A 57,671-nucleotide genomic window follows, 5' to 3' on the forward strand; every position below is an offset into this window, starting at 1 on the left:
GTAGGGAGTTGGGGAATAGCGGAGTCAGTTGATCAGGAAGCGACGGCTGCCTTCCTTGGTTTTGGTGTAGCGAACTTGTAGGTAGGGTTTCTCTTGCAATAGGCGTTGGACATCGAGTACCGCACTGTCCTTTGATTTCTTCCAACTGATGTAACCGCTGGAAAACTCCGCTCGGGTGGCCTCGCCCATGGCCTGCAGCAGTATCTGCTTGAGCTGGGCCTCGCGCGTTTCCTTCTCGCCGATGGACTGGCGAACGGCCTTGAGTTCCAGGTAGGCCGCTGCTAAACCGGCGCGACTGCTGAAGTCGACGGTCTGGCCGTTGTCTTCTGGGTACAAGCAGCGCAAAGCTGCTTCAGCCGATGCGCTACCGTCGGCCGGTGGCGGGGTATCGGTTTCCACGTAGGTCCAGAACTTGCGCTCCAGTTCGATCAGGCGAGCGATCATTTGCTCGTCACGCTCGATGCGATGGATCTCCAGGTGCTGACCGCCCAGCAGTACCGCCACATCCGCGGCCTGCTTGCCAGTGACGGCGAGCTGGTGCATCACTTGAAGCTGGACATACTCGGGGACGCCGTCCTTCCAAAGGCGTGCCCCATTTATGCCGGCGGTTTTGCATTCGAGGATCTGCACGTCATCTGCGCCAATTACCTCGCGGTCGATGTTGGCGAGCATCCAGGGCAAATCGGGACTCGGATGCTGCAGCACGGCGTTGATCCGTCGCACCTTGTTCTTTGTGCGCTTGCTGTAGTGCCAAGCGACGATGGGTTCCAGCACATTGCCCCAATAGGCTGGGCTTTCTTCATCATGAGGATCTATCTTCGGTAACGTGGCATCGCGACCGGTCTTTTCAAGCCATAGTTCCAACTGCGACTTGTACGGGTTGAGCCCAACCGCAGCGCTTGCATCGGAGCTACCGATTCCTTGTTTACGCACTGCGAGCCAGTCCTCACGCGGCAGCTCTTTAGTGCTCACCAGGCGAAGGGCAGGGCGGGGCTTAGAGGTACTACTATTCAATGAGGTTGCTTTCATCGTGTTCACCTTTCAGGCATAAATACGCCCGACCAGTACAAGGCTGATCGGGCGTGGCGATTGACGAGAAGGGTTAAGCTGCGAGACGCAGGGCTGCATCCAGGGCGCGTTGCTTGATCTGCGCTCCCTGACCAAACCACGCCGAGTCCATGCGGTACTCATTGCTACGTGCGCGGCGCTCATGATCGACGTACTCCGTCACCGCATTGAGCAAGCCCCAGGCGGTGCCGCGTGCCGATTCGAGCTGGCTGCCCCGACCACGGCCTTCATACAGCTCTTGTACCTTGCGCAGGGCGCGTTCGTTGGGTAGTTGCTCCGGTAGTTGATTGCTCGGATTGACCTCACACAACACCGACATGAAATATCCAAGAGCCTCATGCCACTGAACCTTGCGTTCAGCGAGATGACGCATGCGATACATGAACTCGTCCCAACCGGAGACGGCTATGCCGAGTTGCTTCTTCACTGCCTTCGGATCGAAGCGGGTATTGTGCGGCACCTTGATTGCACGAGATGAGCCGTCTAGGGCTATCGTCAGGGTGTTGTTGCATACCACACGCACGGTGGTGGGTGTTGCCGTGGTGGCCAGGGTGCCGTCGCAGGATGTGGCCAGCAGAAGGTAGCCGTTGACCTGATCGTTTCCTTTCAGGGCAGCGCCTTGTCCGGTGCGCGCCAATGCCCAGAACTTGCGCCCGCCTTTGAGTACCCCCGCAGTCTCCAGCTCGTAACCGGAGACCTCGGTAAGGTCACGATAAAACTCCAACACTTCCCGAGGCTGCACGGTGTGGTAGCGCTGGGAAACCACTGACAGCGGTGCTTTGGTGTCCGAACGATAGAGCACTTTCTGCTCGGGGAAAGAGTGGATGCTGCCGAGATGACCGACAGTTTCGGCTTTGAAATGAACGGGGCTTTCTTGGATCGCCCATTCCATTCCGGCCTCGCGTTGCCAGATTTCGATGGGTTGTTTCTGAGTGAGCTGATTACCTAGGCCATGCCAGGGAGTTGCGCCTGCGTAAGCCATAGTTTCGATGAGATGAGCCATGATTGTGATTCCTTTGGGCATAAGCCGGCATGCAGCGCCACGCAGAGCGCAGCACCGTCCGGACGTAATAAATAGAGGGGAAGTTGACTTGGTTATGTCGGGAGGTTGAATCGATGGCCGCATAGCAAGCAGAGGTTATGGGCCAGGACGTGGCGATCGAGCGACTCACCCAACTGGGCGCCGAGGGCACAGCCACCGACACCGCCGGCCAGCCCACCGAGGATGGCACCCGATACCGAACCGAGTGTGATACCGACAGGGCCGGCGATAGCGCCAATAAGCGCGCCCGCTTGGCCTCCAGCCAAAGCAGTACTGACGCCGCGCGCGGCACCACCCAAGGTGCCGATGGCCGCGCCGACTTTCATGGCGTGATGGAATGAAGCGACTTTAGGGGAGTTACAACGAGGACACTGCAATGACATGGGATGAACCTTCCTGATAATGGTGTCATTGCTGTTATGTAGAGTTGAGATTTTTTTGAATCGAATTAGTACGCCTATGGGCACGTGATTTGGTCGCTAGGGCAGCGAACACACTCATCCGCTTGTATTCGACCGCAATTATGATGAGTTTTGTCTGTTAAACGAGGCGACACACATTGTCGTACCTGTACCCCAAGCTAGCGCCATCCGACAGCTTAGGACACCGCTATGGCAATCTCCCCGCGTCCGTTCACCTTTGTGTGCGCTTACTGTTCTTGGAAAGAAACAGTTCTACCTCACAACGATTTGGCATCGCTCGGCCAAGCAGCGTTCATCCTTTGTCCTGAATGTCATACCCCTTCGCTGGAGGGGCGAGAAGCCAATCGTCATGAAATCCTCAGAACTCGCTTGGATCAATTTCTTAGCCTCAACGATTGACGCTTCAAAGTCGCGACACACCTTGTCGCTCTACCTTGGAAAATGACCAAAAAACCTAGGAGATTACGATCATGAAAAATCTGTTTGCCGTCATCGGTTTTTGTGTGGTGCTGAAGAAAAGCTATGAACTGTATTGCGAGTACAGCGAACTGAAGCGTGACAAGGCAGGGCGCCAGTCTTCTCCCGGCTGAGAGGAAAGCAGAATCTCAGGTTTGGCGCGCCCCTGTCGAAAGACTAAAGTCTCATGTTGACCACAATAGATGGCAATAAGCCATTTTAGTCAGTAGCATCAATGCCAAATTGGCATCAGCCTGCGGGCTATCAGTTGAACTGCAAACAAGGTAGTCACCATGTCTCAAGCGAAGGATACGCTGCTCAGGCTATTCGCATTACTGCGCCTGATTCCCACCGAGCCGCAGCGTATTGCAACCCCGACCCTGCTCGAAAAGCTTCGCGATAGAGGTTTTTCCGTGACACTTCGCTCGGTTCAGCGTGATTTGAATCGGTTATCGATACCTTTTTCGTTGCAATGCGATGATAGCGAGACCCCTTTCCGCTGGAGTTTCACTCGGGATGCTCCATTGAAGCTGGAAGATATGGATGCTTCCACAGCACTGGCTTTGTATCTGTCGGAAAGCCATCTGGTTACCTTGCTGCCGCAGACGGTTCTGGATCAGCTCGGTCCACAATTTCGACGCGCACGTAACTTCCTGGGTGATCTGGGCCACAACGGATTGGCCGATTGGGCGCGACGAGTTCGGGCGATTCCCAATGGGAAAACCTTGCTGCCTGCTGCGATCGATCCCGACGTCTGGGGGCAAGTGTCTACCGTTTTGCTGGAGCGCCGGCAACTGCAAGTGACTTATCAGAGTCGGAGCAAGGGCGAACTCAAACAGTTTCGCCTTCATCCGGCAGGCCTGGTATCGCGGCATGCCATCAGCTACTTGCTGGCTTCCGTAGATGGCTACGGCGACTTGCGCCAGTTTGCCCTGCACCGTATTCAGCATGTTCGTGTACTCGATGAGCCGTCCGTTTTGCATGCGGCCTTTGATGTGGACGATTACATCGCGACCGGCATATTCAGCCATCGTCAAACCGGCATAGAGGTAGAGCTGATCGCGGATGTTCATCCGCAGATTGCTTTCCTGCTTGGAGAGACTCCGCTGAGTCATGAGCAGACCTTGAGCGATATCCCCTCGCATACCTGGAAGCGTTTACGCGCCCAGGTGCCGCTGGATCGTGAAACGCTGTGGTGGATCTTTGGCCTGAACGACAACATCCGCGTGCATGGGCCACAGGTGTGGGTCGATGAGATAGGGGCCAGGTTGCACGGTATGCAAAACCTCTACACATCAGTTGACCACGCGACATGAACTGTCGCATGGCCATGGAAGACTGCGGCCGTTTGATTGCCAATGGATTAACGCTTGTCAGGTGCTCAAGGCGCCGGGCGATAGGGACAGAAACTGATGACGCGCTCCACCGTTACGCCCCTCAAATCCCGAAAAGTCGGAAGCTCGGTGTCTGCTGGCAACGCCACCTTCGATGTATTGGTGTTGGCCACAATGAGCGCAGGCAAAACGTCGTTTATCAACGCATTGATTGGCCAGGAACTGCTGCATACCGCCAATGAGGCCACCACTGCCTGTGTGACCCGTATAGAGCATCGTCAGGGCGCGCGGCGATTCAGTGGTGCCTGCTATTGCTACAACGACACCGAATTGGCCTCCCAGCCTTCGCCGTCAGTAGCGCTGCTGCAGGACTGGAACGCCAATGTCGAGGTCAAGCGCATCAGCCTGGCGGGAACCTTCAACGTGGTGCCGCGCCCGGCACCCGGTTTGGTGCTTCACGACACGCCAGGGCCAAATAACAGCCAGGATGAAAACCATGCCCGGTTGACGCTGGAGGCAATCCGCAACGTGTCGTTTAAGGCGCTTTGCTACGTGCTCAACGCTAGTCAACTGGGGACTCGTGACGATCGGTTGCTACTCGAACAGTTGCGCGAAGAACTCGCCGCCAAGCCTGCCCAGCCTATCTATTTCATCCTCAACAAAGTGGATTTGCTCGATCCGGAGAAGGGCGAAAGCATTGAGGGCTATGTGCACAACGCTCAGCGTTATTTGCGCGATATCGGTTTTGAACAGCCGATCATCATTCCGACAATGGCCAGTGCAGCGCTGTACGCGCGCAAGGCCCTGAGTGCCGAAACACTCACGCGCGCGCAGCGCTCTAAGTTGCGCCAAGTGCTCGATGACCTGGATGTCAACAAGTGCGCATTGCTCAATGCCACAGTCGCACCAGACCTGATCAAGCGTCGCGTCGGCAAGGCGCTCTATAACCTCGAACGCAAACTGCAGGCCAAGGAATCCGATACCCGAGCCTACGATAAAAACCGATTGCAGCAACTGGTCACCATCAGTGGGCTTAAAACCGTTGAAGCCCTTATCCATCATCAGCGCCGATTAGATGAGCAACCATGAATACTATTGAAATTATCCATAACCCTTTCATCGTCGAGACTCAGTTCCTGATCAGTGGCCAACCGCCGGCCGAAGGCTGCAAGCTGTCGAGCTATAAAGAATCGCGGCTGCAAGTGTGGATTGAGAAGCTGTTTGATGAGTTGAGCCAGTTGTTCAATGGTGACAATAACTTTGAGGTCACTTTCAGAGGCGTCGAGTCGGATTATCTGGACGTGGTTGACGCCGCAAAAGTGGCGATGGGCAAAGGCATGCAGGTCACCCTGCAGTTTATCGAAGCGGACCCGGCCGAAGAGCGCCTGACCCGTATTCGTGAGCTGATGGAGGAGGCCAAGCTCCATCCTGAATTTGAGCATTTCATTCGCGAGAATGCCGATGTCAGCCAGTCCTTTGAAGAAGCGTTCAATAAGGATTTTGACGTGTATGTGGTGGCGACTATGTCCTCGGGCAAGTCGACGCTGATCAACGCCATGCTTGGCCAGGACCTGTTACCGGCGGCCAACGAAGCCACTACCGCAACCATTGCGCGGATCACCGACAACGCATTAATGGGTCAACGCTTCGCAGCCCAGCGCGTGACGAATGATCACCGCGTTGCGGAAAACAGCGACAACGTAAGCCTGGAAGTGCTCCAGGCATGGAACAACCTGCCCGATACGATGCGCATCGATATCGAAGGCAAAATTCACGCGATTCAAGACCGTGACAGCGTACGCCTGGTATTGACCGACACGCCGGGCCCGAACAACAGCCAGGATGCAAAGCATCAGCTCAAAACGATGAGTTTCATTCAGGACTCTCAGCGCAACCCGCTGATTCTGTATGTGCTCAATGCCAGCCAATTGGGCACCAACGACGACAAAAACCTATTGGGGCTGGTCGCCGAAACCATGCGCAAGGGCGGAAAGCAGAGCAAGGATCGGTTCATTTTTGTCATCAACAAGATGGATGTGTTCGACCCTGAGAAAGGCGAGGACCTGCCATCCGTGCTGGCCCGCGTCAAAAACTACCTGGTTGAAAACGGTATTTTCAATCCGCTGATCTACCCGGTATCGGCCAACCTGACGCGGCTGCTGCGCAAGCCTCAGCACTTGCACTCACGCAAGGAACGCGGTGAGTTGAACTCCATGATGGACATGTTTGGCGAAGAGCCGAGCATGAACCTGCTGCAATACATGCCGATTACCGAGCGGGTCAAACGTAGCCTGCAAGAAAAGAAACTTCCCGAGATCGTGCTGAGCAGCGGATTGCCGGCGGTGGAGGCGATGATTGACGAGTACATCGACAAGTACAATTTTCCACATCGGGTCAAGCGCGCCTATGACGCGATGATCAAGGCCATTGCAGTCGGACTTAACGAAACCCAACTGATCGAGCAACTGGATCAGGACGAAAAGACGCTGGCGCATATCAATGAAGAGATCCTGGCGCTGGAGCTTCGGCAGGAGCAGGGGTTCGATACGCAGGCCTACAAGGACAAAATAGCGCGTGAAGGCAAGGTGTTGCCACGGGCCACCGAAGATGAACTCGCGACCTTGGAAAATGCTTCGGGTAAGTATCTCCGGTCGGTCAGTGAGCGGTTTATCGGGGAGGTTGAGCCGCGGATCGCTGAAATGCGGGTCAAGGAGGTTGAAGAGGAACTCCAGTTCCAGTACCGGAAACTCATCAATGCCTACGAGGCCGTATTTATCACGAGCCAACAAGTCATCCGTGATGATCTCCAGGCGGAGTATCAGCGTTATATCGTGGATCTGTTCAAGGACTGCCAGCATTTGAAGTTGCCGATTTTGGACAGCCTTCAAAAAGCCGCGGGTGATATCTCCTTCAATCTCACCATCAAGAGTGATGAGGTGCAAACCAAGCGGGTTGTGATTGACCGTTACGAAGTCAGCGACAGCAGTTGGTACAACCCTTTTTCATGGGGCTCTACCCGTACGGTTTACAAATATGGCGAAGAGAAGTCGGTTGACCTGGCCAAGCTCTGGAATCCCCGCAGCACCCGTATAAATACTGAGTTTGCTCGACTGGTCGTGGCCGCTCGCACAGAAATCGACAATGGCAAGACCGTCCTGATTGATCAGTTCATGGCCTTCATGGGGCGTGAGTTCGAAACCAAGTTCAATGAATTGATCGACTCGCTCAAAGAAAAAATGACCGATCGCGACGTTCGTAAACAAGCCCTTGAAGAGGCTCGTGAGTTGCAAGCGTGGATCAACCAATTCAAAGAAAAACTCGACGAAACCCTAGCGGTTTGACCTCGGAGCTTCTATGACGACTAACACCGCAATGATTGGAAAAGTCCGTGAGCAGTTCTTGGCGGCGCTCGATGACACACAGGTCGGCACTGAACTGTTGCAACAGATGGTGGATGCAGCGCGACAGCGCCCGGGAGTGATGGACGCTCACGAGGTGGATCGCATCACTCGCGCTATCGATGTGGATCCGGTGAGTTGGAACCCGGACTATTTCAGCCGGCAAAAGTTTTTCGCCGCCCGCAATTTCTCCGCGGAGCGGCTGGAACATTTAATCCAGGTTCGCGATGTGTTTCGTCAAAGAAACGAAAAGGGGTTCACACCCATAGATTCCGTTTCACCAGCGAGAAAAACACCGATGAACAATGCCTCCCTTGACTACCAGCCTTCCAGCAACCTCAAGCAGTTTGTCGACGAAGGCGACTTGCTGACGATCCGAACGGCGTTGCATCTGGAACTCAATGATCGTCGTCTGGATGGCGCCGATTTGCATGCTGCACTTGTGTGGATCAAAGGCAAAGTCCCCGGAATTTTCGAGACCTACGCAGAGGGGGCTTTTGCGCGGGAACCTGTTGCAGATCAGAAACAATGGACCGAGGATTACTACGACCTCCAGGTTACATACCTGAAAACTAACTTTTCAGAACAGCGCTTTGTGCATTTGATCGAAGTTCGCGATCTGTTGCGCAATAGTGCTGTCGAGGGCTTTGCTTCGACTAAGGCGGCAGCGCCAAAACAAACTACCGGTGCATATTCCGCTCCTGCGGTGGCTCAAGCATCACCTCGCAGCTCCCGCCAGGCTATTCCCGACACCGCACCGGATCGCAACCCCGCCTTCAGGACCGCACTGCTAATTGGCGGTGCGATTGCCGCGGTGGTCGTGTTCCTTGTGGCATTGGTTCGGTGAGCGTATGACAACTTCTATACTGACCCGAACCGCACTGCAGGACATACGTGAAAACGCTGGCCTGACCCTTGAGGCAGGGCGCGCACTGATCAATCGCAGTTACCTGTCGGAACTGGAACGTTATCCGGTCCATGCCTTCGCGGAGAAGGGGCTGCGGTTCAATGCGGCCAGTGATGCGCGGATTTTCCGCGTCGAGCGCATCGTCCAAGACAACAAACAATCCGTGCTTGAAAGCACGACGGCCGCTTACACCGCACTGGGTGCTGCGGGTTACTCGGTTTTCTTGATATTGCGTTCTAACGGTATTGAAACCGACCTATATATCGGTACCCGGGGGGAGCCCGGCAAAACTCTCGGGCACAGTTCCGGCGAGTTGCTGCGGGAGACTTTCAAGGGACACTTCTCGGGCAGCTCATTAGTGCCGCTGCAGCAACAAGAGGCTGACGTCTTGCTTGGGGCGGTCCAGGCCGAAAAGGCTAACCCTTCGGCGAGTATCACGGCGGTCACAGGTGTTCCTGCGTTGTCGACGGAGAACCGCGAGCACTTCATGCAAGGGCTCGAGCGCTTTATCGATGCGGCTGAGCGCCGTGTGTATCATGCGATAATCCTTGCTGAGCCGGTTTCGTCACAAAACCTTGACCTAATTCGTGCCGGTTATGAGCAAGTGGCCACACACCTTTCGCCCTTGCTCAAGCAACAATTATCGTTCGGCGAGCAGGACAGCGATTCCGTTGGGCTGAGCATCAGCCAGGGCTTAAGTGACTCCCTTGGGCACAGCCTTGGGCTGACCGAGACCAAGGGTACTTCGACAACGCTGGGTACATCTACCACTGACACCACCGGTACCAGCGAATCGTTTAGTGCGCAGACCCTGACCTCGAAAACGGTCGCTATCGGTGCCAATGTGCTCGGTATGGTGGGTGGTGCGACATTGGGGCCATTCGGCGCGATGCTCGGTAGTCAGATCGGCTCGGCCGCTGCAGCGCTGCTCAACGAACAACGCACCACCGGCACCAGTCAGTCGACGTCCACAGGTCGCAATGAAAGCCACGGCACGTCCTTCAGTGAGGCCGCGTCGAAGACCACCTCGACCACACACACCACCAGCACCACCGACACTCATTCGTTGAACAAAACCCTGGGCTCTAATCGGCAGATTTCGATTGAGACCGTGGACAAGACCATCGAGCAGTTGCTCAGCAAAATCGATCACCACCTCGAGCGTATCGACGAAGCCAAGACATACGGCGGCTGGAACTCGGCGGCGTATTTCATCGGTGACAGCACTGCGTCGTCCGAATCGTTGGCGAGTATCTTTCTTGGGCTGGTACGCGGCAGCAAGTCCAGCCATGAAGACTTCGCCCTGACCACCTGGAAATCTGCCAACAAGTCCGCTGTGCTGGACTGGCTCAGCGCGTTCAGCCATCCGCAATTGAAGCCGGGGTTTTCGAAAAAGATCCCGATCAGTTACCTCACGCCCGCCACGCTGGTGTCTGGTAAGGAGATGGCGATCCAATTGAGCCTGCCCCGACGCTCCACCTCCACGGTGGCCGTGCTGGAAACCCAGGCGTTCGGCCGCAAGGTGCAGCGCCTGGATGGTCACAGCAGTGAGCCAGGCAAGGGCAAGACACTGACCTTGGGCAACATCCGCCACTTGTGGGAAAACCTGCCGCAAAAGATCGAGTTGAGCCTCGATCAATTGGCCAGCCATGTGTTTGTCAGTGGTTCGACCGGTGCCGGTAAAAGCAACACGCTGTATGAAATGCTCAGCCAAATTAGCGCCGCCGGCGTGCCATTCCTGGTGATTGAGCCGGCCAAGGGCGAGTACAAACACGTCTTTGGTCATCGCGATGACGTCAATGTATTCGGCACGCATCCGGCCCACTTTGAATTGTTGCGCATCAACCCGTTCCGCTTCCCGTTGGCCATTCATGTGCTGGAGCACGTTGATCGGCTCGTGGAAATCTTCAACGTCTGCTGGCCGATGTATGCCGCAATGCCTGCCGTACTCAAAGAGGCAATCCTGCAGGCGTATCAGCAATGTGGTTGGGACTTGGACGCGTCGACCAACCGTTACAGCGATGCATTGTTTCCGACGTTCAGTGACCTGCTCAGTACCCTGCAAAGCGTGATCGAGGCCTCCGCGTACTCCCAGGAGCTCAAAGGTAACTACATCGGTTCGCTGTCCACGCGGATCAAATCCCTGACCAATGGCTTGAATGGGCAGATTTTTACCGCTAACGAAATCGACAGCGCAGTGCTGTTTGATCAGAGCGCAATCGTGGACCTGAGCCGCGTCGGCTCGTCCGAGACCAAGGCCCTGATCATGGGGATCCTGGTGATGCGCCTGAGTGAGCACCGAATGGCCTGTGGTGGCATGAACCAGCCGCTGCGCCACGTCACAGTCCTTGAGGAAGCGCACAACATCCTCAAGCGCAGCCCGTCCGAAGGCGGTGCTGAAGGGGCAAATGTGGTCGGCAAGTCAGTGGAGATGCTGACCAATGCCATCGCCGAAATGCGCACCTATGGTGAAGGTTTCATCATTGCCGACCAGTCGCCCCATGCGGTGGATATCGCCGCGATTCGCAACACCAACACCAAAATAATCATGCGCCTGCCGGATGAAATGGACCGTCGTTTAATCGGCAAGTCGGTGGCGTTGCGTGATGACCAGCTTGAAGAAATCGCCAAGTTACCCAAAGGCGTCGCCATCGTTTATCAAAATGACTGGCTGGAGCCGGTGCTGTGTCAGGTGAAGAAATTCGCCGGGTATGAAACCCCTTATGTGTATACCGCCAATGACAAGCGCGCCGTGCGTAGCCAGGATTTCAACCTGCAGGTACTCAACCTGCTGCTGAGCAACCGTATCCGCACGCCAGTCGCCTTGGATTTAGCGTTGCTGGAAAATGGCTTGTGTGAATTGCCGTTGCTGGCTCGCAGCAAAATTGCGCTGTTCGAGGCGCTCAATGCCCACAAAGAAGAGAAGCCGTCAGCGCTGTGCAAGCCCGAGGCATTTGCCTACGCCGCACAATTGGTGGTCGATGTGCTCGGTTGCCGGCAGCAGGTTCAGCAGATCATTCAAACGGCGACCGATTACGGGCAACTCAGCAATCAACTGGACCAGCTGCTCCACGAGCGAGCGACAGCCTTGAGCACTGAGCTGGCCCTGGCGACCCAGCAATGCTTGATGAAGGATTACAGCCTCCAGCACGAGAGCCATATCGATATTTATTCTGCATGGCGTGCGCGCCTCGAAACAGGGAGCGTTCTGTGAACTTTGAAAATTTCTTTGCTGGAAAAACCGAGGTTCCGTCCAACCTGGCGTTACTGGCGCGCGAAATGCCAGACCGCTGCCTGATCGTTGTCGAGCTTGATCGACCTATCGTGCTCACCCAGGAAACCCGCCTGGAGCTACCGCAAATGTCGCCGGAAACCCGTGAGCGGCTTGAACTGCTGGGCGTTCCAAAAGAGGTTCTGGATGCTATCGGTAGTGAAGCCGAAGCGAAAATCTATGAAGGCGCGAATCTTGAACCGGCCGAGGTCAATGGCAAGGATGCACTGATTCGTACCGACATCGATTACGATCAAAAAGATTATATGGGTACCACCAACCTGGACCGGATGAAGTCGGGAAGGGCTCCGCTGGATGCCAACGGAAAGCCGATCGAGTTACATCACATCGGCCAGAAACAGGACTCGCCATTGGCAGAATTGACCAGCGCTGAGCACCGTGGCAACGGAAACGATAACGTGCTGCACAACAAACAGAAGGAGTCCGAGATCAATCGCGAGGACTTCGATAAAGAGCGAAAAGACTACTGGAAGGCGCGAGCCGAACAGATTGAGAATCAGCGCTGAGGGCGAATCTTATGAAAAAACTTGAACAACTCGTTGATCTCCATCAGGCCAACACCCGGCCAGTAGATACCGCCAGCATCCAGAATCTTGAGGAGAAACTGGGATTCGCACTGTCTGACGAATACAAGCGCTACCTGTCGGCTTTTGGAGTCATTGTCTTTGACGCCTACGAAACGTATGGCCTAGGCGTGCCTGACGACTATTACCTGAATGTCTTTGCCGCATTCTCGGACCTGGGCCGTGACCAGAACTACCCGAAAAATACTGTACCGCTGCTGGAGATTGGTGATGGTCAGTACTATCTATACGACAACCAGGCACGGAAAGTTCTGGTTTGGGCCACACCGAATGGCGGCATTGTGCGTGTCTTGGAAGACGGGCTGGAGGCTTTTTTGATCCAGCACGTCTTCGCAGGCTAGTTGAGCGCAGTTCGGAGAAATAGACTTTACTCTTTCTCGTCCGGCCAGGTGCGGCAAGTTCCATTCGGTGAACTGGTACTGGACTCGGCATAGCAGCGAAGAAGATGGAGGTCAGAAATGTTGCATTACTGGAATGCAAAGAGCTGACGGGGGTTAACCGAAGCTGATGCGGGTAGCTTTCAGGAAGGATATCTAGCGGTTGGTTCCAGTCAGTCGTAACTGTTCAGACAGTTTCCTCAGAATCAAGGATTATGGTATTCGTGCCCAGCGGATAACGGATCACCTTGTAGCTGGACTAACGTGTTTACTGTGCCGGCATTAGCGCCGTGATGGTGCTAGTGTTGCTTTTACTACATAAAGAGCCCACGGAATCATGGCCGAGACGATAAACATCGCAAAGATGGCAGAGAAGCTGTCGAAAGGCATTTTCAACGAGTTTCTCTGGGGGCGTATGGAGCACACCAATATCAATTGGCCGTGCGAGAACCAGGACGTACATGAGGTCAAGACCCATCCCTCAGATGTCGTTTTTTGGTACAACGAGCCCTATTCTCAGTCCCGCACATATGTGAACTGCGATCTCAAGAGCTACGCGAAGGGCACCATTAAAACGAAGGCTATCCGGGAGGCAATCGAGAGTCTTGCCAAGAGTCTGCGATGCGCCGAGATCAGCCGAGAGTTTAGCGAAACCTACATCCATCCGGATGTATCGGCAAATATCCAGGGACTCCTTTTCGTCTACAACCACGATAGTGAGTATGACAAAGACTTCGCCAAAATCCTAGAAAAGGTAAAGTGCGATGAATTGGACATACCCAAAGGTTCTAAAATCGTTGTGATGGGGCCTGACGATATCTACTGGCTGAACAACGTTCACCACGAAATTATCCACCTTCGCGGAGGTGCAGGTCTCCTACCGGAACGGGATTACTGCAAGTTTTACTACCCCCATCTGGTTCGCAGAAAGAATGTCCAATTGGAGCACGCTAAGGCAGCCACGCTGGACATGCTGACCGCACCTTGGATCATCCTGTCCTATGTAAACCCCAAGAATGGAAGTAAGCAGGGTTTCGTGATCTTCATGCGTAAGCGGGGATTCACAACAGATGAGTTTCTGTATCTCATCGAGTATCTGATGCACTACCAGGTAATTAAGGCCGAAACGGAGGTCACTATCCGCATGGTCGACCCGCATCAGAATGCTTCAGCTAATTTTTCCAAAGCAAAAGACCAGTACGTCGCTGACTATCAAGGCGGTGGAGACCTTAGGCAGATCCTAGACTCCATTGACTTCGGCAAACTTGAGCACGTCCGTACCACTTTCTGTGAACTGGAGTTGTCTCGGCAATGAGCAAAAACGCGCTTCAGTATTGTGCTACGGATAAGGAAATTTACGACGCCTTGATGTCTGCTAAGCAGAAAATCAACGAAAAGATTCTGCTAGAGCTTGCGAAGGACAGGGGGATTTTCTTTTCTGCCAAGGACAGCCGGGATGATTTGGTCAGCGCCATTTCGCTCCTTCCACATGACTATCACGATCTTAATACCCTGCTGGAACAGCGTGAGCATTCTGGCCGGCAGGAAAAGCTCACGTCGGTAACGCTACCAACCGCGCTGACCGTGGAAGGAATCCGGGAGATTATTAGAGAGTACATTGAGGAGTCCCCGGAGGACGAGAAGGTCACTCAGCAGATTAAGGGCGGCAACCAAGTGGTCGCCAACATTAAGTACTCCGACGTTGACTATGGCAAAACGCGGCTCGTTCAGCGCACACCCAAAGAAGCCTTGATCGAGTTCCACGTATCGGCGGACAAGACGGTCATTCGGATGCCTGCCAATGATCGTGTCAAGGCTATCTACTCGAAGCTCAAGGGCAAGCTGGATACCAAGGCCAAGGCTGAAATCCCCGCTATCCGCATCGAACTCGGCGAGTTTCAATCATCAGCATTGCGCACAGAGTTCTTTACTTCTCTGATCAGAGATCTAACGGGGTTCTCGCTGAAGAACGTCACTAGTGTGAAAGTCGAGCGCTTGCCCCAGGAACCTGAGGAAGACGAGCTCGATCTGGACGATGACCAGGAAGCTGAGGTGGCCAAAGAGGAGGCCTTGGCTCTGGTCAAGAATGTCGCACTGAAAGGTGAGACACTTCTGGCGTCTGAGGAGTACCAGAGTTTGACCCGGAAAGGCTTTTTCATCACGTCGATCATATGGCGCTCGGTGCTGAATAAAGCACCACAACCTATGGTGGAGTTTGAGGCTGCTTTTGAGGATCCGATGCAAGGAAAGGGGTTCAAGTACTTTGTCCGAGGCGCCTATCGTATCGTTGAGCTTGAGTACACCAAGACGATTCGGCCGGTCAGTGTCGAAGACAAAGAAACCTATCTGGGTGTTATTGAAGAAACCGCGGCGAAAGTTATCAGGGAACTGAGAGCGAAAGCTCAAGCGAGCGCTGAGCCGCAAGGAGAACCAACATGAACAGGGTTAGATGGCTTCATGCCCAATGGCCCTTACCAATTCGAGCAGTTGGGAAGAAGCTCGTTGAGACGCCATTTACGGATGAGAGAATGGATGGCTTCGCTATAGAACGAATTCGAGACGACTTCGTCGAGGGGCGTTACATCGAAAAGTACAATTACCAAGAAGTGATCTCAACTCCTTTTGGTACTGAAGAGGTGTTTGATCGGGTTGGGTACCGCACAACAGAGTTCACTCTCTTTGATTCGTCGCCCCACATTGAGCTAAGAAATTATCAGCGCAGTATCAAAGAATTTATCAGTCGGCTGCTCGAAGCTTGCAGTTTCAACCTAGTAGTTACGCCTATTACGGTTAACCTGATTGAGTGGGTCTCGGCGCTGCAGCTTGCCGTGGATCAGGAAATCACTGTCGATTCGCTTCAGGTCTCGGGCGTCGAAATAGACCAAGGTGTGACGGGGAAAATATTGCTCAAAGGGCTAAGAGATGTGCGTGAAGCCACTGATGTTCTACTAGCCGGGCGCAAACATGTGTTGGAAAAAGTCCAAGTGAAATTCGCTGGTCTTCACAAGACAGTGGTCATCCAATTGTCCAATAACGGCACTGCGAAGCTCCCCGCAGTGCTACCGAAAGACCTCCTTCATCATTTACGTGTGTCCTATCCTACCGGCGTCAGATGAAAGAGTATCTGTAGATGTCTGTATCGCGTGAGTCGGCTGCATGAGGTGCACGCTGAGAGATGGAGGCAAGACTGATGTACAGCCCAGACAGCCGACGGTCATGGTTTAGAGATTACTTATCACCTGTTGAAGCTACTTCGTTAGCGTATTGAGACGACCTTCGTGTCTCGGGTGTTCTGGATTGCCGAGATCGAAAGATTGCCGGTAGCTGCTTCTTGGATGTGCTCGCTCCACCACTTCATCATTGGACGCCTGCGCTCGATGTAGTCCGCTCGGTTATAGGCGCTGCGGACCTCGTCTTTATCGACGTGTGCAAGCGCTACCTCAATCAACTCAGGATCCCAACCGTGTTCGTTGAGAGTAGTGCTGGCCATTGATCGCATGCCATGGCTCACCAACCGACCTTCGAAGCCCATGCGCTTTAGCGCCATGTTGGCGGTCTGGCTGTTGCAATGGGTCCGAGGGTCCCGGTCTGCAGGAAATACATACTCTCGGTGTCCGCTGTAGGGTTTGATTGCCTCCAGCAGTGCCAATGCTTGATCTGTGAGCGGCACGATATGTACGCGGCGTTTCTTCATGCGCTCAGCAGGAATCGTCCAGATCTTCTTCTCGAAGTCGATGTCGACCCAGCGCGTGGTTGCAGCCTCCGCTGGGCGAGTCATGGTATTGAGCTGCCATTCAATCAGACAGCGCGTAGTTCTTTTTATGCTGGCATTGGCAATTGCCATCATGAGCTCTTTCAGCTCATCTGGAGCAAGTGCCGCCATGTTTTTCTTTTTCGGCTTCTTGAAGACGGAGCGAATCCCGCTGAGTGGGTTTGCGTGTATCAGTCCTGAGTTGACCCCGTAAGTCATGATCTCGTTGAGTCGCTGTGACAGCCGTTTAACGGTTTCAAGGCTACCTTTGGTTTCGAGTGGTCGAAGAAGGTTGATGACTTGTGGTGCGCTGATTGCTGAAATCTGTGTGGTGGCCAAGTCTGGAAAAACGTGCAGCGTCAACGAACGCCAGATGTCCTCGGCATAAGCTGGTGTCACCGCATCCTTCTTCAGTTCATACCAGGACGTCGCGACATTCTGGAATGTGTGCTCGGTTTCAGCTTGCTTTGCTTGCAGCACTGCGTCCCGTTGTTCTTTGGGATCGAGGCCTTGGGCAAGTATTTCCCGAGCTGCAATAGAGCCTTTTCGTGCCAGCGCTAGCGAGACTTCAGGGAAGGTACCGAGGCCCATGTTGATCCGCTTCTTCGTCACGGGGTGTCGATAGTTGAAGTTCCATAGCTTTGAGCCATTACTTCTCACTCGCATTTGAAGTCCGCCGCCATCGAACAGTACGTAGTCCTTTTCAGCAGGCTTGGCAGATTTGATTTTGAGTTCAGAAAGGCGAATCGCTTGTGCGCACATTGGCATTCCAGGATGGAGTTGGCATTCCAAAAATTAGCACTATTGGGCTTGGAATGCCATTTGGAATGCCATAAAGCGTGGCTGTTCCTGGACGTCCGTGGACGCTGGTGGTGCTGAAGGCCCCGTATTTGCTGGATTTCAGGCACAAAAAAAGACGTTCGTGGACGTCTTTAGATGTTGAAGTGGTGGAGCCGGGGGGATTTGAACCCCCGTCCGCCAGTACTCCGCTGTCGGTACTACATGCTTAGCCGTTTCTATTAAGTTAACCCTCAGCGACCCGAAGGGCAGGGTGCTTTGGGCGAGTTGTGTAAGTTTTAGCCGCTTCGTCCACAACGTACTGCACGGCGATTCTGTTCTATATGACAATCACTTTGGGTTTACAGACATCCCCTGGTGATTGCTGGACCCGAAGGTACCAGAAGCTCAGGGCTAAGGCTGCTTACGCAGCGAGAGCGAATTCCTGGCCGTAGTTTTCGTCATTGGCAACTATAAGAAGTTGCAACAGTGGATTTACGAGTTCTGTTACCAACTCGGCATGCACCTAAAGTTTCGCGACCGGCGTCGAATCCTAAACGGCCCCGTGCTTGTAACTCGTTGTTTCATAGTGAGTGACAAGCCTGTGCAGTGTACGCCAAACCGTCACGGAAGGCCAACCCGAAGGTTGGCCTTGAGCGCACGGAGGCGGTTATTGACCGCCTTTCTCACTGTTTTGCAGGTCTTGCAGGGCCTTGGAGGTGATCTCGATGCACTTCTTGTCATCACCTGCCGCATGGGCTGCCTTGGCCTGCGACACGGCGGTGTCTATCTCGCCACTTTTGCCACTGGTGTCGGTGGCGAGCAGGGCTTTGCCGTTGTTGATTTTATCCAGGTTGATTTTGCACAAATCAGGCTCGCCCGCCGCGAAAACAGGGGAGGCCAGCATCGCAGCAGTAATGAACAAGCCAGCAAGAGCGGAACGCTTCATAGGGTATCTCCTTGCGAAAAAGGGCTGGCGTTCAAGGGCTGCCAGCGACATCACTGTTGAGCCTCGTTCGTCGAGGCCTATGCAGATGACTACGCCGGCGCGCAGGGGTTCTGTTTTATTTGCAGGATTGATGCGCGCGGGCCTGGGTCACTCGGTCTACCAGGTACACCAACCCGTGATAATCAATGCCGCCGTGCTGGCTCAGGCCGATCTCGCAGGTGCGGCTGGTGGAGATGCCCTCGCTGCAATGTTGCACCGCGTCCTTGAGGGTGCGCAGTGAGTGGGCGTTGAGCTCCGGGGTGGTGAAGCCTTTGTCGCCGGCAAAGCCGCAGCAATGGATGCCTTCTGGGATTACTACGTTTTTCGAGCAGCGTCGGGCCAGGTCGATCAAAGCCTGGCTTTCTCCCAGGTGCTGGGTGCTGCAGGTGACGTGTACGGCGATCGGCGCGTCCTGGGGGGTGAAATCGAGGCGGTCCATCAAGTGTGTGCGGATGAAGCGTACGGGGTCGTAAAGATCCAGGCGCGTTTCGCCCAGGTCCTGGACCAGACGCAGGGTGCAGGGGCTGGTGTCGCAATAGATGGGGTCGAGCCCGCCACGGCTGGCGTGGAGCAGGGCGCCGATCAGTTCCTGGCGCTTGTGTTCGGCTTGTTCGCTGTAGCCTTTGGAGGCGAATGGTTGGCCGCAGCACAGGCTGTCCTGGTTGTCGGGCGCGACCACTTGGTATCCGGCCTTTTCCAGCAGGCTATGGGTTTTGTCGTACAGAGACATTTGCTCGGTATCACCGGCCGCCGGGCCCATGGCGCGGGAGACGCAGGCGGCCAGGTAGACCACCCGTGGGCGCTGGTCGGCCACCGTTGGGCTGAAGCGAATGGCTTTTTCCGGCTGGGGCATGGCGTTGGTCCACTGCGGGATTTGGCCTTTGGACAGCCTGGTGACGGCGGCTGAAAGCTTGGCCAGGCGCGGCGCGCCGAGCAGCATGCGTGCGCCGTTGGCCACATGCAGGGTAAAGCGCGCGCCTTGCAGTGCCGTGGAGAAATGGGTGGCGAGCCATTCGGCGGTTTTCGTACGGTCGGCTTCGCGGCTGCGTAGTTTTTTCACCAGGTCGCCGGTATTGATTCCCACAGGGCAGCGCTGTGCACACAGGCCCGTGGCGGCACAGGTGTCGATGCCTTGGTACTGGTAGGCGGCTTCCAGTTCGGTGGTGTCGATGCCTTCGCGTTTCTTCGCCTGGATGTCGCGCCAGATCACAATGCGTTGGCGCGGGCTCAGGGTCAGGCCTTTTGACGGACACACCGGCTCACAGAAACCACATTCGATGCACTTATCCACAAGCTCGTCAGCGGCGGGCAGTGGCTTGAGGTGCTTGAGGTGAATCTGCGGGTCTTCGCTGAGCACCACATCCGGGTTGAGGATGCCGTTGGGGTCGAGCAGGCGCTTGAGTTGCCACATGAGTTGGTAGGCGTCGCTGCCCCATTCCCGCTCGACGAAGGGCGCCATATTGCGGCCAGTGCCGTGTTCGGCTTTCAGTGAGCCACCAAATTCCACGGCCACCAGTTGCGCCACGTCGTCCATGAACGCCTGGTAGCGTGCGACTTCTTCCGCGCTGTTGAAGCCTTGGGTGAATACGAAGTGCAGATTGCCTTCCAGGGCGTGTCCGAAAAGGATGGCTTCGTCGTAGTGATGTTTGTCGAACAGCTCGATCAGACGGTTGACGCCGATGGCCAATTGTTCGACCGGGAAGGTGACGTCTTCGATGATCACCGTGGTACCGGTTTTACGTACGGCGCCGACCGCGGGGAAGGTGTCTTTGCGGATGGCCCACAGGCGGGCGTTTTCCGTTGGGTCTTCGGTGAAGGCGACCTGTTGCTCCACGGGAAAGTGGGCCAGGGACGCCATGATCAGCGCCAGCTGTTCGTGCAGCAGTGATGGTGATGCTGCGCGGGATTCGATGAGCAGCGCGCAGGCATTTTCCGATAGATGCTGTACGAACGCCGGCATGCCCGGTTTGTTTTGCACCGAGCGCATACTGCGTCGGTCCAGCAATTCAACGGCGGAGACGGGCTGGGTTTTCAGCACGGTGACCGCATTGCAGCAGGTCTCCACATCCGGAAATACGATCAGCGCCGACGCCTTGTTTGGGTGATCGACCACGGTGTCGTAAGTCACCGCGCTGATGAACCCCAATGTGCCTTCGGAGCCCACCAGCAGATGGCTGAGGATATCCAGGGGGTCATCGAAATCCACCAAGGCGTTGAGTGACAGGCCAGTGGTATTTTTCAGACGGTATTTGTGGCGGATCTTCGCAGCCAATTCAGCATTGGCTCGCGTCTCGCGGCCCAAGGTTGCCAGACGGTCAAGGAGCGCGCCGTGTTGTTCACGAAACGCCGCTACGCTGGCCGTGTCTTCGGTGTCCAGGCGACTGCCGTCGGCCAGAACCAGGCGGATGCCCGCCAGGGTGTGATAGGTGTTTTGCGCCGTGCCGCAGCACATGCCGCTGGCGTTGTTGGCGACGATGCCTCCGATTTTGCAGGCGTTGATAGACGCCGGATCCGGCCCAATCTTGCGCCCGAACGGCGCCAGCCAAGCGTTGGCCTGGGCGCCGATCACGCCGGGTTGCAGGCGGATTTGCGTGCCTTGCCCGCGGATTTCGCGGCCGTTCCAATTGTCGCCGAGCACGATCAATACCGAGTCGCTGATCGCCTGCCCGGAGAGGCTGGTGCCAGCGGCGCGGAAGGTCACCGGCACGCGGTCGCGCTGGGCCATTTGCAGCAAGGCAACGACTTCGTCTTCTGACTCCACGCGGATCACCAGCTGTGGGATCAGTCGGTAAAAGCTGGCGTCGGTGCCGAAAGCGAGGGTGGAAAGAGGGTCGTCAAAACGGCGATCTTTTGGGATCAGTTGTGCGACGTCGCTCAGGAAAGCAGCAGGCAGGCTCATCGGTCCTCCAGAAATAGCTGACGCCGGCGTGGGTGCCCGGCGTCGATTTTTACCCTATTACGTGCAGGTCTCAGTGAACCAGCATACCCGTGAACCAGTAGGCCTGGGCCAAGGTGATCAGCCCGACGATGGTGGCGAAGAACAAACTGTGCTTGAGGGTGAAGCGGAACAGGTCGGATTCCTTGCCCACCAGGCCGGTGGCGGCGCAGGCCACGGCGATCGACTGTGGCGAGATCATCTTGCCGGTTACGCCGCCGCTGGTGTTGGCTGCGACCAGCAGGGTGTCATTCACCCCGATCTGGTGTGCGGTGGTGGCTTGCAGCGAGCTGAACAGGGCGTTGGACGAGGTGTCGGAGCCTGTCAGGAAAACCCCCAGCCAACCCAGGAACGGCGAGAAGAACGGGAACGCTGCGCCGGTGCCGGCCAAAACCAGGGCCATGGTCGAAGACATACCGGAGTAGTTGGTGACAAACGCGAATGCCAGCACCATGCCGATGGACAGGATCGGCCAGCGCAACTCGTAGAAGGTCTCTTTCAAAGTGGTCAGACCAGTTTTTATGTCGATCTTGAGTACCAGCATGGAGATCAGCGCGGAGAAGAAAATCGCGGTGCCGGTTGCCGAGATCGGGTCCAGCTTGAACACGGCCGGAATCGCGGTGGGGTTGGTCACGATTGGCGCAACTTTGATCACCAATTGATCCAGGTGCGGGATCGCGAAGTTGAACACCCAGCTGTACATCGAGCCACCGGCGGCGAACATCGCTTTGAACGGCTTGAGGGTCCAGATAGTGACCAGCACCGTGAGGATCAGGAACGGCGACCAGGCCTTGAAAATCTGCCCCAGGCTGTAGGGCGAGGCGACGGTGTTGCGGGGCTGGCCGAACCCGCCGGCACTGGCGGTGATCGTGGCGCTGGAGGTCGCGCCGGCAATCTGCGCGCCTGCGGTGCGCTTGGGTTGCCAGACTTTCAGGAACAGCGTCAGGGCAATCAGGCTGGCCAGGGCCGAGGTGATGTCCGGTAGTTCCGGGCCAATGAAGTTGGACGTGAAGTACTGGGTCACGGCAAAGCTCAAGCCCGCGACCAGGGCGGCTGGCCAGGTTTCGCGCACGCCGCGCAGGCCATCCATCATGAACACCAGCCAGAACGGTACGAACAGCGAAAGCAGCGGCAGTTGGCGGCCGGTCATGGCGCCGATCTTGAATGCGTCGATGCCGGTGACTTGCCCGGCAACGATGATCGGGATGCCCAGGGCACCGAAGGCGACTGGCGCGGTATTGGCGATCAGGCACAGACCGGCGGCATAGAGCGGGTTGAAACCCAGGCCTACCAGCAGCGCGGCGGTAATTGCCACAGGTGCGCCGAAACCGGCCGCACCTTCGAGGAAGGCGCCAAAACAGAAGCCGATCAGCAGCACCTGCAGGCGCTGGTCGTCGGTGATCGACAGGACCGAGCTGCGGATGACTTCGAACTGGCCACTCTTGACGGTCAGTTTGTAGAGGAACACTGCCGCAACGATGATCCACGCGATAGGCCACAAGCCATAGGCAAAGCCGTAACCGGCGGCGGCCAGTGCCATGTCCACCGGCATCTGGAAGGCGAAGATCGCCACCAGGATCGACAGTGCCAAGGTGATACTGCCGGCCACGTGGCCTTTGAGGCGGAACACGGCCAGGGCCAGGAAGAAGAATACGATCGGGATAACGGCGGCCAATGCGGACAGGCCGAGGCTGCCGAGCGGGCTGTAGAGCTGTTGCCAGGTTTGCATATGGGGTGGCCCCTAATTGTTGTTGGTCAGGCACTGCTAAGTCGATTTGGGTAATTGGTAATACCAATTTACAATCGCTGATGGCTAGGTTAAAAGCCTTCATGGGGATGTGTCAATTTGCCGCCCGCGAAACTTTGGTCGTAGGCCGGTGGCTGGGCAGTGCTGATCGGGCGAAACGAGTGCGTTCTGATAGGTGTCGCGAGTGTTGCGATAGGCGAGAATAGAGGGCCCGGCGAGTGGTCGGGATGGTGGAGAGTGAGTTATGGGGTTTGATCAGGTGCGCCAGCGCCGTTTGTCTGACGATATTGTCGAGCAGCTTGAGGGCATGATCCTTGAGGGCACGCTCAAGTCAGGCGAGCGGTTGCCGGCCGAACGTGCGCTGGCCGAGCAGTTTGGTGTGTCGCGCCCGTCGTTGCGCGAAGCGATCCAGAAGCTGGCGGCCAAGGGGCTGCTGGTCAGTCGCCAGGGTGGTGGCAACTATGTTGCCGAATCCCTGGGGTCGACGTTCAGTGATCCGTTGCTGCACCTGCTGGAAAACAATCCTGAGGCTCAGCGTGATCTGTTGGAGTTTCGCCAGACCCTCGAAGCGTCGTGTGCCTACTACGCCGCGTTGCGCGCCACTGAAGTCGATCGCGAGCGTTTGAAGGCCGCGTTCGAGGCGCTGCAGGATTGTTATACCCGCTCTGATGAAGTGAGTCGGGCAGAAGAGGGGGCGGCGGATGCGAGATTTCACCTGGCCATTGCAGAGGCCAGTCATAACGCCGTGTTGCTGCACACCATTCGGGGCTTGTTCGATTTACTCAAGCGTAACGTGGTGACCAACATTGGCGGCATGTATCAGCAGCGTACGGAAACCCGCGACATGCTGATCAGTCAGCACCGGGATCTGTACCTGGCAATTATCGAAGGGCGGGCGGAGCAGGCGCGTGAAGTGTCTACGCGTCATCTGTTGTATGTGCAGGAAGTGTTGGAGGAGGTGCGTCAGGAGGTTCAGCGTGTAGCGCGAGCAGAGCGGCGTAAGGGGATGTAGCCAGGGGGCAACCCAAGGCTACATCGCTGCAAGGGTTAGTCTTCCTTGCCCTTGTTGCGCACGGCGCGGTGCAGTTCGCGATTGGAGTCGCGTTCGCGCTCGGTATCACGCTTGTCGTATTCCTTTTTGCCCTTGCCCAGGGCGATCTCGCACTTGACCAGGTGCTTGCTCCAGTACCAGGACAGGCAGACGCAGGCATAGCCCTTCTGCTGTACGGCGGCGGCGAGCTTGTCGATTTCGCGGGCGTTGAGCAACAGCTTGCGCGTACGCACCGGGTCGGCAATGACGTGGGTGCTCGCGGTAGTCAGCGGGGTAATGTGACTGCCAAGCAGCCACGCCTCGCCATCCTTGAGCAGCACATAGCTGTCGACCAGCTGAAGCTTGCTGGCACGCAGACTCTTTACTTCCCAGCCGGCCAGGACCAGACCAGCCTCGAAACGGTGTTCGATGAAGTAATCGTGTCGCGCCTTTTTATTTTGCGCGATGGTCCCTGTGGGGTGTTTCTTTTGTTTAGCCATAGGGGCGGCATTATAGGGAGTTGCGAGCGTGTCGGCTACGGTCAACCTGCGTGCTTGAGCGTGTTGGACGAATCCCGGACAATGCGGGCAGTTCTTTGGTTTTTTTCTTTCGCGGATTGAGCTGTTTTTTCGCGATGTTTGCCTCAGCAGTGGAAATGACGCTCACATGACAACGCATATTCAACGTTCGGCGTTGCTGCCCTATCCGGCACAGGCGCTTTATGACCTGGTCAACGACGTGGCGCGTTACCCGGAGTTTCTGCCTTGGTGTTCAACCGCCGAGGTATTGGAAAGCAGTGATGAGCATATGGTCGCCAGTGTTGGCGTGGCGAAGGGTGGCCTAAGCCAGCACTTTGTAACGCGCAATGTGTTGGTGCCGGGTAAATCCATCGAGATGAACCTGCAGGAGGGGCCATTCACGCAGTTGCATGGCGTGTGGGTCTTCAAGGCGCTGACCGATAAGGCCTGCAAGATCAGTCTGGACCTGTCCTTCGATTACGCCGGGCCGATTGTGCGCGCGACATTGGGGCCGTTGTTCAATCAGGCGGCCAATACCCTGGTGGATGCATTCTGTCAGCGAGCCAAGCAACTGCATGGTTGAGATCGAGGTGGTGTATGCCGCGGTCGACCGCCAGGCTTTATTGGCGGTTGCGGTGCCAGAGGGCACTAGCTTGCGGGCGGCGGTCCAGGCGTCGGGAATAGCGGCGACGTTTCCTGAGCTGGATCTGGCGAGTTGTCCCCTGGGGATATTCGGCAGGGTGGTCGCGCAGGCTGATGTGCGTGCTGTGCAGGCGGGGGATCGTATCGAGATTTATCGGGCTTTGCTGGCAGATCCTAAAGAAGCGCGCAGGCTGCGCGCCGCGAAAGCGGCCCTTGCCAGGCGCCAAGGTTCATAAGCTCGTCAATCAGCAGATAGCAAAAAGCCCGGCATGCCGGGCTTTTTGTTGGGCGCCGCATAGTTACTGCGGGCTGGTGTCCAGAGGCTGTGGCGTCGGGACGGGTACAGTTTCCACGCCGTCGACGTCTTTCTGGATCTTGTCGAGCAGAGAGCCAGGCTTGGCGGGGACTTCAGACTTGGGCTTCTCGGCATCCTGCGCTGGCGCAGTCACGTTGGTGCCGTTGTCTTTGCCAAGCAAGGCTTCATCACGGCTCACGCCGGGCATGAAGTCGCCGGACAGGCTCACGAGCTGGTCATTGCCATTGAAAATGACGCTGACGCGCTCCTGTTGGCGTTCACCGCCACCAGGCTGGAGGCTATAGAGATAATCCCAGCGATCGGCATGGAAAGTGTCGGTCAGCAGGGGATTGCCCATGATAAACCGTACTTGCCGTCGGGTCATTCCCGGGCGTAACTGGTCTATCATGTCCTGCGTGACGACATTGCCCTGCTGGATGTCGATTTTGTAAACCCCGGGGAATGAACAACCGGCGAGTGCGAGCAGTCCCACAAAGGTGAAACTGGTTAGCAAGAGCTTGGTGTTTTGCATCGGTGGGCGACTTCCACTATCTTGGCTGGGACAACGTAAACGCCGATCATACCCGTATTAAGAGAAGCTGCGAAGCAGCATCCGCGAGAAAGCTAACCATGGTTGAAAATAGCGAACTACGCAAAGCCGGTCTTAAAGTGACTCTGCCACGAGTCAAGATTCTACAAATGCTCGATTCTGCTGAGCAGCGCCACATGAGTGCCGAGGATGTTTACAAGGCGTTGATGGAGTCTAACGAGGACGTTGGCCTGGCCACGGTTTACCGTGTGCTGACCCAGTTTGAAGCCGCAGGGCTGGTGGTTCGTCATAATTTCGACGGCGGTCATGCAGTGTTCGAACTGGCTGACGGTGGTCATCACGACCACATGGTTGACCTGGATACCAACGAGGTTATCGAGTTCACCAGCCCTGAGATCGAAGCGCTGCAGCATAAGATTGCTGAGGAGCATGGATTCGATCTGGTGGACCACAATCTCGTGTTGTACATCCGTAAGAAAAAGTAAAAAGCGACGCAGATTTGCTCTGCAGAACGATCGAAGGCGACCTCAGGGTCGCCTTCGTGCTTTCTATAAGAAGAGAAAACGGCCGGTTCAGGCTTTCGTCGCCACAACCATCTTCTTTGCGTGGGCCAAGGACTCTTTGGTCAGATCTATTCCCCCGAGCATCCGTGCTACTTCCTCCACGCGTTCCGACTTGTTCAGCTTTGACACGGCCGTGTGCGTCGCATCGCTACCTCGCACCTTATGTACAAACAGGTGCTGATGCCCCTGAGCGGCCACTTGCGGCAGGTGAGTCACGGTAAGTACCTGGCCTCGGTCGCCCAGTCGGCGCAACAGTTGGCCAACAATTTCTGCGGTAGGCCCGCCAATTCCCACGTCCACTTCATCGAACACCAGTGTCGGTACCCGTGAGGTTTGCGCGGTAATCACCTGGATCGCCAGGCTGATCCGCGAAAGTTCGCCCCCTGACGCCACTTTTGCCAGCGCCTTGAGCGGTTGCCCAGGGTTGGCGCTGACCAGAAGCTCGACTTGTTCAAGGCCGTGTGGCTGCAGTTCATTGTTGGCGTTGGCCCGAAGTTCAATGGTGAAGCGCCCGCCGGGCATGCCCAGGCGTTGAATCTCTTGCTCCACGGCGCTTGCCAGGCTGGTAGCGGCTTGCTGGCGTAGGTCGCTCAGTTCGCGGGCCTTTTCCTGGTAGTGGCGCGCGTAGGAGGCGAGCTCGTCGCCCAACCGCTCGATGGATTCGTCGTTCGCATTCAGGGTTTCGATTTCATCCAGCAGTTTCTGCTGCAGCGTTGCTACTTCGGTTGGCTGGATGCGGTGTTTGCGCGCAAGCGTATAGATAGTGTCCAGGCGCTCTTCTATTTCCTGCAGGCGGGCTGGGTCGGCGTCGAAGTGATCGAGGAAGCGATTCAGCTCGCCGACGGCTTCTTCTACTTGAATCTGTGCGCTGGTCAGCAGAGTGGTGGCTTCGTTCAATGAGCCCGAAGCGCTATTCACGCTGGACAGGCGATTGAGGCTGGCGGTCAGAGCATTGAGCACGTTGCCGGAGTCGCTTTCGCTGCATTGCTCCACCACTTGGCGGCAGATGCCCAGCAGCGTTTCGGCGTTTGTCAGGTTCTTGTGTTCCTGTTCGAGCTGTTCCAGCTCGGTCTCACCCAGGCCCAGGCTTTCCAGTTCTTCAAGCTGATAGCTGAGCAATTGATGGCGGGCACGCTGCTCGTCGCCGGAGTTGGAAAGGCGCTCCAGTTCCTGGCGGGTTTGGCGCCAGCGCTGGGCGGCGAGCTGTACTTGCCTGGCAAGGTCGGTGGCGCCGGCATACTCGTCCAGCAGACGGCGGTGCGTGTCGGTTTTCAACAGGGATTGGTGTTCGTGCTGGCTGTGGATGTCGATCAGCAGCTCGCCCAGTGCTTTCAAGTCACCCAGAGGGCAGGGCGTTCCGTTGATATAGCCGCGCGAACGTCCCTCTGCGGTGATCACTCGGCGCAGGATGCATGGGCCTTCATTATTAAGGTCGCGCTCGGCCAGCCACGCTTCGGCTTCAGGAATGTCTGCCAGATCGAAGGTGGCCAGGATGTCGGCTTTGTCCGCGCCAGGGCGCACCACGCCGCTGTCCGCGCGATCACCCAGGGTCAGGCCCAGGGCGTCGAGCATGATCGACTTGCCGGCGCCGGTTTCGCCTGTGATTACGCTCATTCCGCGATCCAGTTCCAGATCCAGATGTTCAACGATGGCGTAGTTATGTACGGACAGGTGCACGAGCATGGCGGCCGCTCCAAGGCGTTAGGTCTGGTTATTTATACAGTGTTTTGTTCAGGGCTGACAATCCTGGCTCTTAGCTCGATTTGCTTGATTGGCAGCTTTTTTTAGCGCATTGGGGAATGGTCGCGCAGGAATTGATCCCGCTCCCAGGAAGACTTTTGGTAACGCCTGCGCCCTTGAACCTGGAAATTGTGGCCCCATATACCGGAACAGAAGCGCGAGTTAGGTTCGCGCATGATTTTGAAAGGAGAAAACTATGGCTGACGAACAGACGCAGGATACGCAAACTCCAGACGCCAATTCGGCTGCCGGTGATGAGCTGGCGACTCGTGTGCAAGTGCTCGAAGAGCAATTGGCTGCTGCGCAGGATCAGTCTTTGCGTGTTGCCGCCGATCTGCAGAACGTCCGCCGTCGTGCCGAGCAGGATGTAGAGAAGGCGCACAAATTTGCGCTGGAAAAATTCGCCAACGACTTGCTGCCGATCATCGACAGCCTGGAGCGTGGCCTTGAATTGTCCAACCCGGACGACGAAAACATCCGCCCAATGCGCGAAGGGATCGAACTGACCCTGAAAATGTTCCAGGACACCCTGAAGCGTTATCAGTTGGAAGCCATCGACCCACAAGGCGGCGAGCCGTTCAACGCTGAGCATCACCAAGCCATGGCCATGCAGGAAAGTCATGACCTGGAGCCGAACAGCGTGCTGAAAACGTTTCAGAAGGGTTACCTGCTGAACGGTCGCTTGCTGCGCCCGGCAATGGTTGTGGTGAGCAAGGCTCCTGCACCGGTTGCACCTTCTATTGACGAGCAGGCTTGAAATCCGCCGCAAGGCCCCCATTTATAAGTCAAGCGTTTAAGTGCTACCGCAGTTAGCCACAACTGCTGCGGCAACCAAATTCAAGTTTCGGGAGAGTAAATCATGGGCAAAATTATCGGTATCGACCTGGGGACCACCAACTCGTGTGTCTCCGTTCTGGAAAACGGTAAAGCTAAAGTTATCGAAAACGCCGAAGGCGCGCGTACCACGCCGTCGATCATTGCTTACGCCAATGACGGTGAAATCCTCGTAGGTCAGTCGGCCAAGCGCCAGGCTGTGACCAACCCGCACAACACCCTGTACGCGGTAAAGCGTCTGATCGGTCGTAAGTTCGACGAAGAAGTCGTACAAAAAGACATCAAGATGGTGCCGTACAAAATCGCCAAGGCTGACAACGGTGACGCCTGGGTTGAAGTGAACGGCCAGAAAATGTCCGCTCCACAGATCTCGGCTGAAGTCTTGAAAAAGATGAAGAAAACCGCCGAAGACTACCTGGGCGAGACAGTGACTGAAGCGGTCATCACCGTTCCGGCCTACTTCAACGACAGCCAGCGTCAGGCGACCAAAGACGCCGGCCGCATCGCGGGCCTGGACGTAAAACGTATCATCAACGAGCCAACCGCAGCGGCTCTGGCTTACGGTATGGACAAGGCCAAAGGCGACCACACTGTGATCGTTTATGACCTGGGTGGCGGTACTTTCGACGTCTCCGTGATCGAGATCGCTGAAGTTGACGGCGAGCACCAGTTCGAAGTGTTGGCCACCAACGGCGACACCTTCCTGGGTGGTGAAGACTTTGACATTCGTCTGATCGACTACCTCGTTGACGAATTCAAGAAAGAAAGCGGCATGAACCTCAAGGGTGACCCGCTGGCAATGCAGCGCCTGAAAGAAGCCGCTGAAAAAGCCAAGATCGAACTGTCGTCCAGCAACGCGACCGACGTGAACCTGCCGTACATCACTGCAGACGCCACCGGTCCTAAGCACTTGAACGTGAAGATTTCTCGCGCCAAGTTGGAATCGCTGGTTGAAGACCTGGTTCAGCGCACCATCGAGCCTTGCCGTATCGCTCTGAAAGACGCAGGCATCGACGTTGGTTCCATCAACGACGTGATCCTGGTGGGCGGTCAGACCCGTATGCCACTGGTACAGCAAAAAGTTACCGAGTTCTTCGGCAAGGAAGCACGTAAAGACGTGAACCCGGACGAAGCGGTTGCCATGGGTGCTGCCATCCAGGGCGCGGTATTGGCCGGCGACGTGAAAGACGTGTTGCTGCTGGACGTGAGCCCGCTGACCCTGGGTATCGAAACCATGGGCGGCGTGATGACTGCGCTGATCGAGAAAAACACCACGATTCCTACCAAGAAATCGCAAGTGTTCTCGACTGCCGATGACAATCAGGGCGCGGTGACCATTCACGTCCTGCAGGGTGAGCGCAAACAGGCTGCTCAGAACAAGTCTTTGGGCAAGTTCGACCTGGCTGAGATTCCACCAGCACCGCGCGGCGTGCCGCAAATCGAAGTGACCTTCGACATCGACGCCAACGGCATCCTGCACGTCGGCGCGAAAGACAAGGCCACTGGTAAAGAGCAGAAGATCACGATCAAGGCCAACTCCGGTCTGTCTGATGAAGAAATTCAACAGATGATTCGTGATGCTGAAGCCAACGCTGACGCAGACGCCAAGTTTGCAGAGCTGGCTGGCGCTCGTAACCAAGGCGATGCGCTGGTTCACTCGACGCGCAAAATGGTTGCTGATGCTGGCGACAAAGTAACTGCCGAAGAGAAGACCGCGATCGAGGCTGCTGTGGTTGCCCTGGAAGCCGCCATCAAAGGCGACGACAAGGCTGCCATCGAAGCCAAGGTTGAGGAGCTGTCGAAAGTCTCCGCGCCGGTTGCTCAAAAAATGTACGCCGAACAACAGGCTCAGCCTGAGGGCGGCGCGCAACAGGCAGAGCCTGAAGCCAAGCATGACGATGTTGTCGATGCTGAGTTTGAAGAAGTCAAAGACCAGAAGTAAGTTGGTCGCCCGGTTGACCGCTATCAAGCGGTGACTGGTAGGATGTCGCCGCGCGGGAGCTTGCTCCCGCGTTGGCGTGTCTGGGGTATGCGAATTTTTACAGCATGCGACAACGCTCGGATGCTGGCGGTGTGATCGGGAATGCTCCTGCTTTCCGAGCAGTAAATACCGCATTTTGGCCGGGTCCCTGGCTAAAAGTAGTAATGACCAGGATCGTTGAATTGACGTGAGTTGGGTCCGGGCCTGTATTGGGGCTCAACGAGTTCGGCAAGGCTCAGGAGGGCCGGGCGGAACGTCCTTAAGAGTGCAAAGACTTATGGCAAAGCGTGACTATTACGAAGTGTTGGGTGTGGAGCGCGGCTCCAGCGAGGCGGACCTGAAAAAGGCTTACCGTCGCCTGGCGATGAAGCACCACCCGGACCGTAATCCGGACAGTAAAGAGTCCGAGGAAATGTTCAAAGAGGCCAACGAGGCCTACGAATGCCTGTCTGATCCCAACAAGCGTGCGGCCTACGACCAGTACGGCCACGCCGGTGTCGACCCAAGCATGGGGGGTGGTGGCGCCGGTTTTGGTGGTCAGAACTTCTCCGATATTTTCGGCGATGTGTTCAGCGACTTCTTCGGCGGTGGCCGTGGTGGCCAGCGTGGCGGCGCCCAGCGTGGCAGTGACTTGCGCTACACCCTGGAGCTGAACCTGGAAGAAGCCGTGCGCGGCACCAGCGTCAACATCCGTGTGCCGACACTGGTCAACTGCAAGCCATGCGATGGTTCGGGTGCCAAGAAAGGCTCCTCACCGATTACCTGCCCGACCTGCGGCGGTATTGGTCAGGTGCGCATGCAGCAGGGCTTCTTCTCGGTGCAGCAGACCTGCCCGCGTTGCCATGGCCAGGGCAAGATCATTTCCGATCCGTGCGACTCCTGCCACGGCGAAGGTCGTGTCGAAGAGTACAAGACCCTTGCCGTGAAAGTGCCGGCAGGCGTGGATACCGGTGACCGCATTCGCCTGTCTGGCGAAGGCGAGGCCGGTACACAGGGCGGGCCTACGGGCGATCTGTACGTGGTGATCAACGTGCGTGAGCACTCGATCTTCCAGCGTGACGGCAAGCACCTGTTCTGCGAAGTGCCGATCAGTTTTGTCGATGCGGCCCTGGGTGGCGAGTTGGAGATTCCGACGCTGGATGGTCGGGTCAAGCTCAAGATCCCTGAGGGGACGCAGACCGGCAAGCAGTTCCGCATCCGTGGCAAAGGTGTTGCGCCGGTGCGTGGTGGTGGGGCTGGCGACCTGATGTGCCGTGTGGCGGTCGAGACCCCGGTCAATCTGAATCGTCGCCAACGAGAGTTGCTTGAGGAGTTCCGCAGCTCGTTGGAAGGTGATGACTCTCACTCGCCGAAAACCACGGGCTTCTTCGATGGCGTGAAGCGCTTCTTCGGCGACCTGTAAGGAAATGAGTATGCGACGTATAGCCGTAATGGGTGCTGCCGGGCGCATGGGCAAAAATCTGATCGAAGCCGTGCAGCAGCGCTCGCCGGCCTCTGGGCTGACGGCCGCGATTGTGCGCCCGGGCAGCACGTTGATCGGTGCGGATGCGGGTGAGCTGGCTTCGTTGGGGCGTATTGGCGTTTCGTTGTCGGGCAACCTGGAGCAGGTTGCAGACGAGTTCGACGTGCTGATCGACTTCACCCTGCCGGATGTGATGCTCAAAAACCTGGCGTTCTGCCGCAAGGCGGGCAAGGCCATGGTCATTGGTACCACGGGTTTGACGGCTGAGCAGAAGCAATTGCTGGTGGAGGCGGGCAAGGATATTCCGGTCGTCTTCGCCGCCAATTTCAGTGTGGGCGTGAACCTGTCGCTCAAGCTGCTGGACCTGGCAGCGCGCGTGTTGGGGGATGAGGCCGATATCGAAATCATCGAGACCCATCACCGTCACAAGATCGATGCGCCGTCGGGTACTGCGCTGCGTATGGGTGAGGCTATTGCCGATGCGTTGGGTCGTGATCTGTCAAAGGTGGCCGTGTATGGCCGCGAAGGTCACACGGGTGAGCGTGCGCGCGACACCATTGGTTTTGCGACCGTGCGTGGTGGTGATGTTGTGGGTGATCACACGGTGCTGTTCGCCACCGAAGGCGAGCGCCTGGAGATTACGCACAAGGCGTCCAGTCGCATGACCTTTGCCAAGGGCGCGGTACGTGCTGCGCTCTGGCTGGAAGGTCGCGAGCCGGGTCTGTATGACATGCGTGATGTGCTTGATCTGCACTAATCAGTAGCTAAAACAGGGCCTCAAGCTTATGCTTAGGCCCCGTTTTTACCCGCTAAGCGACGTCCTGTCGCATTCCCCTGCCTTTAAGGCTCATTAGCGGTGGACCAAAAAAGCCTTTTTCTGTAAGCTACAGCTTTAGTGTGTCCACTAAAAGCGCGCAGAATAATTCAGTGAACAAGCGGGGTGACGTGTCCATACGTCACTCCGCTTTTTTACAACCTGCGATCGCCCTTTCAGGCTTTATTTACGGGAGGTCTTCTTGACTAAGCCAGCCATACTCGCCCTTGCTGATGGCAGCATTTTTCGCGGCGAAGCCATTGGAGCCGACGGTCAAACCGTTGGAGAGGTAGTGTTTAACACTGCCATGACCGGCTATCAGGAAATCCTTACCGATCCTTCCTACGCCCAACAGATCGTTACCCTGACCTATCCGCACATCGGCAACACCGGTACTACACCGGAAGACGTCGAGTCTGATCGTGTCTGGTCGGCCGGCCTGGTTATTCGTGACCTGCCCCTGGTTGCGAGCAACTGGCGTAACACGATGTCGCTGTCCGATTACCTGAAAGCCAACAGCGTTGTGGCGATCGCCGGTATCGATACGCGCCGCCTCACGCGCATCCTGCGTGAAAAAGGCTCGCAGAACGGCTGCATCATGGTCGGTGACAATATCTCCGAAGAAGCGGCGATTGCCGCAGCGCAAGGCTTCCCTGGCCTGAAAGGCATGGACCTGGCCAAAGTGGTCAGCGCCAAAGAGAAGTACGAGTGGCGCTCCACTGTCTGGGACTTGAAGACCGACAGCCACGCGACCATCGAAGCCGCTGACTTGCCTTACCACGTTGTGGCCTACGACTACGGCGTGAAGTACAACATCCTGCGCATGCTGGTAGAGCGCGGTTGCCGCGTCACCGTAGTGCCAGCGCAAACCCCTGCCAGCGATGTGCTTGCCCTGCAACCGGACGGCGTGTTCCTGTCCAACGGTCCAGGCGATCCTGAGCCGTGCGACTACGCCATCCAGGCGATCAAGGAAGTGCTGGAAACCGAGATTCCGGTATTCGGTATCTGCCTCGGTCACCAGCTGCTGGCCCTGGCCTCTGGCGCCAAGACCCTGAAAATGGGCCACGGCCACCACGGTGCCAACCACCCCGTGCAAGACCTGGACACCGGCGTCGTCATGATCACCAGCCAGAACCACGGTTTTGCGGTGGATGAGGCGACTTTGCCGAGCAACGTGCGCGCCATTCACAAGTCGCTGTTCGACGGTTCCCTGCAAGGTATCGAGCGCACCGACAAGAGCGCGTTCAGCTTCCAGGGCCACCCTGAAGCGAGCCCGGGCCCGAACGACGTAGCGCCGCTGTTCGACCGTTTCATCAATGAGATGGCCAAGCGACGCTGACTGAGCGGCCTTCGGGCGGCCCCGAACCTCGGTGGCCCCCGCAGGCTCTTCAAAGATTGTTCAAGACGGCTTGCCGACTGACCTGCGGATTTGAGTGACAAACCCATGCCAAAACGTACAGACATAAAAAGCATCCTGATTCTCGGCGCTGGCCCGATCGTGATCGGCCAGGCCTGCGAATTCGACTACTCCGGCGCCCAGGCTTGTAAAGCCCTGCGCGAAGAGGGTTACCGCGTCATCCTGGTGAACTCCAACCCGGCCACCATCATGACCGACCCGGCCATGGCCGACGCTACCTACATCGAGCCGATCAAGTGGCAGACTGTTGCCAAGATCATCGAGAAAGAGCGTCCGGACGCACTGCTGCCAACCATGGGTGGCCAAACTGCCCTGAACTGCGCCCTGGACCTGGAGCGCGAAGGCGTCCTGGAAAAGTTCGGCGTAGAGATGATCGGTGCCAACGCCGACACCATCGACAAGGCTGAAGACCGTTCGCGTTTCGACAAGGCCATGAAGTCCATCGGCCTGGCGTGCCCGCGTTCGGGTATCGCCCACAGCATGGAAGAAGCCAACGCGGTCCTCGAGACCCTGGGCTTCCCATGCATCATCCGTCCGTCCTTCACCATGGGCGGCACCGGTGGCGGTATCGCTTACAACCGTGAAGAGTTCGAAGAAATCTGCGCCCGTGGTCTGGACCTGTCGCCAACCAAAGAGCTGCTGATCGACGAATCCCTGATCGGCTGGAAAGAATATGAGATGGAGGTTGTCCGCGATAAAAAGGACAACTGCATCATCGTCTGCTCTATCGAAAACTTCGACCCGATGGGCGTGCACACCGGTGACTCGATCACCGTGGCTCCAGCACAAACCCTGACCGACAAGGAATACCAGATCCTGCGTAACGCCTCCCTGGCGGTGCTGCGCGAGATCGGCGTGGAAACCGGCGGCTCCAACGTTCAGTTCGGCATCTGCCCGGACACCGGCCGCATGGTCGTAATCGAGATGAACCCGCGTGTTTCCCGTTCGTCGGCCCTGGCTTCCAAGGCTACCGGCTTCCCGATCGCCAAGGTCGCGGCCAAGCTGGCTGTGGGTTACACCCTGGACGAACTGTCGAACGACATCACTGGCGGCAAAACCCCAGCGTCCTTCGAACCGTCCATCGACTACGTCGTCACCAAGCTGCCGCGTTTTGCCTTCGAGAAGTTCGCCAAGGCTGACGCGCGCCTGACCACCCAGATGAAATCCGTGGGTGAAGTAATGGCCATCGGCCGTACCTTCCAGGAATCCCTGCAGAAAGCCCTGCGCGGGTTGGAAGTGGGCGTTTGCGGTCTGGACGAGAAACTCGACCTGAGCAACCCCGAAAGCATGAGCGTGCTCAAGCGCGAACTGACCGTGCCGGGCGCCGAGCGTATCTGGTACGTGGCCGATGCCTTCCGTGCCGGCCTGAGCGTCGAAGATATCTTCGGCATGAACATGATCGACCCGTGGTTCCTGGTGCAGATCGAAGATCTGATCAAGGAAGAAGAGAAGGTCAAGACCCTGGGTCTGGCCAGCATCGACCGCGACATGATGTTCCGCCTCAAGCGCAAAGGCTTCTCCGACCAGCGTCTGGCCAAGCTGCTGGGCGTCACCGAGAAGAACCTGCGCACTCATCGCCACAAGCTGGAGATCTTCCCGGTCTACAAGCGCGTTGACACTTGCGCCGCCGAGTTCTCCACCGACACTGCGTACCTGTACTCCACCTACGAGGAAGAGTGCGAAGCTGCGCCGTCGGGTCGCGACAAGATCATGATCCTGGGCGGCGGTCCTAACCGTATCGGCCAAGGCATCGAGTTCGACTACTGCTGCGTACACGCCGCCCTCGCCCTGCGCGAAGACGGGTACGAGACCATCATGGTCAACTGCAACCCGGAAACTGTTTCCACCGACTACGACACCTCCGATCGCCTGTACTTCGAACCAGTGACCCTGGAAGACGTGCTGGAAATCGTGCGCGTCGAGAAGCCTAAAGGCGTGATCGTCCAATACGGCGGCCAAACCCCGCTGAAACTGGCTCGCGCTCTGGAAGCTGCAGGCGTGCCGATTATCGGTACCAGCCCTGACGCCATCGACCGTGCCGAAGATCGTGAGCGCTTCCAGCAAATGGTTGAGCGCCTGAACCTGCGCCAGCCGCCAAACGCTACCGTGCGCAGCGAAGACGAAGCCATCCGTGCAGCCAGCAAGATCGGCTACCCGCTGGTGGTGCGTCCGTCCTACGTATTGGGCGGTCGTGCGATGGAAATCGTCTACGAAGAAGAAGAACTCAAGCGCTACCTGCGTGACGCGGTGAAAGTGTCCAACGACAGCCCGGTGCTGCTGGACCACTTCCTCAACTGCGCCATCGAGATGGACGTGGACGCTGTGTGCGACGGCACCGACGTGGTGATCGGCGCGATCATGCAGCACATCGAACAGGCGGGTGTTCACTCCGGTGACTCCGCGTGCTCGCTGCCGCCGTACTCGCTGCCGGCACACGTACAGGACGAGATGCGTGAGCAGGTCAAGAAAATGGCCCTGGAGCTGGGCGTGGTTGGCCTGATGAACGTGCAGTTGGCGTTGCAAGGCGAAGACATCTACGTTATCGAAGTCAACCCGCGTGCTTCCCGTACCGTGCCGTTCGTGTCCAAGTGCATCGGTGTCTCCCTGGCCATGATCGCTGCCCGCGTGATGGCTGGTAAGACCTTGAAGGAAATCGGCTTCACCAAGGAAATCATTCCTAACTTCTACAGCGTGAAAGAGGCGGTATTCCCATTCGCCAAATTCCCTGGTGTGGACCCGATCCTGGGCCCAGAGATGAAGTCCACTGGTGAAGTGATGGGCGTGGGCGACACCTTCGGTGAAGCATTCGCCAAAGCCCAGATGGGGGCCAGCGAAGTGCTGCCGACCGGCGGTACTGCGTTCATCAGCGTGCGTGATGATGACAAGCCACTGGTTGCAGGCGTAGCCCGTGATCTGATCAACTTGGGCTTCGAAGTCGTGGCCACAGCCGGGACCGCCAAGCTGATCGAAGCTGCCGGCCTGAAAGTGCGTCGCGTGAACAAGGTGACGGAAGGCCGTCCGCATGTGGTCGACATGATCAAGAATGACGAAGTCACCCTGATCATCAACACCACCGAAGGTCGCCAGTCGATCGCGGATTCCTACTCCATTCGTCGTAACGCCTTGCAGCACAAGATCTACTGCACCACCACCATTGCTGCTGGCGAAGCTATCTGCGAAGCGCTCAAGTTCGGTCCTGAAAAGACCGTGCGTCGCTTGCAGGATCTACACGCAGGATTGAAGGCATGACCAAATACCCAATGACCGTCCAGGGCTTCAAGGCCCTGGAAGAGGAGCACGCCCATCTGACCAAGGTCGTCCGTCCGAAGCTGAGCCAGGACATCGGTACGGCCCGCGAGTTGGGTGACCTGAAGGAGAACGCCGAATACCACGCTGCTCGTGAGCAGCAGGGTATGGTTGAGGCGCGGATCCGTGACATCGAAGGCCGTCTGCAGAACTCGGTGGTTATCGACGTGACGACCATTCCGAAGACCGGCAAGGTGATTTTCGGTACGACCGTGGAAATCGCCAACGTCGAGACTGACGAAAGCGTGGTCTACCACATCGTGGGTGAAGACGAAGCTGACTTCAAACTCGGCAAGATCTCCGTCGGTTCCCCGCTGGCCCGTGCCTTGATTGCCAAGGAAGAGGGTGATGTGGTGGCCGTGAAGACGCCTGGCGGCGTTATCGAGTACGAGATTGTCGAAGTTCGCCACGTCTGAAAGGCGGCGCCCGCTGCGTGCGGGCGCCATGCTTTGGCAACTCTCCCAGATGCTTTGGGTGGGTGGCCTGTGGTTGCTGCATATTGGTGTTTTGCCGGCGCTGGGCCTGATAGGCCTGGCACCGTTGTTGATCGATGAGATCGACGGATTACTGAGTGCGTTGCTGGTGGGTTTTGCAGCAGCGTGCGTGACGCTTCAGGCGTTGGTGCTGGTCAAGGCCGAAGGCTTGGAGAGTTTATGGCGGGATATTCGCGGGCAACTGCTGTTGATGGCGCTGTATGCGTGTGCAATGTTTTGCATTGTGCATGTCTGGCTGCCGGAAGCGTTGCGCTGGCAGCTATTCAGCTATCTTGTGCTAGGGTTCTCCGGCCTGGTGTTGGTTATGCAGCCGGCACCGGGGTGGAGTGGCAGGGCGCGCGAAGCACGCCCGTGACCCTTTGAATCATTTGAAGCGATGAACGTTCGACAGTTGCTTGTTGACGCTGAAGTTCTTGCGATACAGCAGCGCCATCTTGCCGATGACCTGGACCAGGTCCGCTTTGCCAACCTTGCACAGTTCTGCAATGGCAGCCAGGCGTGCTTCGCGATCAAGGATATTGACCTTGATCTTGATCAGTTCGTGATCGTTCAATGCGCGTTCAAATTCGGCTAACACACCTTCAGTCAAACCGTTGTCTGCCACAATCAGAACTGGTTTCAGATGGTGGCCAATGGATTTGTACTGTTTCTTCTGCTCTTGAGTGAGCGGCATAATCTGACCCCTGCGTCTGATCTTGTAAAAAGCGGCGGCCAGTTTACCCGAGCGAGTCCGGGACCGCCCAGTTAATCACGACCCGTTTTATTTTTCGAGGTGGCCCGTGGCCCGTTCCAAAACTAGCCTTAAGTGGCTGCAAGAGCATTTCAACGACCCTTACGTCAAAAAGGCGCAGAAGGACGGCTACCGTTCTCGGGCCAGCTACAAGCTGTTGGAGATCCAGGACAAGGATAAGTTGATTCGTCCAGGCATGAGCGTTATCGATCTTGGCGCAGCCCCCGGTGGCTGGTCCCAAGTGACCAGTCGTCTGATTGGTGGGCAAGGTCGTCTGATTGCTTCCGACATCCTTGAGATGGACAGCATTCCGGATGTGACCTTTGTGCACGGCGACTTTACTCAGGACACCGTGCTGGCCGAGATCCTGGAAGCTGTGGGAAATTCACAGGTAGACCTTGTGATTTCCGACATGGCCCCCAATATGAGTGGATTACCGGCTGTTGATATGCCGCGAGCCATGTTCCTGTGTGAGTTGGCGCTGGATTTGGCCGGGCGGGTGTTGCGTCCCGGTGGTGATTTCCTGGTGAAAGTGTTCCAGGGCGAGGGTTTCGACGAGTACCACAAGAACATCCGCAAGTTGTTCGACAAGGTGCAGACCCGTAAACCAGACTCTTCCCGGGACCGATCCAGAGAGCAATACCTGTTGTGCCGCGGCTTCCGTGGTGTCGAAGGCGCGGAAAGCGAAGAGCGTTTTTGAGAAATTCGAGGAGGGCGATAGGTTTTTTTATGTCGCTTTCGTCACGAAGCTTTACGAATATTGTGTAGTCAAAGTTTCACAAAGGGTTACAGACGGCGCCTGCCAGAGTTGTAGGTAATGTAGTAAGTTAGGCCGGTGAATATCATGCGAAGCGCGCGCCAGTAGCGGAGCTTGCTTCAGAGGGTAGTTAATTGAACGATATGGCAAAGAATCTGATCCTGTGGTTGATCATCGCGGCTGTCCTGGTGACGGTGATGAACAACTTCTCCAGCCCTAACGAGCCGCAGACCCTCAACTATTCCGACTTCATCCAGCAAGTTAAGGATGGCAAGGTCGAGCGCGTAGCGGTTGATGGCTACGTGATTACCGGCAAGCGCAACGATGGCGACAGCTTCAAGACCATCCGTCCGGCAATCCAGGACAACGGTCTGATCGGCGACCTGGTGGATAACCATGTGGTTGTCGAGGGCAAGCAGCCTGAACAGCAAAGCATCTGGACCCAGCTCCTGGTGGCCAGCTTCCCGATCCTGGTGATTATCGCCGTGTTCATGTTCTTCATGCGCCAGATGCAAGGTGGTGCAGGAGGCAAGGGCGGGCCGATGAGTTTCGGCAAGAGCAAGGCGCGTCTGCTTTCCGAAGACCAGGTGAAGACTACGTTGGCTGACGTCGCAGGCTGCGATGAAGCCAAGGAAGAAGTCGGCGAGCTGGTCGAATTCCTGCGCGATCCAGGCAAGTTCCAGCGCCTGGGCGGCCGCATTCCCCGCGGTGTGCTGATGGTTGGCCCTCCGGGTACCGGTAAAACCTTGCTGGCCAAGGCGATTGCCGGCGAAGCCAAGGTGCCTTTCTTCACCATTTCCGGTTCTGACTTCGTCGAGATGTTCGTCGGCGTCGGCGCCAGCCGAGTTCGAGATATGTTCGAACAGGCCAAGAAACATGCGCCATGCATCATCTTCATCGACGAAATCGACGCCGTTGGTCGCCATCGGGGCGCTGGCATGGGTGGTGGTCACGATGAACGTGAGCAGACTCTTAACCAATTGCTGGTTGAGATGGACGGCTTTGAAATGAATGACGGCATCATCGTCATCGCCGCAACCAACCGTCCGGACGTATTGGACCCTGCGTTGCTGCGTCCGGGCCGTTTCGACCGCCAGGTTGTTGTTGGCCTGCCGGATATTCGTGGCCGTGAACAGATCCTCAAAGTACACATGCGCAAAGTGCCGATGGGCGACGACGTTGCTCCGGCAGTGATTGCCCGTGGCACGCCAGGCTTCTCCGGTGCCGACCTTGCCAACCTGGTCAACGAGGCTTCGCTGTTTGCTGCCCGTACCGGTAAGCGCATCGTTGAAATGAAAGAGTTCGAACTGGCCAAAGACAAGATCATGATGGGCGCCGAGCGCAAGTCCATGGTCATGTCCGAGAAAGAAAAGCAGAACACCGCTTATCACGAAGCCGGTCACGCCATTGTCGGTCGTGTCGTGCCTGAGCATGACCCGGTCTACAAGGTGTCGATCATTCCCCGTGGTCGTGCGCTGGGGGTCACCATGTTCCTGCCGGAAGAGGATCGCTACAGCCTCTCCAAGCGTGCGCTGATCAGTCAGATCTGCTCGCTGTACGGTGGCCGGATTGCTGAAGAAATGACCCTGGGCTTTGACGGTGTCACCACTGGCGCTTCCAACGACATCATGCGTGCCAGCCAGATTGCGCGGAACATGGTGACCAAATGGGGCTTGTCCGAAAAACTCGGTCCGTTGATGTACGCCGAGGAAGAGGGCGAAGTATTCCTGGGTCGTGGCGGTGGTGGTCAAAGCGCGAGCTTCTCCGGTGAGACAGCCAAGCTGATCGACTCTGAAGTGCGCAGCATCATTGACCAGTGCTACGGCACGGCCAAACAGATCCTTACCGATAACCGCGACAAGCTGGATGCGATGGCTGACGCGCTGATGAAGTACGAGACCATTGATGCCGATCAGATTGACGACATCATGGCCGGTCGCGCACCTCGTGAGCCGCGCGATTGGGAAGGCGGTTCGGGCACTTCTGGCACCCCGCCAGTGGTTCAGAACGAACGCCCTGAAACCCCGATCGGTGGCCCGGCAGCCGACCACTAAGGTTTGAAATGACTTCTGTGTTGTCCTCCACCCGGTTGCCTTGCGGCAATCGGGTTCTTGATTTGGCCCATGCACATGTCATGGGCATTCTTAATGTAACCCCTGACTCCTTTTCCGACGGTGGCCGCTTCAGCCAGCTTGACGCGGCATTGCGTCATGCCGAGGCAATGGTGGTCGCTGGTGCTACCTTGATTGATGTCGGTGGCGAGTCGACGCGACCGGGTGCCCGCATTGTTTCTCCGGTGGAGGAGTTGGAGCGAGTCGCGCCGATCGTCGAGCGCATTGCTCGTGAGCTGGATGTGATCATTTCGGTTGATACATCAACGCCGGCGGTGATGCGTGAAACTGCGCGCCTCGGTGCTGGGTTGATCAACGATGTGCGCTCGCTTCAGCGCGATGGCGCTCTGGATGCCGCGGCAGCCACAGGTTTGCCGGTGTGCCTGATGCATATGCTGGGTGAGCCGGGCAATATGCAAGACAGCCCGCACTATGATGATCTTGTTGGTGAAGTAAGTGGTTTCCTTGCTGAGCGTGTTGCTCGATGCGCGTCGGCGGGGATTCCCGCAGAAAAGATCATTCTTGATCCTGGATTTGGCTTCGCCAAGACGTTGCAGCACAATCTGAGCCTGTTTAAACACATGGAATCCCTGCATGCCCTTGGTCGGCCTCTACTGGTCGGTGTATCGCGCAAGAGCATGATAGGGCTGGCCTTGAATCGTCCGGTGGGAGAGCGGTTGTATGGCGGCCTTGCGCTCGCGGCGCTTGCCGTGACCAAGGGTGCACGCATCTTGCGTGTGCATGATGTCGCCGAAACCGTGGATGTGGTGCGCATGATTGCCGCCGTAGAATCAGCCGAATAAGAATGATGGAGCACTTATGACTAAAAAATACTTTGGTACCGATGGTATCCGTGGTCGTGTCGGCGAATATCCGATTACTCCTGATTTCATGCTCAAGCTGGGTTGGGCGGCAGGTATGGCGTTCCGTAGTATGGGCGCGTGCCGCATCCTGGTAGGCAAGGACACCCGTATTTCCGGGTACATGTTTGAATCCGCACTGGAGGCTGGCTTGTCTGCCGCAGGTGCGGATGTGATGTTGCTGGGCCCAATGCCGACACCGGCGATCGCTTACCTGACGCGTACCTTTCACGCTCAGGCAGGTATTGTGATCAGCGCCTCGCACAACCCTCATGATGACAATGGCATCAAGTTCTTCTCGGGTCAGGGCACCAAGCTGCCGGACGAGATCGAGTTGATGATCGAAGAGCTGCTCGACGCACCGATGACGGTGGTCGAATCAAGCAAGCTGGGCAAGGTGTCGCGAATCAACGACGCATCTGGCCGTTATATCGAATTCTGCAAGAGCAGCGTACCGAGCAGTACTAATTTCGCCGGTCTTAAAATCGTCGTCGACTGCGCTCACGGTGCAACCTACAAGGTTGCGCCAAGCGTGTTCCAGGAGTTGGGCGCTCAAGTGACGGTGCTTTCGGCTCAGCCCAATGGGTTGAACATCAATGACAACTGTGGCTCCACCCATATGGGGCAGTTGCAGGCAGCGGTTCTCGCCGGGCATGCCGATTTGGGCATTGCCTTTGATGGGGATGGCGATCGTGTGCTGATGGTGGATCACACGGGGGCGATCGTGGATGGTGATGAGCTTCTGTTCATCCTTGCTCGCGATATGCATGAGCGTAACAAGCTGCAAGGTGGTGTTGTCGGTACGCTCATGAGCAATCTTGGGCTTGAGTTGGCACTGGCCGATCTTGGGATCCCATTTGTCCGTGCCAATGTCGGTGACCGTTATGTAATTGCTGAACTGCTTGAGCGCAACTGGTTGGTAGGGGGCGAGAACTCCGGTCACGTCGTCTGCTTCCAGCACACCACCACGGGCGATGCGATTATTGCTGCGCTCCAGGTATTGATGGCATTGCGTCGTCGTGAGGAGAGTCTTGCCCAGGCGCGCCAGGCCTTGCGCAAGTGTCCGCAGGTGTTGCTGAATGTGCGGTTTGCCGGTGGCGAAAATCCGATCGAGCACCCGGCTGTCAAAGAGGCGTGCGAGCGCGTCACCCTGGCTATGGCGGGCCGTGGGCGAGTGCTGTTGCGCAAGTCCGGTACAGAGCCTCTGGTGCGCGTTATGGTCGAAGGTGATGACGAAATACAGGTTCGCGGCCACGCCGAAGACCTGGCAAAACTGGTAACTGAAGTTTGCGCCTGAATTCGGCTTGCCAGTAATGAGATGGTTGGGTAACATCTGCGCCCACTTTGACCGACGAGGTACAGCATGCGTCGCACTATGGTAGCTGGTAACTGGAAGATGCACGGTACCCGCGCCAGTGTCGCTGAGCTGATCAATGGCCTTCGTCACTTGGCCTTGCCGAGCGGTGTTGATGTTGCGGTTTTCCCGCCTTGCTTGCATATCAACCAAGTGGTTGATGGCTTGAAGGGCAAGTCGATTCAGGTCGGCGCGCAGAACTCTGCGGTGGAGCCAATGCAAGGTGCATTGACCGGTGAGATTTCGCCGAGTCAGTTGGTCGATGCGGGTTGTTCCTATGTGCTTGTCGGGCACTCCGAGCGCCGTCAGATGATGGGCGAGCGTGATGGGACACTCAATCGCAAGTTCGCAGCGGCACAGGCTTGTGGCTTGATTCCGGTGTTGTGCATAGGGGAGACCCTTGAGCAGCGTGAATCTGGCAAGACTCTAGAAGTTGTCTCGCGTCAGCTGGGCAGCATCATCGAGGAGCTGGGTGTTGGTGCGTTTGCAAAGGCGGTCATTGCTTACGAGCCGGTCTGGGCCATTGGTACCGGGCTGACTGCTACACCGCAACAGGCGCAGGATGTGCACGCAGCCATCCGCGCGCAGTTGGCGGCAGAGAATTCTGAAGTCGCACAAGGTGTGCGTCTTCTATACGGCGGCAGCGTGAAGGCGGCCAATGCGGTCGAACTGTTCGGCATGCCGGATATCGATGGGGGGCTCATTGGTGGAGCTTCCCTGAATGCAGATGAGTTCGGTGCGATCTGTCGCGCCGCGGGAAACTGAAAAAATGCTGGAAACAGTCGTAGTCGTTTTTCATCTGTTGGCTGCCCTGGGCGTAGTTGCCCTGGTTTTGTTGCAACAGGGTAAAGGTGCGGATGCTGGTGCGTCTTTCGGTGCAGGTGCTTCAAATACTGTGTTCGGAAGCCAAGGTTCCTCTACCTTTCTTAGTAAGTTTACTGCTATACTTGCCGCCGGTTTCTTCATAACCAGCTTAGGGTTAGGTTACTTTGCTAAAGAGAAAGCTCATGTGCTGACTCAAGTAGGTCTCCCAAATCCAGCAGTGTTGGAAGTGCCAAAAGCAAAACCGGCTTCTGATGATGTCCCGGTGCTTCAAGAGCAAAAGTCGGCTACTCCAGCGACTGACGTACCTCCAGCTCAAGAGCAGAAGTAAGAAGGGTTGTAAACGCTGTATTGCCGAGGTGGTGGAATTGGTAGACACGCAACCTTGAGGTGGTTGTGCCCATAGGGTGTAGGGGTTCGAGTCCCCTTCTCGGTACCAATTATCAGGAGAGCCCGCTGTTGCGGGCTTTCTTGTAGGTGGAAGGTTACATTGACCCTGTAAGGGATCGGTCGTATACTTCCGCCCCAGCTTTGTCGCGGGGTGGAGCAGTCTGGTAGCTCGTCGGGCTCATAACCCGAAGGTCGTCGGTTCAAATCCGGCCCCCGCAACCAGTTTTAGCGGAGCCCCTTTTAAGGGGCTTTTTGTTAGCTGGACACTTTCAACGCCGCTGTTCGACGGCGTTTCAAGGATGGGCGTTTCGCCCATTTTTTTATTTTGCACAGCATGCACATACATGCACGAGGGGGTTCAGGTGTCGAGCAAGCTAGAAGAGTTGCAGGCCTTGCTGGCCCCGGTGGTCGTGGCCCTAGGCTATGAATGCTGGGGTATTGAGTTTTCGGCTCAAGGTCGCCACTCAATGTTGCGCGTTTATATCGATAAAGAGGGCGGCGTGCTGGTGGACGATTGTGCCATTGTCAGCCGTCAGATCAGCGGTGTCCTGGATGTTGAAGATCCGATTTCCGTTGAATACACCCTCGAAGTTTCCTCGCCAGGCATGGAACGCCCACTGTTCACTATTGATCAGTTTGCAAAATTTGCCGGTGAACAAGTGAAGATCAAGCTGCGATCTCCCTTTGAAGGGCGACGCAACTTTCAGGGCCTTCTGCGCGGTGTAGAAGAACAGGATGTCGTGGTGCAGGTAGAAGACCATGAATTCCTGTTGCCGATCGATATGATCGACAAGGCCAACATTATTCCCAGTTTTGACTGAGACGCGGATCCCGCGGATCCAATGGCTTGCGAAAGGCGAGGCGTACGATGAGCAAAGAAGTACTGCTGGTTGTTGAGTCGGTATCCAATGAAAAGGGCGTACCGGCAAACGTGATTTTTGAAGCGCTGGAGCTGGCCCTGGCCACTGCTACCAAAAAGCGTTTTGAAGACGAAGTTGATCTGCGTGTGGAAATCAACCGCCACACCGGTGCCTATGAGACTTTCCGTCGCTGGACGGTCGTTGAAGAAGCCGATCTTGATGATCCGGCCATCGAAACCTGGCCTAGCAAGGTTGCCGAAACGCACCCTGGCGCCAAGGTCGGTGATGTCGTTGAAGAAAAGATCGAGTCGATCGAGTTCGGCCGTATTGCTGCACAGACCGCCAAGCAGGTCATCGTGCAGAAGGTTCGCGAAGCCGAGCGCGCTCAGGTCGTTGACGCTTATCGCGAGCGCCTGGGTGAAATCATCTCCGGCACCGTGAAAAAAGTCACCCGCGACAACGTGATCGTCGACCTGGGCAACAACGCCGAAGCGTTGCTGGCCCGCGAAGACATCATCTCTCGCGAAACCTTCCGTGTTGGCGTGCGTCTGCGTGCGCTGCTCAAGGAAATCCGCACCGAGAACCGCGGCCCTCAGTTGATCCTGTCGCGTACCGCGCCGGAAATGCTGATCGAGCTGTTCCGTATCGAAGTGCCGGAAATCGCCGAAGGCCTGATCGAAGTCATGGCTGCGTCCCGCGACCCGGGTTCGCGCGCCAAGATCGCGGTCCGCTCCAAGGACAAACGCATCGACCCGCAAGGCGCTTGCATCGGTATGCGCGGTTCGCGCGTCCAGGCAGTGTCGGGCGAATTGGGCGGTGAGCGTGTGGACATCGTCCTGTGGGACGATAACCCGGCGCAGTTCGTGATCAACGCCATGTCGCCGGCTGAAGTGGCGGCAATTATCGTTGACGAAGATGCCCATGCAATGGACATCGCCGTTGGCGCAGACAATCTGGCTCAGGCCATTGGTCGAGGTGGTCAGAACGTGCGTCTGGCCAGCCAACTGACCGGTTGGACCCTGAACGTGATGACCGAATCGGACATCCAGGCTAAGCAGCAAGCTGAAACCGGTGACATCCTGCGCAACTTCATCGACGAGTTGGAAGTCGACGAAGACCTGGCACAGGTGCTGGTAGATGAAGGCTTCACCAGTCTGGAAGAGATTGCCTACGTACCGTTGGAAGAAATGCTCAACATCGACGGCTTTGACGAAGACACCGTCAACGAGCTTCGCGCTCGGGCCAAGGATCGTTTGTTGACTAAAGCCATCGCTACTGAGGAAAAGCTGGCAGACGCCCATCCGGCCGAAGACCTGCTCTCGCTTGAGGGTATGGACAAGGATTTGGCGATGGAACTGGCGGTGCGCGGCGTAATTACCCGCGAAGACCTGGCCGAGCAGTCTATTGACGATCTGCTCGACATCGACGGCATTGACGATGATCGTGCCGGCAAGTTGATCATGGCCGCCCGAGCCCATTGGTTCGAGTAACTAGGCGCGGCCTGAGGAGAGAAGTGCATGACGCAAGTCACGGTGAAACAACTGGCCGATGAGGTCAAAACACCGGTAGAGCGCCTGTTGCAGCAGATGCGTGAGGCAGGTCTGCCGCACACCGCCGCCGATGAAGGTGTGAGCGATAGTGAGAAGCAGTCTTTGCTGACTCACTTGAAGAGCAGCCACAAGGCGAAAGTGGAAGAACCGCGCAAGATTACATTGCAGCGCAAAACCACCAGCACCCTGCGTGTTGCTGGTAGCAAGAGCATCAGCGTTGAAGTACGCAAGAAGAAAGTCTTCGTACAGCGCAGCCCGGAAGAAATCGAAGCCGAGCGCAAACGCGAGCTGGACGAACGTCGCGCAGTAGAAAATGCTGCTCGTCAGAAGGCTGAAGAAGAAGCCAAGCGTCGCGCCGAAGAAGAAGCGCGTCGCCAGCCTGCTGCTGCGCAACCTGCTGCCACTGAAGCGGCTGTCGCGCCTAGCGCGCCGGTTGAAGCTGTGCGTGAGGCCGCTCCGGTTGCCGCTGCACCAGCGCCTGCTGCTGACGCTCGCAAACGCGACGAACCTCGTCGCCCAGACAAGCCGCGTGCTGACGATAACAATCGTCGCGGCGGTGGTGGCGACGGCGAGCGTAAAAACGCTCCGCATCGTGCCTCGGTCAAAGAGAAAGCGCCTGCTCCACGCGTTGCCCCACGTACTACCGACGAAGAAAGCGATGGCTTCCGTCGTGGTGGTCGCGGCAAGGCCAAGCTGAAAAAACGCAACGCCCACGGTTTCCAGAGCCCAACCGGCCCTGTCGTGCGTGAAGTGAAGATCGGCGAGACCATCACTGTTGGCGATCTCGCCCAGCAGATGTCGGTCAAGGCTGCTGAAATCATCAAGTTCATGTTCAAGCTGGGCACCCCGGCCACCATCAACCAGGTACTGGATCAGGAAACTGCCCAACTGGTTGCTGAGGAATTGGGCCATAAAGTGACCCTGGTCAGCGACACCGCCCTGGAAGATTCCCTGGCCGAGTCCCTGAAGTTTGAAGGTGAGGCGGTTTCCCGTGCTCCGGTTGTGACCGTAATGGGCCACGTTGACCACGGTAAAACCTCTCTGCTCGACTACATCCGTCGTGCCAAGGTAGCTGCGGGCGAAGCCGGCGGTATCACCCAGCACATCGGTGCGTACCACGTTGAAACCGACCGTGGCATGGTGACGTTCCTCGATACCCCTGGTCACGCCGCGTTTACCGCAATGCGTGCCCGTGGTGCCAAGGCGACCGACATCGTGATCCTGGTGGTTGCAGCCGACGACGGCGTGATGCCACAAACCATCGAAGCTGTTCAGCATGCCAAGGCAGCTGGCGTTCCGTTGGTTGTAGCCGTGAACAAAATCGACAAGCCGGGCGCCGATCTTGATCGCATCCGTAGCGAACTGTCGGTTCACGGCGTGACCTCCGAAGAGTGGGGTGGTGACACTCCATTCGTACCGGTCTCCGCGAAGATGGGTACTGGCGTTGACGAACTGCTTGAAGCTGTTCTGTTGCAAGCCGAAGTGCTGGAACTGACTGCTACCCCATCGGCTCCTGGCCGTGGTGTCGTGGTTGAATCCCGCCTCGACAAGGGCCGTGGCCCGGTTGCGACCGTTCTGGTTCAAGACGGTACCCTGCGCCAAGGCGACATGGTCCTGGTCGGTTCGAACTACGGCCGTGTGCGTGCCATGCTCGACGAGAACGGCAAGCCAATCAAGGAAGCAGGTCCTGCTATCCCGGTCGAGATCCTCGGCCTGGACGGTACCCCGGACGCTGGCGACGAGATGAGCGTGGTTGCCGACGAGAAGAAAGCCCGTGAAGTGGCTCTGTTCCGTCAAGGCAAGTTCCGCGAAGTCAAACTGGCCCGTGCTCACGCAGGCAAGCTGGAAAACATTTTCGAGAACATGGGCCAGGAAGAGAAGAAGACGCTTAACATCGTCCTCAAATCTGACGTACGTGGTTCCCTCGAAGCGTTGAACGGCGCCTTGAACGGCCTGGGTAACGACGAAGTGCAAGTGCGCGTTGTCGGTGGCGGTGTCGGTGGTATCACCGAGTCCGACGCCAACCTGGCACTGGCTTCCAACGCTGTACTGTTCGGCTTCAACGTGCGTGCCGATGCTGGCGCTCGCAAGATCGTCGAGCAGGAAGGCCTGGACATGCGTTACTACAACGTCATCTACGACATCATCGAAGACGTCAAGAAAGCCCTCACCGGCATGCTTGGCAGCGACGTCCGGGAAAACATCCTGGGTATTGCCGAAGTTCGTGACGTGTTCCGTTCGCCGAAGTTCGGCGCGATCGCTGGCTGCATGGTTGTCGAAGGCACCGTGTACCGTAACCGTCCAATCCGTGTACTGCGTGAAGACATCGTTATCTTCGAAGGCGAGCTGGAATCCCTGCGCCGCTTCAAGGATGACGCTTCCGAAGTACGTGCCGGCATGGAATGCGGTATCGGCGTCAAGAGCTACAACGACGTCAAGGTTGGCGACAAGATCGAAGTCTTCGAGAAGGTTCAGGTTGCTCGCAGCCTCTAACTCGCGCACTTCCGGAGCCACGCGGCGTGTGGGCATGCAAATGTCCCACGCAGCGTACGGACTCTAAACGCAACGCCCGGTCTGGCTTTTGTCAGGCCGGGCGTTTGCCGCTTTCAGACCCCACGGGTTTCACCGTGTGGCAGTAACAGGTAACAAGACATGGCAAAAGAATACAGCCGTACCCAGCGTATCGGCGATCAGATGCAGCGTGAGCTGGCCCAACTGATCCGCCGCGAAGTCAAAGACCCGCGCGTTGGCCTGGTCACCATCACCGCCGTTGAAGTGAGCCGTGACGTGGGTCACGCCAAGATCTTCATCACCGTGATGGGGCAGGACAACAGCGAAGAAATCGCGCAAAGCATCAAGGTGCTCAACTCGGCTGCGGGTTTCCTGCGCATGCAGTTGGCCCGTGAAATGAAGCTGCGCAGTGTTCCCCAGTTGCACTTCCACTACGACGAAAGCGTGGTGCGTGGCGCGCACCTGTCGGCACTGATCGAGCGCGCCGTGGCTGAAGACAGCCAGCACCCGTCCACACCTGAAGACGCCAAGGAGTAAGCGGTGGCTCAGGTCAAACGTATCCGTCGCAACGTCAGCGGCATCATTCTGCTCGACAAGCCCATTGGCTTTACCTCCAACGCTGCGTTGCAGAAGGTTCGCTGGCTGCTCAATGCCGAGAAGGCCGGGCACACCGGCAGCCTCGACCCCCTGGCCACCGGCGTATTGCCGTTGTGCTTTGGCGAGGCCACCAAGTTTTCGCAATACCTGCTCGATTCCGACAAGGGTTACGAAACCCTGATGCAACTGGGCAAGACCACCACCACGGCCGATGCCGAAGGTGATGTTTTGCAGGTTCGCGACGTGACCGTTGGTCGTGCTGATATCGAAGCTGCATTACCCGCTTTTCGTGGGCAAATCAGTCAGATACCGCCGATGTACTCGGCGCTCAAGCGTGATGGACAGCCTCTTTACAAGCTGGCACGTGCGGGTGAAGTAGTGGAGCGCGAACCACGTTCTGTTACTATTGCGCGCTTGGAATTGCTCGCCTGTGAAGGTGACACCGCCCGACTGGCTGTGGACTGCAGCAAAGGCACCTATATCCGTACCCTGGTGGAAGATATTGGTGAACAGCTCGGTTGCGGCGCCTACGTTGCAGAACTGCGACGTACCCAGGCCGGTCCGTTCAGCCTGGCCCAGACGGTCACGCTGGAAGAGCTCGAAGCGGTACACGCCGAAGGTGGCAACGAAGCGGTAGATCGCTTCCTGATGCCGTCGGACAGCGGTTTGCTCGATTGGCCATTGCTGCACTTCTCGGAGCACAGCGCGTTCTACTGGCTCAACGGCCAGCCGGTACGTGCCCCGGATGCCCCGAAGTTCGGCATGGTGCGGGTACAAGATCACAATGGTCGCTTTATCGGTATCGGTGAAGTGAGCGAAGACGGGCGCATCGCGCCGCGTCGACTGATTCGGTCAGAATGACCGAACGAGTGTGGCTGTTAACAGGCACGGTCAACACTCATTTTTAGATACAGGGATTTGTCCCTGGCCTGTTGAAGCTGTTTTTCTGAAACAGTTTCCTGATAAAAGGATTGCCTCATGGCTCTCGACGTTCAAGAAAAAGCACAGATCGTAGCTGACTACCAGCAAGCTGTTGGTGACACTGGTTCGCCAGAAGTGCAAGTTGCACTGCTGACCCACAACATCAACAAGCTGCAAGGTCACTTCAAGGCCAACGGTAAAGATCACCACTCCCGTCGTGGTCTGATCCGTATGGTAAACCAGCGTCGTAAGCTGCTGGACTACCTGAAGGGCAAGGACGTGAGCCGTTACAGCTCGCTGATCGCTCGCCTGGGTCTGCGTCGCTAACAAGCGATTGCGCTAGAGGTTGGTTGTCTGCCGTGTGTCAGTGGGATTCCCGCTGGCCCATGGCAGGCTCCCAGCCTCAAGTTTTATCTGGATACACGTTTTACCCTGGACGAGGGTTGGGCCGATTCCCAGCATTGCCCAAGAATTTCGCAAGAAGACAAGTTCCCCAAGAGCCACAAAGAAGGTAGGACACCGTGAACCCGGTTATCAAAAAATTCCAGTTCGGTCAGTCGACCGTTACCCTCGAGACAGGCCGTATTGCCCGTCAAGCCTCCGGCGCAGTGCTGGTTACCGTTGATGACGACGTTACCGTACTGGTGACCGTTGTTGGCGCCAAGACCGCTGACCCAAGCAAAGGCTTCTTCCCTCTTTCCGTTCACTACCAGGAAAAGACTTACGCTGCCGGTAAGATCCCTGGCGGTTTCTTCAAGCGCGAAGGCCGTCCTTCCGAGAAAGAAACCCTGACTTCCCGACTGATCGACCGTCCGATCCGTCCGCTGTTCCCAGAAGGCTTCATGAACGAAGTGCAGGTTGTCTGCACCGTCGTGTCCACCAGCAAGAAGACCGATCCGGACATCGCTGCGATGATCGGTACCTCGGCTGCCCTGGCTATCTCCGGTATTCCTTTCGATGGCCCGATCGGCGCAGCCCGCGTTGCATTCCACGAAAGCACCGGCTACCTGCTGAACCCAACTTACGAGCAACTGAAAGCATCGAGCCTGGACATGGTCGTTGCCGGTACTTCGGAAGCCGTTCTGATGGTTGAATCGGAAGCCAAAGAGCTGACCGAAGACCAGATGCTGGGCGCCGTGCTGTTCGCCCACGACGAATTCCAGGCAGTCATCAAGGCTGTTACCGAGCTGGCGGCCGAAGCGGCCAAGCCAACCTGGACCTGGGCGCCACAGGCTGAAGCGACTGAACTGCTGGGCGCTATCCGCTCCGAGTTCGGTGCTGCCATCTCCGACGCCTACACCATCACCGTCAAGGCCGACCGTTACGCTCGCCTGGGCGAGTTGAAGGATCAGGTTGTGGCCAAGCTGTCCGGTGAAGAAGGCCAGCCTTCCTCCAGCGAAGTCAAAGCTGCCTTCGGCGAGATCGAATACCGCACCGTTCGCGAAAACATCGTAAACGGCAAGCCACGTATCGACGGTCGCGACACCCGCACCGTACGTCCGCTGAACATCGAAGTTGGCGTTCTGCCGAAGACTCACGGTTCGGCGTTGTTCACCCGTGGTGAAACCCAGGCCCTGGTAGTTGCGACCCTGGGCACCGCCCGCGACGCACAGCTGCTGGACACCCTGGAAGGCGAGAAAAAAGACCCGTTCATGCTGCACTACAACTTCCCTCCGTTCTCGGTGGGCGAGTGCGGTCGCATGGGTGGCGCTGGTCGTCGCGAAATCGGTCACGGCCGTCTGGCGCGTCGTTCGGTACAGGCCATGCTGCCTGCTGCTGACGTGTTCCCGTACACCATCCGTGTTGTGTCGGAAATCACCGAGTCCAACGGTTCCAGCTCCATGGCTTCCGTTTGCGGTGCTTCCCTGGCGCTGATGGATGCTGGTGTGCCAATGAAGGCGCCGGTTGCCGGTATCGCCATGGGCCTGGTTAAAGAAGGCGAGAAGTTCGCCATCCTGACCGACATCCTGGGCGACGAAGACCACCTGGGCGACATGGACTTCAAAGTAGCCGGTACCGCCAAAGGTGTTACCGCGCTGCAGATGGACATCAAGATCAAGGGCATCACCGAAGAGATCATGGAAATCGCCCTGGGCCAAGCCCTGGAAGCGCGCCTGAACATCCTCGGTCAGATGAACCAGATCATTGGTCAGTCCCGTACCGAACTGTCGGAAAACGCTCCGACCATGATCGCGATGAAAATCGACACCGACAAAATTCGTGATGTTATCGGTAAAGGCGGCGCGACAATCCGTGCGATCTGTGAAGAGACCAAGGCTTCGATCGACATCGAAGACGACGGCTCGATCAAGATCTTCGGCGAAACCAAGGAAGCGGCTGAAGCAGCACGTCAGCGCGTCCTGGGTATCACCGCTGAGGCTGAGATCGGCAAGATCTACGTCGGTAAGGTTGAGCGCATCGTCGACTTCGGCGCATTCGTCAACATCCTGCCGGGCAAAGACGGCCTGGTTCACATCTCCATGCTGAGCGACGCTCGCGTTGAGAAAGTGACCGACATTCTCAAAGAAGGCCAGGAAGTGGAAGTGCTGGTACTGGACGTGGACAACCGCGGCCGTATCAAGCTGTCCATCAAGGACGTAGCAGCAGCCAAGGCTTCGGGCGTGTAATCACCCCTAAGGCTTCACGCTGAAAAAGGACTCTTCGGAGTCCTTTTTTTATGGAGCCAGGAAAGTGAAGTGAAATCAGCCATTTACGCCATGGCAAAAGCCGCAACTTGCATGCAGGCACGATGGGGTTCATGCAAGTTGCACGATTTCGAAAATAGCGACATTTTATAAGTCATTGTTTTATATGATTTTTATTGGTGGTGGAGACTTGGCACAGCGCCTGCAATATTCCTGTTAACGCTGCAGCATCAAGGTACACACACTGCAGACTTTTAATAAAACAGGAGTTACTCGTATGAAGAAGTTCGCTCTCGCTACTGCTACCGCCCTGACCCTGGCTATTGGTGCCAACGCAGCCTTTGCACAAACTTCCCAAGCGCCGATGACCCTGGCCGCTGGCGAAGTGACAAAAGCCAAGGAGTCCACTTCGGACACTTGGATCACCACCAAAGTCAAAGCTGACCTGCTGACCGAAAAAGGTATTCCAGGTTCGGACATCAAGGTTGAAACCAACAAAGGCGTGGTTACCCTGTCGTCTGACGTAGAGATTTCCGAATCGCAGAAAGCTACCGCTGTAGCGATCACCAAGAAGATCAAAGGCGTTAAAGCTGTCTCCGCTGATAGCCTGCATGCCGGCGGCGCTTACAAAGCCGATAACGTAGACAAGACTAAGACCGCTGCCGCTGGTGCTAAAGAGACGACTTCCGATACCTGGATCACCACCAAAGTGAAAGCCGATCTGGTTACCGAGAAAGGCATTCCAGGCACTGACATCAAAGTCGAAACCAATAAAGGCGTCGTTTCCCTGTCGTCGACTGCCGCAGTGACCGATGCGCAGAAAACCACAGCAGTGAACATTGCCAAGAAAATCAAGGGCGTTAAAGCTGTATCGGCTGATGGCCTGAAGGCAGAGTAACGCTTCATTTATCGCCTTGAACTAAGCGTCGGCGGCAACGAGTGAGCTAGATATCCACTCAATGCACCTCACGTGTTCATGCGACCGACCACAGGGATGTGGTCACTACAGGCCCCGGCATTCGTGTCGGGGCCTGTTCTATTGTGGGATTGGAATACTGATCTCAAGGCTATGAAAGTCAAATGTGGGAGCGAGCTTGCTCGCGAACGCGGTGGACCAGTGCCAGCCATGTTGGCTGACACACCGCATTCGCGAGCAAGCCCGCTCCCACATTTAGAACTGTGTTGCTATGGGGTTACTCGGCATCCAGATGCATGGGTGTCACTACCCGACCATCCTTCTGCGCCTGCCCCAGGTTGGCATCGATGAAGTACACCCGGTCATCTTCCAGCTGGCCTTTATCCACCAGGTAGTCCTTGATCGTGCTGGCACGGTCCTGGCCCAGTTGGCGCAGCAACACATCACTGGCGCTCCAGAACTTGATCACGCCGTCACGCAGTTTAGCGGTGCGGTCATCGTCGCTCAGGTCTTTCCATTCTGCCGGGGGTTGCTGTTTCAAGCGCGTGCGGTAAATGCCTTCAAGTAGGGGGGCCTTTTCCTTCTCCGGCACCACAAGCAACGATGCCTGGGCTGGAACCTTATCTCCCCGACGTTGAAGAATCTTGTAGTAGTTGTATTGGTATTCCCGCTCCAGGCGCTCGGCTGCCAGGAATGGGCCGTCACTGCTTGCAGCGGCGGTCCCCTCGATTTCCAGGCGCAGGGACGGACGTTCCTTGAGTGCCTTGGCGAGTTTGTCCAAGGCGGCCTGGGCGTCTTTACTCAGCTCACTGGAGCCCGCCGCAAATGACACATTGCCAAGGTCTTCCGCGCCGCCGCCAGACACCAGCCCACCGATAAACCGGAAAGGGGCCGTGGCCGCGCGCACCACCAGATTGCGCAGGGTCTGCCACACAATCGGCATTACGCTGAATTGCGGGTTGTTCAAGTCACCCGTTACTGGCAGTTCAATGGAGATCTTGCCGTCGCTGTCCTTGAGCAGTGCAATCGCAAGGCGAATCGGCAAGTCCACGGCGTCGGCGCTGTCGACTTTCTCGCCCAGTTGCAGCTGTTCGACCACCACTTTGTTTTCAGCCTTGAGCTGGCCTTTGGTGATGACGTAATGCAGGTCGAGGTTCAGACGCCCCTTACGGATGCGAAACCCAGCAAACTTGCCGGAGTACGGCGTCAACGTGGTCAGTTCGACGCGCTTGAAGCTGGTGGCAATGTCCAGTGCGGCCATTGGGTCAAACGGATTGACGCTGCCCTTGATGGTCACCGGCGCATAGCGATCCACCTTGCCTTTGATGTCCACGCTGGCCGGCTTGGCCTGGCGACTGTCGATGGTGCCGATTTGCCCGTTGAGTTGTTGGATTGCGGTGGCAAAGTTGGGGGTCAGGCTGAAGTCGGCAAAGTTGGCCGAGCCATCGTTGATCGCAATCTGCCCCACATGAATACCCAGCGGTTTTTCTTTGCTGGCAGGTTTGGGGCCTTTATCGGGCGGTTGCGGGATCAGCAGGTCATCGACGTTGGTGGTGCGGTCGTCGTTGATCATGAAACGCGCATAGGGCTGCAGCAGGTTGACCTTGTCGATCGACAGGCTGTCGCCGTGTTGATAGTTCAAGCCCTCCACCACCACGCGCTGCCATTTGACGAAGTCTCGGGTCTTGAGGGTGTCGAGGGTGTGTAACTGATCGACCTGCGCCCGGCCGGTGACCTGGAGCTTGAGGGGATCAGTGCTTTTGAGGTTCACGTCCAGGTTGCTGCCGAGCATGCCGCTGCGCAGTTCCAGGCGGATGAACGGGCTGATATAGGACTGTGCCACCCGCAGGTCGATGTCCTGGGTCGTCACCTTCAGCTTGGCGCTGACTGGGTTGAGATTGACCTCCCCGGTTGCCGCGATCT

General features: G+C 56.9%; 48 protein-coding genes, 2 tRNA genes and 1 other RNA gene (1 of these 51 running past the window's edge). 38 read left to right on the forward strand and 13 right to left on the reverse strand.

What is annotated here, in order from left to right:
* Positions 1-24: 24 nt before the first annotated feature.
* The 3 genes from DYL59_RS18950 to DYL59_RS31745 all read right to left on the reverse strand — a co-directional run bounded on the left by DYL59_RS18950 (position 25) and on the right by DYL59_RS31745 (position 2,436).
* On the reverse strand, positions 25-1,029 hold the full coding sequence (locus tag DYL59_RS18950) for a YqaJ viral recombinase family nuclease (protein WP_135290546.1): 1,005 nt from the start codon (positions 1,027-1,029) through the stop codon (positions 25-27).
* Positions 1,030-1,102: 73 nt separating this feature from the next.
* Positions 1,103-2,071, reverse strand: a complete 969-nt coding sequence (locus DYL59_RS18955; protein ID WP_135290547.1) for a DUF932 domain-containing protein — start codon at positions 2,069-2,071, stop codon at positions 1,103-1,105.
* Positions 2,072-2,163: 92 nt separating this feature from the next.
* A complete protein-coding gene (locus DYL59_RS31745; protein WP_238340729.1) occupies positions 2,164-2,436 on the reverse strand; it encodes a complement resistance protein TraT in 273 nt (90 codons plus the stop codon).
* 845 nt (positions 2,437-3,281) lie between these two features.
* Between DYL59_RS31745 and DYL59_RS18970 the strand changes: the two genes are divergently transcribed.
* The 10 genes from DYL59_RS18970 (at position 3,282) to DYL59_RS19015 (ending at position 15,996) form a co-directional block, all read left to right on the forward strand.
* The gene (locus DYL59_RS18970) at positions 3,282-4,304 is read left to right on the forward strand and encodes a helix-turn-helix transcriptional regulator (protein WP_135290549.1); all 1,023 of its coding nucleotides are present in this window, start codon (positions 3,282-3,284) and stop codon (positions 4,302-4,304) included.
* A gap of 96 nt (positions 4,305-4,400) precedes the next feature.
* Positions 4,401-5,411 (forward strand): dynamin family protein, encoded by a 1,011-nt coding sequence (locus tag DYL59_RS18975; protein ID WP_225739943.1) that lies wholly within the window; start codon positions 4,401-4,403, stop codon positions 5,409-5,411.
* Positions 5,408-7,663, forward strand: a complete 2,256-nt coding sequence (locus DYL59_RS18980) for a dynamin family protein (protein WP_122500325.1) — start codon at positions 5,408-5,410, stop codon at positions 7,661-7,663. Before DYL59_RS18975 ends, DYL59_RS18980 begins: the two co-directional genes overlap by 4 nt.
* A 13-nt stretch (positions 7,664-7,676) precedes the next feature.
* The gene (locus DYL59_RS18985; RefSeq protein ID WP_135290550.1) at positions 7,677-8,567 is read left to right on the forward strand and encodes a hypothetical protein; all 891 of its coding nucleotides are present in this window, start codon (positions 7,677-7,679) and stop codon (positions 8,565-8,567) included.
* A gap of 4 nt (positions 8,568-8,571) precedes the next feature.
* Positions 8,572-11,841: an ATP-binding protein gene (locus DYL59_RS18990; RefSeq protein WP_135290551.1), complete on the forward strand. Its 3,270-nt coding sequence runs from the start codon at positions 8,572-8,574 to the stop codon at positions 11,839-11,841.
* Entirely contained in the window at positions 11,838-12,425 is a 588-nt protein-coding gene (locus DYL59_RS18995; protein ID WP_057406260.1) for an HNH/ENDO VII family nuclease, read from the forward strand. The genes DYL59_RS18990 and DYL59_RS18995 overlap by 4 nt, the downstream gene beginning before the upstream one ends.
* A gap of 11 nt (positions 12,426-12,436) precedes the next feature.
* Positions 12,437-12,844 (forward strand): SMI1/KNR4 family protein, encoded by a 408-nt coding sequence (locus tag DYL59_RS19000; RefSeq protein ID WP_135290552.1) that lies wholly within the window; start codon positions 12,437-12,439, stop codon positions 12,842-12,844.
* 373 nt (positions 12,845-13,217) lie between these two features.
* Positions 13,218-14,195 carry a PD-(D/E)XK nuclease domain-containing protein gene (locus DYL59_RS19005; protein WP_135290553.1) on the forward strand — a complete coding sequence of 326 codons (978 nt, stop codon included), beginning with the start codon at positions 13,218-13,220 and terminating at the stop codon, positions 14,193-14,195.
* Positions 14,192-15,319 (forward strand): hypothetical protein, encoded by a 1,128-nt coding sequence (locus DYL59_RS19010; protein ID WP_135290554.1) that lies wholly within the window; start codon positions 14,192-14,194, stop codon positions 15,317-15,319. Before DYL59_RS19005 ends, DYL59_RS19010 begins: the two co-directional genes overlap by 4 nt.
* Positions 15,320-15,408: 89 nt before the next feature.
* Positions 15,409-15,996, forward strand: a complete 588-nt coding sequence (locus tag DYL59_RS19015; protein ID WP_167496694.1) for a hypothetical protein — start codon at positions 15,409-15,411, stop codon at positions 15,994-15,996.
* Between the two features lie 140 nt (positions 15,997-16,136).
* On the opposite strand, the gene DYL59_RS19020 is transcribed toward DYL59_RS19015, so the two are convergent.
* The 5 genes from DYL59_RS19020 to DYL59_RS19040 all read right to left on the reverse strand — a co-directional run bounded on the left by DYL59_RS19020 (position 16,137) and on the right by DYL59_RS19040 (position 23,060).
* Positions 16,137-17,393, reverse strand: a complete 1,257-nt coding sequence (locus DYL59_RS19020; protein WP_135290556.1) for an integrase domain-containing protein — start codon at positions 17,391-17,393, stop codon at positions 16,137-16,139.
* Positions 17,394-17,576: 183 nt separating this feature from the next.
* Positions 17,577-17,973: a transfer-messenger RNA gene (gene ssrA / locus DYL59_RS19025) on the reverse strand.
* Between the two features lie 105 nt (positions 17,974-18,078).
* Positions 18,079-18,357, reverse strand: coding sequence for a hypothetical protein (locus DYL59_RS19030; protein WP_010206635.1), 279 nt, complete (start codon positions 18,355-18,357; stop codon positions 18,079-18,081).
* Between the two features lie 115 nt (positions 18,358-18,472).
* On the reverse strand, positions 18,473-21,295 hold the full coding sequence (locus DYL59_RS19035) for an FAD-binding and (Fe-S)-binding domain-containing protein (RefSeq protein WP_135290557.1): 2,823 nt from the start codon (positions 21,293-21,295) through the stop codon (positions 18,473-18,475).
* A 70-nt stretch (positions 21,296-21,365) separates the two neighbouring features.
* Positions 21,366-23,060: a lactate permease LctP family transporter gene (locus tag DYL59_RS19040; RefSeq protein ID WP_135290558.1), complete on the reverse strand. Its 1,695-nt coding sequence runs from the start codon at positions 23,058-23,060 to the stop codon at positions 21,366-21,368.
* A 262-nt stretch (positions 23,061-23,322) separates the two neighbouring features.
* Here DYL59_RS19040 and DYL59_RS19045 point away from each other — a divergent pair, with 262 nt between their 5' ends.
* Entirely contained in the window at positions 23,323-24,090 is a 768-nt protein-coding gene (locus DYL59_RS19045; RefSeq protein WP_135290559.1) for an FCD domain-containing protein, read from the forward strand.
* Positions 24,091-24,125: 35 nt separating this feature from the next.
* Here the strand turns inward: DYL59_RS19045 and smpB are convergent, their stop codons facing one another.
* Positions 24,126-24,608 (reverse strand): SsrA-binding protein SmpB, encoded by a 483-nt coding sequence (smpB, locus tag DYL59_RS19050; protein ID WP_025857098.1) that lies wholly within the window; start codon positions 24,606-24,608, stop codon positions 24,126-24,128.
* A gap of 166 nt (positions 24,609-24,774) precedes the next feature.
* Between smpB and DYL59_RS19055 the strand changes: the two genes are divergently transcribed.
* On the forward strand, positions 24,775-25,209 hold the full coding sequence (locus DYL59_RS19055; RefSeq protein ID WP_005791512.1) for a type II toxin-antitoxin system RatA family toxin: 435 nt from the start codon (positions 24,775-24,777) through the stop codon (positions 25,207-25,209).
* Positions 25,202-25,504 carry an RnfH family protein gene (locus DYL59_RS19060; RefSeq protein ID WP_135290560.1) on the forward strand — a complete coding sequence of 101 codons (303 nt, stop codon included), beginning with the start codon at positions 25,202-25,204 and terminating at the stop codon, positions 25,502-25,504. Before DYL59_RS19055 ends, DYL59_RS19060 begins: the two co-directional genes overlap by 8 nt.
* 63 nt (positions 25,505-25,567) lie before the next feature.
* Here DYL59_RS19060 and DYL59_RS19065 read toward each other — a convergent pair whose 3' ends face one another.
* Entirely contained in the window at positions 25,568-26,095 is a 528-nt protein-coding gene (locus tag DYL59_RS19065; protein WP_101273043.1) for an outer membrane protein assembly factor BamE, read from the reverse strand.
* A 98-nt stretch (positions 26,096-26,193) separates the two neighbouring features.
* Here DYL59_RS19065 and fur point away from each other — a divergent pair, with 98 nt between their 5' ends.
* Entirely contained in the window at positions 26,194-26,598 is a 405-nt protein-coding gene (gene fur, locus DYL59_RS19070; protein ID WP_003194220.1) for a ferric iron uptake transcriptional regulator, read from the forward strand.
* An 87-nt stretch (positions 26,599-26,685) separates the two neighbouring features.
* Here the strand turns inward: fur and recN are convergent, their stop codons facing one another.
* A complete protein-coding gene (recN, locus tag DYL59_RS19075; RefSeq protein WP_135290561.1) occupies positions 26,686-28,359 on the reverse strand; it encodes a DNA repair protein RecN in 1,674 nt (557 codons plus the stop codon).
* A 253-nt stretch (positions 28,360-28,612) separates the two neighbouring features.
* Between recN and grpE the strand changes: the two genes are divergently transcribed.
* From grpE to DYL59_RS19115, 8 genes are all read left to right on the forward strand, one after another.
* Positions 28,613-29,173: a nucleotide exchange factor GrpE gene (gene grpE, locus DYL59_RS19080; RefSeq protein ID WP_135290562.1), complete on the forward strand. Its 561-nt coding sequence runs from the start codon at positions 28,613-28,615 to the stop codon at positions 29,171-29,173.
* A 102-nt stretch (positions 29,174-29,275) separates the two neighbouring features.
* The gene (dnaK, locus tag DYL59_RS19085) at positions 29,276-31,192 is read left to right on the forward strand and encodes a molecular chaperone DnaK (RefSeq protein ID WP_135290563.1); all 1,917 of its coding nucleotides are present in this window, start codon (positions 29,276-29,278) and stop codon (positions 31,190-31,192) included.
* Between the two features lie 316 nt (positions 31,193-31,508).
* Positions 31,509-32,633: a molecular chaperone DnaJ gene (gene dnaJ / locus DYL59_RS19090; RefSeq protein WP_135290564.1), complete on the forward strand. Its 1,125-nt coding sequence runs from the start codon at positions 31,509-31,511 to the stop codon at positions 32,631-32,633.
* Between the two features lie 10 nt (positions 32,634-32,643).
* Complete coding sequence (gene dapB / locus DYL59_RS19095) at positions 32,644-33,450, forward strand: 4-hydroxy-tetrahydrodipicolinate reductase (protein ID WP_135290565.1); 807 nt, start codon at positions 32,644-32,646, stop codon at positions 33,448-33,450.
* 259 nt (positions 33,451-33,709) lie between these two features.
* Positions 33,710-34,846 (forward strand): glutamine-hydrolyzing carbamoyl-phosphate synthase small subunit, encoded by a 1,137-nt coding sequence (carA, locus tag DYL59_RS19100; protein ID WP_135290566.1) that lies wholly within the window; start codon positions 33,710-33,712, stop codon positions 34,844-34,846.
* A gap of 105 nt (positions 34,847-34,951) precedes the next feature.
* Positions 34,952-38,173, forward strand: coding sequence for a carbamoyl-phosphate synthase large subunit (carB, locus tag DYL59_RS19105; protein ID WP_135290567.1), 3,222 nt, complete (start codon positions 34,952-34,954; stop codon positions 38,171-38,173).
* Positions 38,170-38,646 (forward strand): transcription elongation factor GreA, encoded by a 477-nt coding sequence (gene greA / locus DYL59_RS19110; protein ID WP_003235048.1) that lies wholly within the window; start codon positions 38,170-38,172, stop codon positions 38,644-38,646. The genes carB and greA overlap by 4 nt, the downstream gene beginning before the upstream one ends.
* A gap of 28 nt (positions 38,647-38,674) precedes the next feature.
* Positions 38,675-39,079 (forward strand): MFS transporter, encoded by a 405-nt coding sequence (locus DYL59_RS19115; protein WP_135290568.1) that lies wholly within the window; start codon positions 38,675-38,677, stop codon positions 39,077-39,079.
* 9 nt (positions 39,080-39,088) lie between these two features.
* On the opposite strand, the gene DYL59_RS19120 is transcribed toward DYL59_RS19115, so the two are convergent.
* Entirely contained in the window at positions 39,089-39,397 is a 309-nt protein-coding gene (locus DYL59_RS19120) for a YhbY family RNA-binding protein (protein WP_010206607.1), read from the reverse strand.
* A 106-nt stretch (positions 39,398-39,503) separates the two neighbouring features.
* On the opposite strand from DYL59_RS19120, the gene rlmE reads away from it, so the two are divergent.
* From rlmE to DYL59_RS19200, 16 genes are all read left to right on the forward strand, one after another.
* Positions 39,504-40,154, forward strand: a complete 651-nt coding sequence (gene rlmE, locus DYL59_RS19125) for a 23S rRNA (uridine(2552)-2'-O)-methyltransferase RlmE (protein WP_017139255.1) — start codon at positions 39,504-39,506, stop codon at positions 40,152-40,154.
* 200 nt (positions 40,155-40,354) lie between these two features.
* On the forward strand, positions 40,355-42,265 hold the full coding sequence (ftsH, locus tag DYL59_RS19130; RefSeq protein WP_043205904.1) for an ATP-dependent zinc metalloprotease FtsH: 1,911 nt from the start codon (positions 40,355-40,357) through the stop codon (positions 42,263-42,265).
* Positions 42,266-42,273: 8 nt separating this feature from the next.
* On the forward strand, positions 42,274-43,125 hold the full coding sequence (gene folP / locus DYL59_RS19135; protein ID WP_135290569.1) for a dihydropteroate synthase: 852 nt from the start codon (positions 42,274-42,276) through the stop codon (positions 43,123-43,125).
* A 16-nt stretch (positions 43,126-43,141) separates the two neighbouring features.
* The gene (gene glmM, locus DYL59_RS19140; protein WP_135290570.1) at positions 43,142-44,479 is read left to right on the forward strand and encodes a phosphoglucosamine mutase; all 1,338 of its coding nucleotides are present in this window, start codon (positions 43,142-43,144) and stop codon (positions 44,477-44,479) included.
* Between the two features lie 66 nt (positions 44,480-44,545).
* A complete protein-coding gene (gene tpiA, locus DYL59_RS19145) occupies positions 44,546-45,301 on the forward strand; it encodes a triose-phosphate isomerase (RefSeq protein ID WP_003194193.1) in 756 nt (251 codons plus the stop codon).
* 4 nt (positions 45,302-45,305) lie between these two features.
* Positions 45,306-45,689 carry a preprotein translocase subunit SecG gene (gene secG, locus DYL59_RS19150; RefSeq protein WP_010206600.1) on the forward strand — a complete coding sequence of 128 codons (384 nt, stop codon included), beginning with the start codon at positions 45,306-45,308 and terminating at the stop codon, positions 45,687-45,689.
* A 22-nt stretch (positions 45,690-45,711) separates the two neighbouring features.
* Positions 45,712-45,797 (forward strand) — tRNA-Leu (locus DYL59_RS19155).
* Between the two features lie 96 nt (positions 45,798-45,893).
* Positions 45,894-45,970 (forward strand) — tRNA-Met (locus DYL59_RS19160).
* A gap of 140 nt (positions 45,971-46,110) precedes the next feature.
* On the forward strand, positions 46,111-46,569 hold the full coding sequence (gene rimP / locus DYL59_RS19165) for a ribosome maturation factor RimP (protein WP_003235029.1): 459 nt from the start codon (positions 46,111-46,113) through the stop codon (positions 46,567-46,569).
* 47 nt (positions 46,570-46,616) lie between these two features.
* Positions 46,617-48,098 carry a transcription termination factor NusA gene (gene nusA / locus DYL59_RS19170; RefSeq protein ID WP_008057419.1) on the forward strand — a complete coding sequence of 494 codons (1,482 nt, stop codon included), beginning with the start codon at positions 46,617-46,619 and terminating at the stop codon, positions 48,096-48,098.
* 27 nt (positions 48,099-48,125) lie between these two features.
* A complete protein-coding gene (gene infB / locus DYL59_RS19175) occupies positions 48,126-50,651 on the forward strand; it encodes a translation initiation factor IF-2 (RefSeq protein WP_135290571.1) in 2,526 nt (841 codons plus the stop codon).
* A gap of 159 nt (positions 50,652-50,810) precedes the next feature.
* Positions 50,811-51,206 carry a 30S ribosome-binding factor RbfA gene (gene rbfA / locus DYL59_RS19180; RefSeq protein ID WP_003176137.1) on the forward strand — a complete coding sequence of 132 codons (396 nt, stop codon included), beginning with the start codon at positions 50,811-50,813 and terminating at the stop codon, positions 51,204-51,206.
* A gap of 3 nt (positions 51,207-51,209) precedes the next feature.
* On the forward strand, positions 51,210-52,127 hold the full coding sequence (gene truB / locus DYL59_RS19185) for a tRNA pseudouridine(55) synthase TruB (protein WP_027605370.1): 918 nt from the start codon (positions 51,210-51,212) through the stop codon (positions 52,125-52,127).
* A 117-nt stretch (positions 52,128-52,244) separates the two neighbouring features.
* Positions 52,245-52,514 (forward strand): 30S ribosomal protein S15, encoded by a 270-nt coding sequence (gene rpsO / locus DYL59_RS19190; RefSeq protein ID WP_020299907.1) that lies wholly within the window; start codon positions 52,245-52,247, stop codon positions 52,512-52,514.
* Positions 52,515-52,708: 194 nt separating this feature from the next.
* Entirely contained in the window at positions 52,709-54,814 is a 2,106-nt protein-coding gene (gene pnp, locus DYL59_RS19195; RefSeq protein ID WP_105698723.1) for a polyribonucleotide nucleotidyltransferase, read from the forward strand.
* A 295-nt stretch (positions 54,815-55,109) separates the two neighbouring features.
* Positions 55,110-55,730, forward strand: coding sequence for a BON domain-containing protein (locus DYL59_RS19200; protein WP_135290572.1), 621 nt, complete (start codon positions 55,110-55,112; stop codon positions 55,728-55,730).
* Positions 55,731-56,025: 295 nt separating this feature from the next.
* Here the strand turns inward: DYL59_RS19200 and DYL59_RS19205 are convergent, their stop codons facing one another.
* Positions 56,026-57,671, reverse strand: the 3' portion of a protein-coding gene (locus DYL59_RS19205; RefSeq protein ID WP_135290573.1) for a DUF748 domain-containing protein. Its footprint extends 1,273 nt past the window's final position; only the last 1,646 of its 2,919 coding nucleotides appear in the window; its start codon lies off the right edge, out of view — the gene reads right to left on this strand; its stop codon occupies positions 56,026-56,028.

It is taken from the genome of Pseudomonas kairouanensis (assembly GCF_004682055.1).
GTDB classification, from domain to species: domain Bacteria; phylum Pseudomonadota; class Gammaproteobacteria; order Pseudomonadales; family Pseudomonadaceae; genus Aquipseudomonas; species Aquipseudomonas kairouanensis.

Coding starts and splice junctions, on each gene's coding strand:
- ftsH (WP_043205904.1), top strand. CDS start 40,355: ATGGCAAAGAATCTGATCCTGTGGTTGATCATCGCGGCTGTCCTGGTG.
- nusA (WP_008057419.1), top strand. CDS start 46,617: ATGAGCAAAGAAGTACTGCTGGTTGTTGAGTCGGTATCCAATGAAAAG.
- DYL59_RS19035 (WP_135290557.1), bottom strand. CDS start 21,295: ATGAGCCTGCCTGCTGCTTTCCTGAGCGACGTCGCACAACTGATCCCA.
- DYL59_RS18980 (WP_122500325.1), top strand. CDS start 5,408: ATGAATACTATTGAAATTATCCATAACCCTTTCATCGTCGAGACTCAG.
- grpE (WP_135290562.1), top strand. CDS start 28,613: ATGGCTGACGAACAGACGCAGGATACGCAAACTCCAGACGCCAATTCG.
- folP (WP_135290569.1), top strand. CDS start 42,274: ATGACTTCTGTGTTGTCCTCCACCCGGTTGCCTTGCGGCAATCGGGTT.
- dnaJ (WP_135290564.1), top strand. CDS start 31,509: ATGGCAAAGCGTGACTATTACGAAGTGTTGGGTGTGGAGCGCGGCTCC.
- DYL59_RS31745 (WP_238340729.1), bottom strand. CDS start 2,436: ATGAAAGTCGGCGCGGCCATCGGCACCTTGGGTGGTGCCGCGCGCGGC.
- DYL59_RS19055 (WP_005791512.1), top strand. CDS start 24,775: ATGACAACGCATATTCAACGTTCGGCGTTGCTGCCCTATCCGGCACAG.
- rbfA (WP_003176137.1), top strand. CDS start 50,811: ATGGCAAAAGAATACAGCCGTACCCAGCGTATCGGCGATCAGATGCAG.
- DYL59_RS19020 (WP_135290556.1), bottom strand. CDS start 17,393: ATGTGCGCACAAGCGATTCGCCTTTCTGAACTCAAAATCAAATCTGCC.
- DYL59_RS18950 (WP_135290546.1), bottom strand. CDS start 1,029: ATGAAAGCAACCTCATTGAATAGTAGTACCTCTAAGCCCCGCCCTGCC.
- carB (WP_135290567.1), top strand. CDS start 34,952: ATGCCAAAACGTACAGACATAAAAAGCATCCTGATTCTCGGCGCTGGC.
- DYL59_RS18955 (WP_135290547.1), bottom strand. CDS start 2,071: ATGGCTCATCTCATCGAAACTATGGCTTACGCAGGCGCAACTCCCTGG.
- DYL59_RS19000 (WP_135290552.1), top strand. CDS start 12,437: ATGAAAAAACTTGAACAACTCGTTGATCTCCATCAGGCCAACACCCGG.
- DYL59_RS18990 (WP_135290551.1), top strand. CDS start 8,572: ATGACAACTTCTATACTGACCCGAACCGCACTGCAGGACATACGTGAA.
- dnaK (WP_135290563.1), top strand. CDS start 29,276: ATGGGCAAAATTATCGGTATCGACCTGGGGACCACCAACTCGTGTGTC.
- DYL59_RS19010 (WP_135290554.1), top strand. CDS start 14,192: ATGAGCAAAAACGCGCTTCAGTATTGTGCTACGGATAAGGAAATTTAC.
- greA (WP_003235048.1), top strand. CDS start 38,170: ATGACCAAATACCCAATGACCGTCCAGGGCTTCAAGGCCCTGGAAGAG.
- glmM (WP_135290570.1), top strand. CDS start 43,142: ATGACTAAAAAATACTTTGGTACCGATGGTATCCGTGGTCGTGTCGGC.
- fur (WP_003194220.1), top strand. CDS start 26,194: ATGGTTGAAAATAGCGAACTACGCAAAGCCGGTCTTAAAGTGACTCTG.
- DYL59_RS19045 (WP_135290559.1), top strand. CDS start 23,323: ATGGGGTTTGATCAGGTGCGCCAGCGCCGTTTGTCTGACGATATTGTC.
- infB (WP_135290571.1), top strand. CDS start 48,126: ATGACGCAAGTCACGGTGAAACAACTGGCCGATGAGGTCAAAACACCG.
- DYL59_RS19030 (WP_010206635.1), bottom strand. CDS start 18,357: ATGAAGCGTTCCGCTCTTGCTGGCTTGTTCATTACTGCTGCGATGCTG.
- tpiA (WP_003194193.1), top strand. CDS start 44,546: ATGCGTCGCACTATGGTAGCTGGTAACTGGAAGATGCACGGTACCCGC.
- recN (WP_135290561.1), bottom strand. CDS start 28,359: ATGCTCGTGCACCTGTCCGTACATAACTACGCCATCGTTGAACATCTG.
- rpsO (WP_020299907.1), top strand. CDS start 52,245: ATGGCTCTCGACGTTCAAGAAAAAGCACAGATCGTAGCTGACTACCAG.
- secG (WP_010206600.1), top strand. CDS start 45,306: ATGCTGGAAACAGTCGTAGTCGTTTTTCATCTGTTGGCTGCCCTGGGC.
- DYL59_RS18975 (WP_225739943.1), top strand. CDS start 4,401: ATGACGCGCTCCACCGTTACGCCCCTCAAATCCCGAAAAGTCGGAAGC.
- DYL59_RS18985 (WP_135290550.1), top strand. CDS start 7,677: ATGACGACTAACACCGCAATGATTGGAAAAGTCCGTGAGCAGTTCTTG.
- DYL59_RS19015 (WP_167496694.1), top strand. CDS start 15,409: ATGGATGGCTTCGCTATAGAACGAATTCGAGACGACTTCGTCGAGGGG.
- DYL59_RS19005 (WP_135290553.1), top strand. CDS start 13,218: ATGGCCGAGACGATAAACATCGCAAAGATGGCAGAGAAGCTGTCGAAA.
- DYL59_RS19115 (WP_135290568.1), top strand. CDS start 38,675: ATGCTTTGGCAACTCTCCCAGATGCTTTGGGTGGGTGGCCTGTGGTTG.
- DYL59_RS19060 (WP_135290560.1), top strand. CDS start 25,202: ATGGTTGAGATCGAGGTGGTGTATGCCGCGGTCGACCGCCAGGCTTTA.
- DYL59_RS18970 (WP_135290549.1), top strand. CDS start 3,282: ATGTCTCAAGCGAAGGATACGCTGCTCAGGCTATTCGCATTACTGCGC.
- DYL59_RS19200 (WP_135290572.1), top strand. CDS start 55,110: ATGAAGAAGTTCGCTCTCGCTACTGCTACCGCCCTGACCCTGGCTATT.
- dapB (WP_135290565.1), top strand. CDS start 32,644: ATGCGACGTATAGCCGTAATGGGTGCTGCCGGGCGCATGGGCAAAAAT.
- DYL59_RS19120 (WP_010206607.1), bottom strand. CDS start 39,397: ATGCCGCTCACTCAAGAGCAGAAGAAACAGTACAAATCCATTGGCCAC.
- DYL59_RS19040 (WP_135290558.1), bottom strand. CDS start 23,060: ATGCAAACCTGGCAACAGCTCTACAGCCCGCTCGGCAGCCTCGGCCTG.
- smpB (WP_025857098.1), bottom strand. CDS start 24,608: ATGGCTAAACAAAAGAAACACCCCACAGGGACCATCGCGCAAAATAAA.
- DYL59_RS19065 (WP_101273043.1), bottom strand. CDS start 26,095: ATGCAAAACACCAAGCTCTTGCTAACCAGTTTCACCTTTGTGGGACTG.